The following is a 57,671-nucleotide window of genomic DNA, read 5'->3' as shown; positions in this document are numbered from 1 at the left end:
AGCAGCACGGGTGGTAACACAGCATGAGTTATCTGATATTTTTCAACCACTTCATCCAGCAATTCTGGGGAACGCCGTTGGGTTTCGGAAATCAAATAGAGTGTTGCGCCATAGGCCAATGTCATAGACATCTCTAAGATCATGGCGTCAAAACTCCAGGAGGCAAACTGCAACGCCCGGCAATGGGAGTCAATGCCAAATAAATCTACTTGCGAGCATGCCAGATTGACCCACCCTCTATGTTCCAGCATCGCCCCTTTCGGTTTACCGGTAGAGCCGGAAGTATAAATCACATAAGCCAGATGATTTTCTGTGAGCGGAAGTGGGCGCTCAGTAATATTATCCGTAGGCATATGTTGTAGCTGAGACTGGACTATCTCTGTGTCCAGACAAATCACTTTCTGCTGGCTGATTGGCAGTTTTTCAACCAGGTGAGTTTCGGTCAGGATGAATTCGACTTCACTGTGATCCAACATATATTGGAGGCGGGCTTTCGGATAACTGGGGTCTAACGGTACATAAGCGCCACCCGCTTTAAGAATACCCAATAATGCCACAACAGCTTGTAATGACCTTGGTATGCAAAGTGCAACCAACGTGTCCGGTACGATCCCCTGTCCAAGCAGATAATGAGCCAATTGGTTAGCTTGTTCATTTAATGACTGATAACTCAGGGTATCGTCGCCAAAAATCAGTGCATTTTTTTCAGGGTATTGTGATACCCGATCTTCGAAGAGTTCATGGAAACATTTCCCGGTCGGATAAGGAATTTGTGGCCCACTCCATTCATGCAGTAAGGTATTCCGTTCAGCATCGGCCAATAATGGAAGGTCATGAACGGACGGCTCGCTAATACCAGCATGATGCTTCATCACATCAACAATATTGGTCAGCAAAATTCCGTAATTGGCGATTAATCTATTAATGGTCGCATTTCTGAACAGGCTGGTATCAGAGATCCATCCAATGGATAACTCACCTTCGTCTTCTTCATAGATATGGACTTCCAAATCAAATCGGGTGGTCAAAAGGGAACGTTCTTTAGATGTAACAATACTATCCTGCTCCAGCGTTGTATCCCGTTGATTATTCTGTACTGCAAACATGATCTGGAAAATAGGATTATAATTTAAATTTCGTTCTGGACTGATTTTCTCCACCAGCATCTCAAAAGGCAGGTCTTGATGTGCATAAGCATCCAGGATTGTGCGGCTATTTTGTTTCAATAGTTCACTGAATGTAGGCTGACCGGATAAATCCGTTCTTATCACCAGTGAATTGACGAAAAATCCAATCAAAGACTCAGTATCACGGTGCCTTCGTCCGGCAAGCGGCATACCAACCAGAATATCTTTTTCACTACTGTAACGACTCAACAACACAGCAAAAGCCGTTTCCAGAAACATAAATAACGTCACTTCATGTTTGGCGCACAGTGCTCGTATTTCTTGAGTCAACACTTTTGAAATACGTTGTGGATGAACATTCCCTTCAAAATTTTGTTTTTCTGGCCGTGGATTATCCAGTGGAAAACGGTGAAGTGGAGAAATACCTGATAATTGGTTTTGCCAGTAATCCAATTGTTTTTCCAGAATATCCCCTTGCAGCCACTCCCGTTGCCATTGGGAATAATCGGTATATTGAACGGGTAATGGCGGCAGAGGATTACCCTCGCCCTGGCAATAAGCACGATATAATGTCAGCAACTCACTGATAAAGATTGCCAACGACCAGCCATCACAGGCGATATGATGAATCGTATAGAGAATGAAATAATCATCATCTGCTAATTTTAGCAACCGAATACGCAGCATCAGGTCAGTGCTGAGATTAACAGCTTGTTTCCACTCTTGCTCGCCGAGTTGTTTAAGCTGTTGTTGCTGCTCAAATTCTGCAAGTGTGGACAGATCATGGATGGTAATCGGCAAATCATAGGAAGTTGCGACAACCTGCCGAGGCTCATTATCAATAATTTTGAAATAAGTACGCAGCGATTCATGGCGTTCAAGTAATGTTGCTATAGCCGCCTCAAAAGCGTTGAGATTAAGCGACTCTCTCAACCTGAAATCACCGGTGCAGTTATATTGCGGACTGCCTTCGGTGAGTTGATCGATTAACCACAAACGCTGTTGAGCAAATGAAAGCGGGTAATGTTCCGCACGCTCATAACGCGGAATACCTTGCAGTCGGTGAGTGTCCGAATCCTCTTCTGAGTCGATTTGCTTCAAGAAATCAATTAATTCTTGTTTATATTGTTTCCATTCACTGAGCAGTTCCGGAGGAATGCTGTCTCGGCTGGTTTTATATTTCAGTTTGTTATCAATCACAAACAGAGTAATCCCTTGATTTAAAGCCTCATTGATAATTTGTGCTGCATTTTTCATATATCGCCTTCCAATAGTTCCTGTGTTGTCTCTTGCCCAGCCTGGAGATGTTTGCTCTTTTCTTTAACCTGATGAATCGTGGCGATTCGTGCTAATCGCTCAAGTGTTGGATGCTCAAAGACACTGCTCAACGGTATTTCAATGTTTAGATCATTGCGTATTAAGCTGATAAGACGGGTTGCTTGAAGAGAGTGACCACCCAGCACGAAAAAGTTGTCATAAATGCTGACTTGACTAACTCCCAATACTTCTTGCCATAACTGGCTAATTTTTCTCTCTACTTCATTTCTTGGCGCAACATAATTTTGTTGGCGGAAATCATTTTCATTTGGAATAGGCAACGCTTTTTTGTCCACTTTGTTATTTAACGAGAGTGGCATTCGCTCTAGCGGAATATAAAGGCTTGGAACCATGTATTCTGGTAATTGTTTTTTCAATGCTGATTCAAGTTGCTCTGAAAGTTCAGTTTGAATAGCGGAGGATTGAGAAGGGTTGTTGGTATTAAATTTTAGCCCTTTTTTATCCAACCAGTCTTTAGTTGGACAAACATAGGCAATTAATCTCTTATCGTTCCCATAAATAATAACCGCAGCGCTGCTTAAGGCGTCATGCCCGACCAATACAGTTTCGATTTCTCCCAACTCAATCCTAAATCCTCTAATCTTGACTTGAGAGTCAATCCGGTCAATAAATTCCACACTACCATCAGACAACCAACGGGCTAAATCTCCCGTTCGGTATAAACGTTGGGATTGGGATTTATCCGCCAAATCAGTCATAAATTTCGTTGCGTTTGTTTCAGGGGAATTCAAATACCCGCGTGCCAGTTGAATGCCGCCAATACATAATTCCCCGGCAACACCAATAGGTACTAGATTGCCTGATGGATCAAGAATACGGATAACGGTATTGGGCAATGGTTTTCCAATCGTAATTTTGTCATCAGTTAATAAGCCCGAAGTCACAATGGCAGTACATTCGGTCGGGCCATAGACGTTAAACAGTTTTCGATTCTGTGACCAACGAACAGCGATCTGTGGCGGTACAGCTTCCCCCGCTAAAAGCAAGGTTGAAACGGAACGCCATTTGTTAAAGTCCAGATAAGGCAGTAAAGCGGGTGGTAATACAGCATGGGTAATCTGGTGTTTGTCAACTAACTCATCCAAATATTCAGGGGTATGCTGTTGGGTTTCTGAAATTAAATAAAGTGCGGCCCCATACGCCAGTGTCATAGATATTTCTAAGATCATGGCATCAAAGCTCCAGGAAGCGAACTGCAATCCCCGGCTATATGAATCAACACCAAATAAACCCGCCTGTGAAAGCGCCAGATTTACCCACCCCTTATGTTCCAACATAACCCCTTTCGGTTTACCCGTAGAACCAGAGGTATAAATGACGTAAGCCAGATTATTTTCCGTTAGTGGGAATGGACGTTCAGCGATATTGTCCGCAGGCATGCGCTGCAATTGTGATTGCATTATCTCCGTATCCAAACAGACGACTTTCTGCTGGCTAATTGGGAGTTTTTCTATCAGATCTGTTTCGGTCAGAATAAACTCAGCTTCGCTGTGTTCTAACATATATTGAAGACGAGGTTTCGGATAACTGGGATCTAACGGCAAATAAGCTCCCCCTGCTTTAATAATCCCCAGTAGCGCGACTACAGCGCGTATTGAACGTGGAATACAGAGCGCGACCAATGTTTCTGGTTTGATCTTTTGTTCTATCAAGTAGTGAGCGAGTTGGTTAGCTTGTTTATTTAACTCCTGATAACTTAATGAATTGCCGTCAAAAATAACGGCTGTTTTTTCAGGATGTCGGACAGCTTGTTCCTCAAACAGTTCATGAAAACAGCCGCCATGCTGGCTATGATTCTGTGGGCCATTCCATTCATGTAATAAAGTGTGTATTTCAGCCTCTGCTAATAGTGGAATATCATGGACAGAAGGTTCCCTGTGTATTAGATCGGAACCAATACATGGCTTCATTATATTAACAATATTAGCAAGCAAGGTTTCATAATTGGCGAGTAATCTTTCAATAGTAATCTTGTTGAACAAGCTGCTGTCATAAACCCATAACAGGGATAATCCTCCCTCCTCTTCTTCATAAATATGAATTTCCAAATCAAATCGGACTTTCAAAAGCAGACGCTCTTCAAACTCAATATTATTATCCCGCACCAGTGCCATATCACACTGAGTATTCTCCAGAGTAAACGCGATTTGGAATATCGGGTTATAATTTAAGTTTCGTCCCGGACTCAGTTTTTCCACCAGCATTTGAAATGGCAGATCTTGATGTGCATAAGCATCCAGGATAGTGCGACTATTCTGCTTTAATAATTCACTGAAAGTGGGCTGGCCGGATAAATCCGTTCTGATCACCAGAGAATTAACAAAGAAACCCATCAAAGGCTCAATATCATGGTGTCTTCTCCCTGCAAGTGGTGTTCCGACCAAAATGTCTTTTTCATTACTGTAGCGACTCAACAATACGGCGAAGGCTGTCTCCAGAAACATGAATAATGTGACTTCATGTTGGTGGCATAAGGCTCTTATTTCTTGTGTTAAATCCTTTGAAATACGTTGCTCATTAAGCTGCCCCTCAAAACTCTGTTTCTCTGGTCGTGGGTTATCCAGTGGAAGACGGTGAAGTGGAGAAATACCTGATAACTGGGTTTGCCAATAATCCAGTTGTTTTTTCAGAATATCGCCTTGCAGCCAATTTCGTTGCCATTGAGCATAATCGGTATATTGGATTTTAAGTGGCGGTAATGGGGCTATTTCTCCTTGATGATACGCGCGATATAAGGTGATAAGCTCATTGATGAAGATTTCTATTGACCAACTATCACAGGCAATATGGTGAATGGTATAAATAATCACATAATCATTTTCCGCCAGCTTGATCAGGCGAATACGCAACATCAAATCAGTACTGAGGTTAAAAACCAAGTTATCTTCTTCTTTACTGAATCTTTTGACTTGAGATTCTTGCTCAGTTTCAGAGAATGCAGTCAGATCATGGAGTGTAATGGGTAAATCATAGGAATGTGTTATGACTTGCCGTGGCTCATTATCAATAATTTTAATATGGGTACGTAACGCCTCATGACGCTCAAGCAACGTTTTTACCGCAGCCTTGAAAGCGTCGAAATTCAGTTGTTCCCGTAATCTCAAATATCCAGGGCAATTATATTGGGGACTACCTTCGGTAAGTTGATCGATAAACCACAAGCGTTGCTGAGCAAATGAGAGTGGATAATGTTCTGCATTGCCATCACGTTGGATATTCTGTAATTGATATGTTTGAATTTCTTCTTCTGCATCGATCTGGCTCAGGAAGTTAATCAACTCTTGTTTATAGTTTTTCCATTCATTGAATAATTCCGTTGGAATACTATCACGGCTAGTTTCGTATTGTAATCGATTATCAGCAACAAATAGAGTAATTCCTTGATTTAAAGCCTCATTCACAATTTGCACTGCATTTTTCATATATCTCCTTGAAAATATCATATCAAATTGTTTATTAAGTGATTATTTATGATGTCCGTAATTTCAAAATAACAAATTTCTAATCATGTTAGCATATGGGCATCGAAAATCATTAGCTATGTTGTTTGATTTTATTATCAAAAACAGTGAGAAAATATGAAGGTTTTTTTAATAGATGAGCAATATAAAAATCACACCAAAATTAATAACCATTTAAACAGATAATAGGAATATTCTATTTACTCATTAACTATTTGCCTGCTATTAATATAAATCCGCATCTAAAAAAACATTAATCACAAAAACAACTGATATTCTCTTTTTCCTGACTAGACATAATGGCATTCATTAATCGCTCATAATATCGGAGTAAACTATCAATAGCTTCTTTGGAATAGAGTTATGGATTATATGTAAATCCACTATAAATTACGTTGATAACTTCCATTACCATTCTAGCGTATCCTCTTCAATATCGTTTTTTCTAAGACCAGATGCTCGTTGTCGTTTTTTTCCCTGAAGTTTAGCGAGTTGGATAGGAGATATGCTTTGTTTAGGAAGAAAAAGATTTAATTGTTCGGTTAAGTTTAATGCTGCCATAATGGCAACAAAAATCTCTAATTTGACTTTACCTTTTTCAGCATTCAGTACAGTTTTTCTTGTGACCCCAAAATGACACATTAAAACCATTATTATCTATAATGGTCAATTATAAGCACATTATATATCAATCGTAACTTTGTATGCTAATGTCCTATTAAAAAGACATTATAGACTTTAATAGTGAGAATATCCTATATATGGAACATTATGAAATGAGTTTATATCGGCAGGAACTGAATGCACACGTCATTGGATTAACCCGAGGGAGTGGCAATTGATTTGGATAAACATAACCGGGACGTTCTTCATCGATCAATGTCAGAGTAACAGGTGTTAATTTCTTACTGGTCCGGTCAAAAGCCAAAAATACTCCCTCCTTCTGCACATCTAACGACACATAATCGTCACCAGAATCTCCTCCAAGCTTACTCTTATAAGGAATCAGACCTTCATTAAAAATTTCCTGATAAGATTTACCTAGGCTATTTATTAACGCCTCTATATTTATCGTCATTATTTATATAACCCCTAGTATATAAACATGGATAACGGTTTATTAACCACTATCCAATAAAAGTAAAAAAAACTCTAGAAGACATTTATTCAAAACGTTCAAATATTAATGCATGTACCCGTAAATCAGCCAAATAGAGAAAACGAATTTCTGTATTAGGATATTGCTCACTCAACTTATGTGTATAAGAATCATATCCACCAACAATGCCAATAACAGGGATTTTTTCTGGGCCACCAGCAGAATCTGGTTCCCCCATAAGGGCTCTAACAATTGTTCTATCCATTGAATGTGAAAATGGATAAGGTATTTCTCCGTTATATTCCCCACTACCTTCATAAGCGTTAATAAGTGTAATTTGTACAGATTTTAATATTCTTGAATCAGCGTTAAAAACTAATGTAAGGCCAGTATCAGGTCCACAATTGAACGTATCAGCATTCTCAAACAAAAACTCAAACATTCCGGCTAAAATAAGTTTTCTTTCAACTAATTGCTCCGCCGTTTGTCCTAAACTTTTAATCATCGTCATAATATCTGCCATTATTCCCCCTTTTTCAGATAGTGTTGAAAGTAAGTGCTCTCACTCGATAATAAGCATCATAAATAAAAATGACTTCTACGTTTGGATAAGATTTTATACGATTTATATAAGCATCGTATCCACCAATAACACCTATAACCGGTGCTTCTATCATATCTTTTGACTCCGTAGGTTCTCCATATTCAGCTCTTATCGTTTCCTTATCCATTAAAGGTAAAAATGGATAAGGCAAACTACCATTATATTCATCATGCTCACCATGTATATCAATTAGAGTTATCTGGACTGAATTCAATTGCCTAGATTTAGAATCAAAAACTAATGTAATTCCTTTTTCAGGCTCGCAATTGAACGACTCATCCCCTTCAAAATGAAATTTAAATATTCCTTTAGATATCTCACCATCCTCAACTAACGTTTCCGCGGTTTTTCCAAGATATTTAACTAATTTCGTAATATTATTCACTATTACTACCCTTATTCTTCATGCAATCAGTGTAGTTCTTCCAATACCTTATATCACTTCTGCTTATTCCGCCTTTGAGATATCTCTACCATGTCACACTTTCAGCACGAAGGAAAGTTATTGTCTCAACTTGTTCAAGCAAATCATGGGATAATTGTATATAAATCTTTTCCTCAGATTCAGATACATTGTAAAGGTAGAGGTCTTTCCAACCATATTGACAGTTAAACACCTTACATGGTGGAAAAGACTTAATTGCCTGCCCAAAATGCTCCTTAACCCATGCACGCGTCATTGGATTAACCAAAGGGAATGGCAATTGATTTGGATAAACATAACGGGGCCGTTCTTCATCGATCAATGTCAGAGTAACATGTGTTAATTTCTTACTGTTCCGGTCAAAAGCCAAAAATACTCCCTCCTTCTGCATATCTAACGACACATAATCGTCACCAGAATCTCCCCTAGGTTTACTCTTATAAGGAATTAGACCTTCATCAAAAATTTCCTGATAGGTTTTACCCAAACTATTAATTAATGCATTAACATTGATCGCCATTATTTATATAACCTCTGTTTCATATCTGACCTCTAGCATATAAACATGGATAACGATTTATTAGCCGCTATCCAATAAAGATAGAAAACTGAAAAAAATATCCCAGAAAACGTCTATACAACTTGCTCAAATGCTAATACATCTACTCGCAAATCAGTTAAATATGAAAAATGAATATTTGTATTAGGGTATTGTTCGCTTAGTTTAAGTATATAAGCATCAAACCCACCCATAAGCCCTATTACCGGAACTTTTTTTGGACCACCGCTGGAATCAGGTTCCCCCATGAGTGTTCTAACGGTTGTTTTATCCATTGAGTTTAAAAATGGAGGAGGCATATCGCCATTATATGAATCATTATTATCATAAACATTGATTAATACAAACTCCACTGAATGCGGCCTCCTTGAAACATTGTGAAAAGTTAGCCTCAGACCGGGTTCTGGTTTACAAAAAAATTCATCGTCTCCTTCAAAGAAATATTCAAACTTATTAGCTGGAATAATCTCTTTTTCAATTAGTTGCTCCGCTGTTTGTCCCAAGTTATCAATTAACTCTTTAATGTTGATTACCATTATTTTCATAACCCCTGTTCTTGATTGAGCTAAGGCTATATTCCCCGCTCAAAAACCAACCCTCTAACACGCAAATCAGTTAAATATAATCGCGAAAATCCTTTTCATCACTTACTCAATCTCTATTTTTTAAAGCCAGGTTTGCCGTTTTTGGTTCTCCATTCCTTTATCACTTCAAGCACACCTTCAGGACTATCTTCAATGCCATCTTCTGGATAGAAGATTAAATCACCGCCAGAGGGGTGTTCTGAAATTCTTTCAAATTCATCTATAGCTTCTGATTCTTCCTCCTCTGTTCGAAAATTTCCATTAAATATTTTCTTTATCAAGGATAAAAATTCATTTTCAGTAATATTCATTACATTATTTTCCATAGTTTATTCACCTCCAGCTATGTAGTTCACCATGTCTCTTTGGCGTAACAACACTAATGTTATCAACATTATAAACATCTCCACCTTTAGAAATAGGCTTTTTATGATGTAACTCGTATTTTTTCTTTTTTCCTTTCCATTCGTCTTTCCTTGGAGCTGGAGCTTTTCCTTTTTTCATATTTCCCATATTCGCAGTTTTAAATTGCTTAGAAAACTCAGGGTCATTAGCAACTTCTTTCCAAAACGCATTCCTGAAATTATCAAAGTTATTAAACTTCCTCCCACGCAACTTATCTGCTATCTGACTGGGAATTGGTGCTCCCATACCTTGCCCTGCGCGACTTAACCAGTTTCCTTCGATTTTTTGTCCCCGACCAGTTACCACTCCCGGTTGATTCCGAGGAGTATTAAACATCACATAGATCGGCTCTATGCCTGAATCGGCTGGGAATACCAGAATATAATCACGGAAATCCTTTTCCTACGTTACGGGCAGCGATTTAATATCGCTATCCACTTTACCAAAGACAAATAATTAGAAATCACACTTCACTCAAATTTTTTTAAAAGTTATATTACTCACCTTCTGATCTGTAGAATACGCAAAAATTATTCGTGTATTTGGGTACTGATCGCTCATCCGGTCAATATAAGTATCCCATCCTCCAACCATTCCAATAACTGGCAATTTAACAGCGCCCTTTGTCTCTGATGGCTCTCCTAGCACAGATTTAACCTTTGTCTTATCCATTTCAGGCAAAAATGGGGGCGGCATTTCACCTCTATAAATCTTCATCCTTGGCCCAGATTTAATTAGAGTAATACCGACTGAGATTAACAACCTTGATTTATCTTCAAAAACTAACGTTAATCCATCCTCTGGTATACAGAGAAATTCATCGTCTCCTTCAAACAAATATTCAAACTTTCCTGTCGGGATAAGTTGTTTTTCAATTAATAGATCTGCTGTTTTCCCTAGACTATGAATTATTTCAACAATATCTCTCATTACCTGTACCATCCTTTCTCTTGATTAAATTTATGTAAGTCTTTCCGGGCATTATTCAATTGACTATCAGTATAACCTTCTTCTTTCAGGCCTGGAGTCATAGCATCAAAGTTACTATCAACTGCTGCTTTCAAATCGGATGCATCCTGAATCCTTTTCGTTGGTGTATTTCGCCCGCCATAAGTTTCACTATATTTTTGATGAACCCAGCGAGAAACAGCAATACAAACGCTATTCTCTAAGATATTTTTGAGCACACCAGAATCTAATTCTCCGTACCTTTCAATCAAATAAATTTTCAATGCCGCCTTAGAAGGAATATGATCAATATCCAACCCATCATTACGGCTACGTCCAGCCAGATCCTGATATTCTCCCACTTCCAACGGTTTCACCGGTGGTTTACTCAAATACACATACACCGGCGGCATATTAGGAACAGGGAGGATCAGAATATAATCACGAAAATCCTTCTCTTCCGGCATCGGTAACGATTCAATATCGCTGCCGACTTTATCCGGGATCGGCAACACGGTTATTTGCGACGGAATAAACGGTTGTTCTTCATTCCCGGTATGCGGTGGAACTTTGAATTCCTGCTCGCTCGGCGTCCATAAAATTGTCGGCCGGTTTTCTCCCGGTTCCCAGAACTCGTAATTACCGGTGGTCCGATTCAGCGTCATCATGCGAACCGGCACTTTATCCAGACCGCCTTCCGGGCTGACGTGATATCCCTGAACCGTCATCCTGCCGCTTTTTTCATCTCTGATCCAGCGAAAACGTACACGAGTTGGTGCTTTACCGTACTGTTCCGCTATCTGTCTCAGACGAGACGGATCTAAGTAATCCTCCTCACCCTCATTCAGCTTAGGTGAATAAAACAGCCCCATTAATCCAACTGTCACCGGATTCGGCGCCGCTAGCCAACGTCCTGCACTGATGGCGCCGCCGCCAATGTAACGCATCACCAGCGTTTCCCCTTCCGCTACCGCGCTACGAGCAGTGGCGGCCACGGCGGTAGCAGCCGCTTCGGCTTTATCTTCACCACCACGGAACCACCGTTTATACCACGGTAATTTTTTATCCTGCGGTTTATCCGGTTCAGGCGGGTGTTTCTCACCTTGTGGAGATGGTTCCGGTTTTTGCGGTGTCACCGGAGTGGGAGATGACGGAACCTGATATATCGCCATTCTGCCGAAGTTATCCGCCGGTTCGGCTTCGGTTCCGGCATCGGTACAACCTTTACCCCGTAAGCAAGATTTCGCAAACACCGGTATCGGAGGCTCTTTAGTCACAGGAGGTGCGGGCTGAACGTTTCTCGCTTCCTCCACCGGCGACGAGAAATTTTGGGTCGCCATATTAACAGGGGATGTAGCCCGATTATTGGGTTGCTCCTGCTTCTCATAGCTGTCCATCTCCGAATTGATGAACCTAGCCCGACAGGGGCAAGTACTCACACTGTCCAATGTACCAGCCAATTTACGTCCCATATCAAACACATCTGATACACCACCGACAATCGTGTAACTACCGGGATGTTTGCCACAAGTGACCTTATCCCCTTCACGAGCGGTTGCCCGTCCATTAAATGTCATGGTGTGATCACCGGTAATAATCTGTCCGCCACAGGTTGTCTTATCACCAACAAGCAAGAAATATCCTATTGCCATCTATTCATCTCTCCATTGATTTACAGTATGGAGAGTGAATCTAGTTGAAATTATTGTCATATCATTATCACCATGAGTTAATACACATGATTAATAATTCATCACATTTCGCTTAGAAAACATATAGGAATATTCTGAAAATTGCTTATTTTATTGTCTCCAACAGGCGTAAAACACCACATTTTGCAACAATTTACATACAACTTGATAACATAAACAGATAATCACCGCCATTGCGATAATAATGTAAAGTCGAAAAGATAATGGTTCGATATGTTGAGGAAGCCGTTAAACTCAGAAAATAAAAACGCTGACCATAAAGATCAGCGCCTAGTCATTTATCTCATCAAATATTTATTATTGACCAAACATCTCTCGCAACCAGCCCGGTGCTTCTTCTTGCTGTTGAACCGGTGCTGATACCGCTGTTTGCTGGCACAAACTCTGTGGATCATAAGTCCAAACCGGTAATGTTCGCCAACCACTGCCACTACAGCTAAAGCTGCCATCCTGATTAACCGCCATATCGACAATGCCTTCCGGTGGAATATTATTCAACATCAGCGGCGTCTGATTTTCCAGATAACGGCGATACACATTCAACGCCCCTGTAGCACCGGTCAGATTGGTCGGGTCGTTGTTATCGCGGCCAACCCATGCTATCACCACCTCTTTACCATCGATTCCGGCAAACCAGCTATCACGCAGATCATTGGTGGTACCCGTTTTACCCGCCAGATTATAACGACCAAACTTAGCGTTCAGAGAACGAGAAGTTCCATTCGCCACCACCTGCTGCATACCATATAGCGTCAGATAAGCCGCCTGAGCCGGTACAGCCCGTTCAGCCTGTGGGTAACTCTGATATATCACGGTACCATCCTCCGCGATGACAGAACGTAACGCGGAAAGCGTCGCACGGTTGCCGCCACTCGCCATTGTCTGGTATTCCTGCGCTACTTCTAACGGCGTCAAGCTAAGAGAACCCAGTAACATGGCCGGAACCTGTTGAATCACTTCCTCCGGTACGCCAAGCCGAATCAATGTGTTGCTGACATGATCAAGACCAACCGCTAATCCAAGGTTCACCGTAGGAATATTCAATGAATTTGCCAGCCCATCTATCAACATGACACGCCCACGGAAACGGCGGTCGTAATTTCTCGGTTCCCAAACCTTGCTGTTCGGCTGTTTTACCGCAAGAGGTTCATCCGACAGCCAGGTATTCAATCGATATTGATCAGGTTCACTCAATGCCGCCAAATAAGTCGAAGGTTTTGCCAGTGAACCAATTGAACGACGCGCCATCATCGCTCGGTTAAATCCAGCATATTGAGGTTGAGAACCACCAACCATCGCTCTGATTTCACCACTGATGCGATCGACAATCACCATTGCCCCTTCAAGGTCAGCAATTTTGCGGGTTTTTCTCAGGCTGGCAATCCCCTCTTCTACTGCATTTTCAGCCGCATCCTGAGATACCGGGTCCAAAGTAGTGAAGATTTTTACGCCGGACAGATCATTTACTTTATCCCCCAGTCGGTCCTGCAACTCCTTACGAACAAGCTGCATAAACGCCGGTTGTGGAGTAATAACGCCACCTTTCGGTTTTACCCCTAGTGGACGAGCACTTAATAACTTATAAAGATCTTCATCAATAATTTGCTGGTTTTGTAACAGCTTGAGCACCACATTACGACGCTGGAGAGTGAGTTTAGGATTACGCCACGGATTATAGAGTGAAGCGCCTTTCACCATACCAACCAGCAACGCCTGTTGATCTAAACTCAATTCATCCACGGGACGACCAAAATAGTAGAGGCTCGCCAACGGAAATCCTCGGATCTCCCCGTCACCACTTCGGCCTAAATAAACTTCGTTCAGATACAGTTCGAGAATTCGATCTTTGCTGTAACGATAATCCATCAGCACAGCCATATAGGCTTCATTGGCTTTGCGCACCAAAGTACGTTCATTGGTCAGGAACAGGTTTCTCACCAATTGCTGCGTCAGGGTACTTCCCCCCTGAACCGTCCGCCCGGCAGTCAAGTTAGCCAGTGCTGCACGCCCAATGGAAAGAATACGGATGCCATCATGTTGATAGAAATGGCGATCTTCCGTCGCCAGCAAAGTGTTAACCAATAACTCCGGGAAACCAGAACGTGGCACAAATAACCGCTGCTCCCCATTGGGGGACTGCAACATGGTAATCAGCTTCGGATCAAGACGGAAGAACCCAAACTGACGCTGGTTTTCCAGATTTTCGATCCCTGCCAAACGGTTATCGCTGAAAGTCAGCAGAGCGTGGATCTGCCCCTCTTTGCTGTCAGGGAAATCAAACGGACGGCGTAACATTTCAATGGTTTCACCTCTGACAGAAAACTCTCCAGGACGGGTAATTTTTGTCACCTGGCGATACTGCATCCCTTCTAGCAGGTGTACCATCTCTTTCTTACTGTAGTTCATGCCCGGTTCAAGATTGACCATGCGGCCATAGACTGCCGCCGGTAACTCCCAGACTTTTCCATCAATGCGATCGCGGATTTTGGCATCCAGATAGACACCATAAGCCGCCAGTATTACGGCAAAAATAATAAATATCTTGAATAACAACCAGAACCAACGCCACTTTTTCTTAGGTGGACGAGAATACTTTCCTGTCGTTGTCATGGGTTGATCCTCTTCATCATCGTAGTCATCATCTTCATAACCAATATCATCATCATCCAACCTATATCGCCTTTTTAATGGCCGTTTATGGCGAGATACCCCTTTTTTGCCTTTACGTCCAATTGGTTGACGATCTTCACCAGACATTCCAAAATTCTCCAAAACCGCTCAGATTCTCTTATTGGGTTTTCATATTTTTTAATGAATTTATTCGCCGACAAAAACAAGGGTTAAACTCTATTACGAATATTTTTTTGTCCGCCGAGTCGGTACCGTATTCGCCGGATCATCCGGCCATAAATGTTTTGGATAACGCCCTTTCATCTCTTTTTGCACTTCACGATAGGATCCTTGCCAAAAAGCAGCCAAATCCTGTGTGATCTGCAATGGCCTTTGGGCGGGTGATAGTAGTTCAAGCACCAGTGTTACCCGCCCTTTTGCCAGAGATGGGCTTTGCCGCTCACCATACATTTCCTGTATCCGAACTGATAATACCGGCGGTTTATCACTGAAATAACGGATTGCTATCCGACTGCCGGTAGGGACAGTGTAATAAATAGGCAGTTCATTATCCAGACACTGCTGTTGTTGCCAATCCAGCAAATTTTCCAGCGCCGGTGACAAATCAATCTGTTTCAGCCCTTTCAAATCACGCACACCAGTAAGGAACGGCATCAACCAATCATCCAGAGAAGCCATTAATGCTTCATTATCTACTGTCGGCCACTGCATTTCAGGCAACCATTTGGCCGCACATTGGATACGGATGCACAACTGAATTGCCGCAAGTGACCAGTTCAGTTCATGTAATCCCTCACTGCGTAACCAGTTTAGCAGAGCCTGTTGTAATTGCTCATCGGAAGGCTTTGTCAATCGTTGGGCTTTTACTGTCAAGCTGCCACATTGCAACCGCTTCCAAGCCTGTAACGTCCCTTTGTTATTATCCCATTCAACAACACTCTGCTCGCTGAATAAATTCGGTTGTTGCTGTATCAGAGGTTCAATATCCAAAGGACAAGCCAGCAAAATACGCGCATCAGGATTCCTGCTGTTTTGTAATAATGAAGGAACCACCAGCCACGATTCGCCAGATAACTTTTCTTCATCATCGATTATCGTTCCCAGACCATTCGCCAGTTGAAAACGCCCTCCCTTATCCCGATTTTTGGCTATTCTGTCAGGAAAACCTTGGGCTAATAGCGGTGCGGCAAGTCCGCTGTCTGGCTCACCAAAATGATCGCCCATATTTCTAGCTAACTGCTTTGCCCGCCGTAACCAATGAGCTTGTCGCTGCTCAACCCAGTACGTGATATCCGGCTGACCACCACGGGGCGGTTCCTCCAGAATCGCGCTCAACATAGCGGCAGTTGCCAACATGTCGGCCCCTTGTTCCAATCCTGCACATAACATCGCAGCCAGGCGCGGATCACTGCCGGATTCCGCCATTTTTCTGCCTCTGGACGTTAACTGACCATTGTTATTGACTGCACCTAACTGTAATAACAGCGATTTAGCCACCGCCAGAGCCGCCGCAGGGGGAATATCCAGCCAGTGCAATTGGGAGATATCATGGCACCCCCACTGCAATAAGGAGAGCCATAAGCTACTGAGATCAGCATTCAGAATTTCAGGTTCACTATGTTCTGCCGCTCTTTCTGCCTGTTCTTGACTGAATAGGTGCCAACAAATTCCGGCTTCCAATCGGCCTGCTCGACCCGCTCGTTGTGTCATAGAAGCTTGACTGATGCGTTGAGTGATCAGGCGAGTCAGCCCATTTTTAGGTTCAAAACACGTTGTGCGTTCAAGGCCGCTATCAACCACCAACCGGATACCTTCAATCGTTAAGCTGGTTTCCGCAATGTTAGTCGCCAAAACAACTTTACGGCGTCCACATGATGAAGGTTCGATCGCTTTTTGTTGCTCAGCCAATGACAACGCACCGTATAACGGGCACAAATCGGTGTCCTCAGCAACTTTCCCGCTAAGAAACCCAAATACCCGTTGAATTTCTCCGCTACCCGGCAAGAACAACAGCATAGAACCTTGCTCCTGTTGGAGTAACCGCAATACAACGGTAGCTACACTCTGTTCAAAAGGTTGATGAGCAGGCAAATGATAATAATGTCTGGTGACAGGAAAGCTTCGCCCTTGAGAAGTCACCACTGGCGCATCAGGTAATAAAGAACAGAGCCGCTGATTATCCAAGGTAGCTGACATGATCAAAATTCGCAGATCATCCCGCAGACCTGCCTGTACATCCAGCAACAACGCCAGCGCCAAATCGGCCTGCAAACTGCGCTCATGGAATTCATCCAGAATCACCAGAGAAACCCCTGTCAGCATGGGATCTTGCTGCAACATACGGGTTAGAATGCCTTCCGTTACCACTTCAAGGCGAGTGGTTGTACTCACTTTCGTTTCTGAACGCATCCGGTACCCCACAGTCTGCCCGGTATTTTCATTCAATTGAGCTGCAAGGCGATTGGCAACACTGCGAGCGGCAATTCGCCGTGGTTCTAACATTATGATACGCCCAGAAAAATCGGCCTTTTTCAAAATTTCCAATGGCAAAGCCGTCGATTTCCCGGCACCGGCCGGAGCATGAAGCAGGACCTGTTGTGAATTTTTCAACGCACTCAGGACAGGTTCGACGATCTCATATACAGGCAATAAAGACACAAATACTCCATACCAAAGAAAGTTAACTTTCAACCGCCTGCATTGTAGCATTGCCTGCTTCAATCTTATGCCATCCGTCATTAAGGCGTTTTTATGAAATTCTATCCACTATGCCAATACAGGGTACAGAGAGAATATAATCATGCATAATTGCCATTGATACAGTAATATTGCGGTTTCTGTTTTTAAAAATAAATAGTTAGATTAGATATATAAATAATTTTAATTTTAACGCCAAATACATTGATAAATTCATTTAATGTGCTAATCTTTTAATTACCTAGATTCTTAATTATTTTTACAAAGTTATGAAAGGAGTTTAAAATTGGGCTCTGAATTTTGCTTTGTCAAATATGGTTTTGATAAAAATTTAAATGAATTAACAAATGAGTTTCAATTTGATGAGTTATCTACCGGAAGAATACTCTTCCGTAATACAACAAATGTATCTAAATTTAAAAGTGAAAGATATACTGCTTTTTTAATTGGTAATATATATAACATATCTACCATCAGATTCATTCTTGGAAAAATAGAAGGAAGAGCTGGTGTGCTTAGCGATGTGGAGGTTTTATTATTAATTAGAGAAAAATTTGGCAATTCCATTATTTCTATAGCAGAAGGGGATTATTGCCTTTTTATTGAGGATAAAAAGGGAAATATAGAAGTAATAACAGAGTCTAGAGGATTAAATTTAGTAAATTTAGTACAGACAGATTTGATTTGGATTACTAATAGTTTGAAGATTGTTGGTAAGGTAGAGGGAGATAAAGCTTTTGATTTCAAACCTGAAAGCGAAGTTATTAAGAACTCACTAAAACCAGATAATTTTTCACCAATAAGAAATGTGTCCAGATTAAAGCCTGGTACAATAAATAAATTAACATTTGATGAACAGAGATATCTTCATTTGGAAGTTGAATATGTAATATCTCCTGTAGAGGAAAATTCTTTTGATATAAAAGAAAGTGTTCTTCTTGAAATAATTGATTCTGATTTGAGAAACTCTATTTCCCGGTTATCTAAAAATAATGAAATTATAGGTGTTCCACTATCAGGAGGGTTAGATTCGAGTTTAGTTACTGCTTTAGCATCAAAGTATTTTGATAAAGTAAAAACATGGTCTATAGGAACAGAATTAAGCAATGAATTTGAATTTTCTAAAATTGTTTCTGATTATCTTGGTACAGAGCACGAAGTTAAAATTCTTAGTGAAGATGAAGTTATATCAGGTGTAGTAAAAGCTATTTATTATAATGAAATATTTGACGGATTATCTTCTGAGATTCAATCAGGATTATTTAATGTTTATGAATTAGCAAAAGGAAAAGTTAATTCATTGATAACAGGATATGGTTCTGATTTATTATTTGGGGGTATATTAGACCCCGAAAAATCCTATATTGAACCAAATAAAATATTGTCTGAGCAAGTTTATAGAACTAAATGGACAGGAGAATTTTCAACTCATGGAGCAGGAAATTATGGGTTGAATGTTTATCATCCATTTTGGACTAATAATCTTATATCTTTATGTCATAATTTGGAACCATACTTTAAAATAAGAGATAACGAAGTTAAAAATATTTTACGAGAGTATGCAAATAGTATAAATATCCTCCCAAAAGAAATAGTGTGGAGAAAAAAAATAGGTATTCATGAAGGATCATCTGTTAATAAATCTTTTGCAACAATGATAGGAACTGAAGTAAATAACTATCAAGATAAAACAAGGTTTAGTTATTCTATATATAAAGAATTTTTGACAGGAAGATTGTCAATTGAGGAAGCAAATTCAACCAAGTTGTGTGAAATCATAAGAAGGAATTAGATATGGTAATAGAAAGAGATTTTAGCTCAATTAGGGTAATTATTCTTAACCATGAAAATAAGCATAATCCATTTAGTGAAAGTTTAGAAAACTCAATTAAAAAATCTTTAATTAAAGCTGATCAAGATGACAATGTTAAAGCCATTGTTGTTTATGGTGGGGAGAATCGTTCTTTTTCTTCAGGGGGAGATTTCAGTGAAGTTAAAAATCTATCAGGAGAAAGTGTGGAACGTTGGATAGATAGAGTGATTGATCTATATTGTGCTGTTTTAAACGTAAACAAACCAACAGTAGCTGCGGTAGATGGTTATGCTATAGGAATGGGATTTCAATTTTCTTTAATGTTTGACCAAAGAATTGTATCAAGTGAAGCTAAATTTATAATGCCTGAATTAAAACACGGTATTGGTTGTTCTGTAGGTGCAGCTATACTTAGTTTTACACATGGACATAATATAATGAAAAAAATTGTATTTGAATGCGAAGAGATTTCATCAGAAATGTGTATTGAATACAATATTGCAAATCAGGTAATAGATAAAGAAATTCTTTTAGAAACAGCAATAGAACGCGCTAATTTACTAGCAACATATCCGAAAACAGCATACTTAAACACAAAAAAATTTATGAACAAAAAATTCGTTGATATCTTGGAAGATAGCAGAAAAGAATCAAAATTAGTTCATAAAAATTCGTTTGGCTCTAGAGATTCTCAAAAGCATTTTAAAAAAGTACTTGGTGAGAAATATTAATAAGGATAATTAAATGAATAAAAATTTACAATGGTCGCCAATAATGAAGTCAGGTTTTGGTGCTAACATTAGTGCAGATGATTTTTTGAAAGTTTCTGCTGAAGAAATTAAAAATCTTCTAATGAGGCAAGGCTTTGTTGTAGTCAATAAAATAAACCTTAATGCTGATGAATTTCGTGATATATACAGCAAATATGGAACAATAGTTGAATATGCAGATGAAAAAATAGATGTTGGTTTTGGGTATCGTGATACATTAAAACTTGAGGGCGAAAAAGGAAAAGTTGTCACTGGACGTGGACAACTCCCATTTCATGCTGATGGTGGGTTATTGTTATCGCAAGTAGATCAGGTTTTTTTATATGCCGCAGAAATAAAAAACATGAAGTTTCGAGGAGCAACTACTGTTTGTGATCATGTTCTTGCATGCAAAGAAATGCCTAAGCATTTATTACATGTTTTAGAAAATGAAATTTTTGAAGTAAGGGTTCTGGAATATGGCTACTATGTAGATGTATCTCCTGCTGGATGGTTTCAAGTTCCTGTATTTACTGACCTTGGATGGGTGAGAAAAATGCTAATATATTTTCCATTCGATGAGGGACAACCAGCCAGCTGGGAGCCAAGAATTGTTGGGTTCACAGATGAAGAAACAAAGAGATTTTTTGCTGAGCTTACTGAATTTATGAAAAACCCCCGCTATTATTATAAGCATTATTGGGAAAGAGGTGATTTAATTATAATGGATAACAGAAGAGTTATTCATGAAAGGGAAGAATTTGATGACGATAATATCGTTCGTCGTCTTTACCGTGGGCAAACTGCTGATATTTAAATTCCTCCCCCTTCATAGAAGGGGAGGTAAAAATAAAGTGACATATGAGTTGTTATAACTATAGAAATTACAAATAATGGCTAATAAAAAATCAAACAATAATAAAGTTTTTAAAGACGAAACATCACTGTATTCTAGATATAGTATATCAACCCTTTTTCTTAAGTTTTTTGTAACTTTATTGTTAACAAATAAAATCACAAAAAAAATTTCTTTATGGATGATGAGATTTATTTTAAATAAAAAAAATAAGTTTTTTATTAGGTTTTTAAATGGGGTTTATTTTGGTGGTGAAAGTATAGATGAAGCAAAGGCTAATGTGATTTTTCTATCAAAAAATAATATTCATAGCATATTAGATTATGCAATTGAAGGGAAAAACGACGAAATTTTCTTTGATAATGCGCTAGAGTCAACATTAAAATTAATTGATCTCGCTAGCAAAGAGTCCAATATACCATATGTTGCCATTAAGCCTTCATCACTAGGAGATATTCATCTTTATGAAGAAAAAATGAGAGGTTGGAATTTTTTTGGAGAAAAAATTAATTCTTGGAGTAGGATATTAGAACGTTATGAAAAAATATTTCATTATGCAGAAATTAAATCAGTTAAAGTTATGATTGATGCAGAGCAATCTTGGATTCAGGCGGCAGTAGACAAGATTGTCATAGATAGCATTATTAAACACAATAAAATATTACCTATTATAACATTAACAATACAATCCTACAAAAAAGAATCCATTGATCTTCTGATGTTACTACATAAAATTGCTATTGATAATAACATTAAAGTTGGTATTAAGATTGTTAGAGGAGCTTATTTAGAAGAAGAGATTAAAAATAAAGAAAAATCAATTGGAACATTTTTTTTTAATAAAGAAGAGACTGATTTAAATTATAATTATTTAGTTGAATACATATCAAAAAGAATTGAGTATTTTTATCCTTTTTTTGCAACTCATAATGAAAATAGTATATCAATCATATTAAATAAGAATGAATTAAAAAATAAATCATTTTGGATTGGACAATTGTACGGGATTGGAGATCATATTTCATCAAAACTAGCTTACAATGGTATTAGGACGTGTAAATATTTGCCATATGGGCCAATTGATAAATCATTGCCATATTTATTAAGAAGGATAAATGAAAATGCAGTGGCTTCAGATACCTTTGTTACAGAAAACAAAAAGATAATGAAAGAGATTATTTTAAGATTAAAAAAATATGGGAGATAAAAATGGATGTCTTTAAATTAAAAATTGGAAATGATTCTTTTGATATATCATCGAATGAAACGATTTTGAAATGTGCTTATAAGAATGGAGTTAAATTAAAATATCATTGCGCTTCTGGATATTGTGGAAAATGTCAAGTAAAGCTTATTTCTGGTGAAGTTAACTTAGATCATTCTGGTGGAATATCTAGAGATAAAATATCTTCTGGATATATATTGACTTGCTGCTCATACCCGAAAAGCAACATTGAAATATAGGAAAAAAATGAAATATATTTATTTGTTTTTATCTATAATAATGTCATCAAAAGCATATTCATTTGATAACATGAAACTCAGCTTTGTTGAAGGCGGTGATTTTTACGTTGGTAGTGTGTTTGGCGCTCAAAATTATGAATCTCATTCTAATGTTACATTAAATTCTTTTTATATCATGAAGAATGAAGTTACTTATTCAGAATATAAAGAGGTATATGAATGGGCTATATTAAATGGTTATGATTTTGATGATGGATGTAATGGGGCACATTATGAAGATTGCCTTCCTCCTGAGCAGGATGAAGGCAGGCATCCTGTGACTAGTATTAAATGGTTAGATACCATTCTTTTTTCAAATGCATTAAGTGAGAAATTAAAACTCACTCCAGTATATTTTCAAAAAGGAAATAAAATTATTAGAAAAAAAGACAAAAATTTAGAGATCTTTATAAATACAAACGCTAATGGCTATCGTTTACCTACCTTAAATGAATGGCATGTTGCAGCAAGGGGCGGAAAGCCTGCCTTACGATTAGGAAGATATGGATACTATCACTCTGGAAGCAATGATTCTAAGAAGGTGGCATGGTATCCAGAGTTTAATACAAGTAATTTTGGAACACAGGTTGTAGGTAAATTATCTCCAAACGACTTAGATTTATACGATATGAGTGGAAATGTTTCTGAATGGGTCTATGATAGTTATGAACTTGGTACAGTTAAGTTGTACTATTTTTGTGGTGGAAGTTATCTTTCCCATGCAAACAGCTTATCCAGTTGTGATAACCATAGTTCAGGATATATTATGCCAGATGTTGGATTTAGATTAGTTAGGAGCTATTTAAATGAAAAATAAATTTTACCTTATTTTTATTTTACTTTTCTCTTTTGAGGCATTTTCTCATTGCGGAAATAAGGTAAATCTAAAGGATGGAATCAATCTTATAGATTTGAATGGTGATGGAAAAAAAGATGTAATTTTTTATGCCAAATTTGAAAACAATACATCTCATCCAAGTAACACATTAACTGTTTTTATAAAAAATAAAAATGGGAAATTTAATATAGTTCCACTCCCAAATGATACTGGTTTTACTTGGTTTGATTTTAAATTATCTGCTTCTGAAATAAAAATACAAGATTACGAGCTAAGGGTAAAAAATGGAGTTTATTATATTATTTTTTTTCGCAAAAAAAATAATGATGATGACATATTTGGAGAATACCCAGTAGAATTTATTAAATATGATATAAAATATAACAATGAAGTGCCTGGTATTTCAAATTATTATTGGGATTATACTAAATCCTATCTTACAAAGAAAAAATATAAAAATGTTAGTGATGCCATGACAGAATATAATATGGAGTGTAGTTTATGAAATTTTTTTTATTTTTTTTTGTTTTTTTATCTTTTTTTTGTCATTCAGGAGAAAATGAATCTTTTAGAAAAAAAATACAAAAAAAAATTGACGATAAAATATTATTATGCCTAGGTGAGACTGAATGGCCAGTATCAATTAATGAAGATTCTATATGGGCTAATGCGAACATGGAATCTCTTGTTGATGCTGGATTAGTAAAGTTGGATTTTAAAAGAGGAAAAAATAAATTATGGAATTTAACCAATTTAGGGAAAAAAGAATTTAATAAAAATGGTGATTTTTGTTACGGTAGAATGATGTTAAAAGACATTCTAAATATAAATTACATAAATAAAAAAAGAGGATTTATAGTTTTTAACTACTATGTACACTTATTACCTGAATGGGCTAAGAACAAATCAATAAGGTTTGCATATTCTTATCTAGATAATATTATCACAGGCATTGACAATGAAAAATATCAAATTGAATTTGAAAAATCTGACACTGGGATTATTAAAATAATAAGTGATCCTATTCAACTTGAAATTCTTTACTAATTTTAAGCAATAATAGGGTTCAGAAACAACGGAATAGTACACTCCGTTAAATAACTATTTAATGGCAGATTCGACTAAATATACATTACACCTGCTGGATAGTCTTGGTATTCAGCATAAAAACAATTTTATGAAACATCGTTCAAAAGCAGTTATTTCGGATAAAGATTACTCCAGCCAATCATTACGTAGCCGATTAAAAAAATCAGGGAATAAAAGTGATAATTCCGTATATACCCAATGGATTTCAAGATGCATCGCGACGGCAAGGGAGCGAATCCCCGGGAGCATAGATAACGATGTGACCGGGGTGAGTGAGTGCAGCCAACAAAGAGGCAACTTGAAAGATGACGGGTATAAATCAAACGAAAAATCCCGGTCAGATAGACAGGTAAAATTCGACCATAAGACGAAATGTTGTGGAAAGATGTTTTGGTCGACTGAAAGAACATTGTAGCATTGCCTGCTTCAATCTTATGCCATCAGTCATCAAGGAGTTTTTATGGAATTCCATCCACCCTTACAATCCGCCACGCTAATTCGTCGTTATAAACGCTTCCTGGCTGATGTCATCACACCGGAAGGTGAAACACTGACCATCCACTGTGCCAATACGGGCGCAATGACCGGCTGCGCGACACCGGGGGATACGGTTTGGTATTCCACCTCTGATAATCCTAAGCGCAAATACCCCAACAGTTGGGAATTAACAGCAACGCAGGATGGTCACTGGATTTGCGTCAATACGCTCAGAGCAAATGATTTAGTCGCTGAGGCCATTGCACAAAATGCTATTCCAGAATTTTCTGAATATAAAAAAATCAGTCGGGAAGTAAAATATGGCGCAGAGAACAGCCGGATAGATCTGCTATTACAGGCAGAACAGCAAGTTAATTGCTACATTGAAGTGAAATCAGTGACGCTTCTCCAGGAAAATTGTGGCTATTTCCCTGATGCTGTCACGACCCGCGGGCAAAAACACCTACGGGAATTGCAACACATAGCAGAACAAGGGCAAAGGGCGGTTTTATTTTTCGCGGTCTTGCATTCTGGCATCAGGCAGGTCGCGGCGGCGGCACATATTGATCATAATTATTCATCTCTTTTGGAACAAGCGCGAAATTCTGGGGTCGAAGTTATCTGTTACCAGGCCAACATGACAGGAAAAGGGATGATTTTAGGCGATAAGTTAACTTTTGTACTAAAATGATTAATTTATCGATTTACCTAATTATTTGCAGCCAAGTTGTACAAGGTGTAAAGGCATGCAATACATTTGCTTCCACACCATTGTGAAACTAATGGCAGGAACAATTGCCAACCCATGCTCCATCTGCTATTTATAGCGGCCTGTTTTTTTCCCCGCTAGGGGTTTGTTTGATAGTGCGTGTGTAGGAGAAGTATTATGCAAGAAGGGCAAAAACGTAAAACCTCGTCCTTAAGCATTCTCGCCATCGCTGGGGTAGAACCTTACCAAGAAAAGCCAGGTGAAGAATACATGAACGATGCCCAGTTGGCGCATTTCAAGCTAATTCTTGAAGCATGGCGCAATCAACTCAGGGATGAAGTAGATCGTACTGTATCTCATATGCAAGATGAGGCAGCGAACTTCCCTGATCCAGTTGACCGTGCGGCGCAGGAAGAAGAATTCAGTCTTGAATTACGTAACCGCGATCGTGAGCGTAAATTGATTAAGAAGATCGAGAAAACCCTGAAAAAAGTCGAAGATGACGATTTTGGTTTTTGTGAATCCTGTGGCATTGAGATCGGCATCCGTCGTTTGGAAGCCCGTCCAACCGCAGATTTGTGTATTGATTGTAAAACTCTGGCCGAAATCCGTGAAAAACAGATGGCTGGCTAATTAATGGTGTTCCAAATACGGCGTCTTCATGGCGCCGTATAAACAACGCCACTGATCCCCATATGATAAAATCTGAACGTCCCCACGCTTATAGTCCCCACTCTTATATTGGGCGTTTCGCCCCATCACCTTCTGGTGATCTGCATTTTGGTTCATTAATCACCGCCATTGGCAGCTATTTGCAAGCCCGCGCTTGTCAGGGAAAGTGGCTGATACGTATTGATGATATTGATCCGCCCAGAGAAGTTCCCGGTGCTGCCGACCGTATTCTTCATGCGCTTGAGCATTACGGTTTACATTGGGATGGTGAAATTCTCTATCAATCTCAACGCCATGAGGCTTACCGTCATATCCTTAATCAGTTGCAACAACAAGGCTTAAGCTATTACTGCACCTGTACCCGTCAACGTATTCATCAGATTAATGGTTTTTATGATAGAAACTGTCGTGAATTAAATTTGCCCGTTGATCATGCGGCAATTCGATTCAAACAACGTCATCCGGTTTACGGTTTTGAAGATAAATTACAAGGATATCTGAACGCCGATCCGGTCATGGCCGAGGAAGATTTTATTATTCACCGTCGTGACGGTTTATTTGCCTATAATTTGGTCGTTGTTATTGATGATGATTATCAAGGAGTGACCGAGGTGGTAAGAGGGGCTGATTTGATCGCACCAACCGTCCGTCAGATTGCGCTTTATCAGCAGTTAAATCTGAAAATACCTGACTATATTCATTTACCACTCGCTCTGAATAAGGATGGCAATAAACTCTCCAAACAGAATCATGCTCAGCCGATCCCATTGGATGATCCCCGGCCATTACTGATTGAGGCATTATCTTTCCTTAATCAACCAGTCATAGAAAACTGGCAAGACCTTTCTCGTGATCAGTTGTTGGAAAAAGCAACAGCACGTTGGGAGCTGGATCGAATTCCACGACAAGGTAAAATACATAGGTAACGTGAATAAAGTTACGGTTAGTCATAACAACCATTCTCAAAAAATACACAGTAGGCTATGATTAGCCGCTGTTTTTATTTGTTTTATATGATTAGTTACTTATCGAGGTGTACCATTTTTAACCGAGTAGCAAATTTCTGCCGTAACTTATTGATCCGCGAAGGGAAAAATAACCGCGAACCACAGGCAGCCAGTGAAGGATCAATCACCGGATCTAATCGTTCTACTCAGGAAGAGTACGTAACTCTTCACTCTAATCGCCAAAACCCCTATCAATCTTCACCCAATGTGGAAATACAAAGGAAGGTTGAACAGGAGAATCCTCATTCGGATTCATCGATAACAATAATTCCACGGGAACAACATAGTATTTCCCGCAGAGATATCAGTGAAAATGCACTGAAAGTTCTTTACCGTCTGAATAAATCCGGCTTTGAAGCCTATCTGGTTGGCGGCGGCGTCCGGGATTTATTACTCGGCACGAAACCGAAAGATTTTGATATTGCCACCAATGCAACACCAGAACAGGTACGTAAACTATTTCGCAACTGCCGTCTGGTTGGTCGTCGCTTTCGCTTAGCTCATATTATGTTTGGTCAGGAAGTGATTGAAGTCGCAACATTCCGTGGCCCACATGAACAAACGGGTTCTGGTGATAAAAATCAGTCACAACAAGCACAAAGCGGTATGCTGCTGCGGGATAACATCTTCGGATCAATTGAAGAAGATGCTATGCGCCGCGATTTCACCATAAACAGCCTCTATTACGGCATCAATGATTTCTCTCTGCGTGATTATGCTGGTGGTCTTCATGATCTGGAAACCGGCGTTATCCGCTTAATTGGCGATCCTGAAACTCGCTATCGAGAAGATCCAGTAAGAATGCTGCGCGCGATCCGCTTCGCTAGCAAGCTGAATATGACCATCAGCGAAGATACCGCCGAACCGATTTCTCGTTTGGCTTTTCTGCTGAGTAATATTCCGCCAGCCCGCCTGTTTGAAGAATCGCTAAAACTTTTACAAACCGGTCAAGGCTACAGTACTTATCAACTTCTACGCGAATACCGCCTATTTCAACCACTTTTCCCATTGGTTCAGCGCTATTTCACCGAAAATAACGACTCGCCAATGGAACGTATGGTCAATCAAGTTTTAAAGAATACTGATTACCGGTTACAGAACGATAAACGGGTTAATCCAGCGTTTTTATTCGCCGCGATGCTCTGGTATCCACTGGTTGAACACGCGGAAAAGCTGTCTCAAGAAGGCGGCCTGGCTTACTACGACGCTTTTGCATTGGCTATGAATGATATTCTGGATGAGCAATGCCACTCCATTGCTATTCCTAAACGCCTGACAACCATCATGCGTGATATCTGGCAATTACAGTTACGTCTGCCACGCCGTCATGGTAAACGGGCAAACAAGTTGATGGAGCACCCTAAATTCCGTGCTGCCTACGATTTGCTGGAACTCAGAGCCAATGTCGAAAACCGCAATGAGCTAAAAGAGCTTGCCCATTGGTGGGGAGAGTTTCAGCAAGTCAATGCATCACAGCAACGAAGTATGATTTCCGACCTGGGCAGCGAGGTTGTCCGTCGTCGTACACGGCCGCGCCGTCACTATAAACCAAGACTAAGCAGGAACGGCTGATCATTATGGCTCGTGTTTACATCGCTGTTGGCAGCAATCTGGCAGAACCTATGCAGCAAGTAAAAAATGCACTTGCTGCATTAAAGGATTTACCGGAAACAGAATTTATTGCCTGTTCCTCACTGTATCGTACTAAGCCGATGGGGCCGCAGAATCAACCTGATTTTCTGAATTTAGCCGTCGTACTGGAGACCACGCTAACACCGGAAGAATTACTCAATCACACTCAAGCGATTGAACTGGCTCAAGGACGAGTAAGAAAAGATGAACGCTGGGGGCCAAGAACACTTGATCTGGATATCATGCTGTTTGGCGATCAGGTGATTAATACCGAACGCTTAACAGTGCCTCATTACGGACTAAAACAGCGCGAATTTATGCTCTACCCGTTAGCTGAAATTGCCCCTGATCTCATATTTCCTGATGGGGAAGCTTTATCTGAAAGACTGAAACACATTCCAGAAAACGGCCTGGCGCTTTGGCTGCAACCGCAGTCCTCTGATTCTAATCATTACATATAAGGATCTCAGTTCAGTCCGTGGCCGATTTCTGTATATAACAAGAAAAATTGCAGGAGAAGGAAAATAAATAATGAAACCAATAACCATGACTGATCTGAATCAGCTCAAGAAAGAAAAACGTAAATTCGCGACGATTACCGCTTATGACGCCAGCTTTGCCCATCTGTTTGCCGAGCAAGGTATCGATGTCATGCTGGTTGGCGACTCACTGGGTATGACCGTGCAAGGGGCTGATACCACCATTCCAGTGACCGTTGAAGATACTGTCTATCATACTCGTTGCGTCCGTGCCGGAGCGCCTTACACTTTCATTATTGCCGATATGCCTTTCATGAGTTATGCCACACCAGAGCAGAGTTGTGAAAACGCGGCCAAACTTATGCGTGCTGGCGCTAACATGGTGAAACTTGAAGGCGGTAGCTGGTTATACGATACCATTAGTACGCTGACCGAACGTTCAGTACCCGTTTGCGCTCATTTAGGGCTAACTCCCCAGTCCGTTCATATTCTGGGCGGCTATAAAGTTCAAGGACGTGATGAAGTATCAGCGAATCAATTGATAAAAGATGCAATTACCTTGGAAAAAGCGGGCATACAACTGCTGGTATTAGAATGCGTTCCCGTTGATTTGGCTAAACGCATCACCGATGAATTACAAATCCCGGTAATTGGTATTGGCGCAGGTAATGTAACTGACGGGCAAGTTTTAGTGATGCATGACGTACTAGGCATTACAGTAAGCCCCCCTAAATTTGTGAAAAACTTCCTTGAAGACGCAGGAAATATACGTGATGCCATCCGCTTATATAAAGAACAAGTGGAAAGCGGCGCCTACCCAGGTAAAGAACACTCATTTTATTAATAAATTCCTCTTGTTAGCCCGAAGGCTGCAAACATACTAAGGAGTATTAAGCAATGCTGATTGTCGAAACTGTACCGATTCTACGCCGTGAAATCCGCCGCTGGCGTCAGGAAGGAAAACGCATTGCACTGGTGCCAACAATGGGTAACTTGCACGATGGCCATATGACGTTAGTCGATACAGCCAAAGGGCAAGCAGATATTGTGATTGTCTCTATTTTCGTCAACCCGATGCAGTTTAATCGTCAGGATGATCTGGCAAGATATCCCCGTACTTTACAGGAAGATTGCGAAAAACTTCATCAACACGGTGTTGATCTGGTATTTGCTCCTGCTGATAAGGAAATATACCCTGATGGTATGGAACATCAGACCTATGTTGAAGTTCCTGGGCTTTCCACTATGTTAGAAGGGGCCAGTCGTCCCGGTCATTTCCGTGGTGTTTCAACTGTGGTGAGCAAACTGTTCAATCTAGTGCAACCAGATTTAACCTACTTTGGCGAAAAAGATTTTCAACAATTACAACTTATTCGCAAAATGATTGCCGACCTGGCTTATGATATTACGCTGGTTTCAGTGCCCACTGTGCGCGACAAAAATGGCCTGGCTCTCAGTTCGCGTAATAACAATTTAACCGCCGATGAACATCGAATCGCCCCAGAACTCAGCAAAATCATGCGATCTATCGCAGAAAAAATGGCACAAGGTGAACGCCACACAGAACAATTGCTCACTCAAGCTTCCGCACAGCTACACGAAGCGGGCTTTGTACCTGATGAGTTGTTTATCCGTGACGCCGAAACATTGGCGCCGTTAAATACCGAAAGCAAAAAAGCCGTTATTCTAATGGCTGCCTGGTTAGGGCAGACCCGTTTGATCGATAATCAGCAAGTAGATTTAACCCAATAATCGCCGTTGTATCAGGCTTTATTGATGCAAAAAGGCTCTAAGTCGTCATCGAATCAGGAGAAAAACCATGTTGCGTACGATGCTACAGGGGAAATTGCACCGAGTGAAAGTGACTCAGGCAGATCTGCATTATGAAGGTTCCTGTGCAATTGATCAGAATTTCATGGATGCAGCCGGTATTCTGGAATATGAAGCTATTGATATCTATAACGTGGATAACGGCGAGCGTTTTTCCACTTATGCTATCGCCGCTGAACGTGGTTCTAGAATAATTTCAGTTAATGGAGCGGCTGCACGCCGTGCGGCGGCAGGTGATAGGCTGATTATTTGCTCATATGTACAAATCCCTAACGAAGATGCCCGTCACCATAAGCCTAATATCGCTTACTTCGACGGTGATAATATTATGAGCCGTATAGCTAAAGCCGTGCCAGTTCAGGTAGCTTAAATATTAATTTAAGCGCCCAATAATGGGTAGGTTGTGAAGACATTGCAGTTGTGAAGACATTGCAAATGCATTTCCCCTACCCATTCATCACCACTTAATAACAACAAAATCTACAATTAAGTCCTCAATCCTCGCCCTGTTTCAATTAAATACCAGGCAGCAAGATAAAAAACCACAATAAATGCAGTCAAAACACTTAATGTAATTATCAAAGAAACATCAGTAATTCCCAGGAAACCATAACGAAAACCACTAACCATATAAACGATCGGGTTCAGCTTGGAAACCGCTTGCCAAAATGGGGGTAATAATGTCAATGAATAAAACACTCCACCAAGGTAGGTCAGCGGCGTTAATACAAAGGTCGGAATAATACTGATATCATCAAATGTCTTAGCAAAAATCGAATTCAACAAACCACCTAGTGAGAACAGAATGGAGGTCATCAATAACGTGACAACAATCATCCACCACGCATGAATATGAAGCGGAACAAAAAATAGAGAAACCAATGTCACCAGAATACCGACGCAAACACCACGGGCAACACCACCACCAACAAAGCCCACAATAACTATGTGTGTCGGAACCGGCGCTACTAATAATTCCTCAATACTACGCTGGAATTTCGCGCCAAAGAAAGAGGAAGAAACATTAGCATAAGAGTTAGTAATCACCGCCATCATAATCAGGCCAGGGACAATAAACTGCATATAATCGACACCGCCCATTTCTCCAATACGCGAACCAATCAAGCTACCGAAAATAATAAAATAGAGCGACATGGTAATAACCGGCGGTAATAAAGTCTGTACCCAGATGCGACCAAAACGGGTAATTTCTTTAATCCAGATAGTTTTTAGCGCCACCCAGTACAACTGAATCATTTACGATCTCCTTGCTTGTTATTCACCAAGCTGACAAATAACTCTTCCAGACGGTTCGCTTTATTGCGCATACTCAGAATATGAATACCCTGAGCACTTAATTGGGTAAATACGCTATTTATTCCCTGACCGCGTTGAACATCCACTTCCAAAGTAGAGGCATCCAGCAACCGATAATCATATCCTGCCAGTTCAAGAGTTGGGTTTTGCGTTGCCAGATCGAAGAAGAATGTTTCAGACTCCACCCGACTGAGTAAATTTTTCATACTGGTATTTTCCACGAGTTCACCATGCTGGATAATACCAATATTACGGCACAGCATTTCTGCTTCTTCTAAATAGTGAGTCGTTAGAATAATTGTCGTTCCCTGAGCATTCAGTTGTTGCAAAAAACTCCACATAGAGCGACGAAGTTCAATATCAACACCGGCGGTCGGTTCATCAAGGATCAATAACTTAGGCTGATGCATCAAAGCACGTACAATCATCAGACGTCGTTTCATCCCACCAGACAAACGAATCGCTCGTTGATTACGTTTTTCCCACAGATCTAACTGCGACAGATAAGTTTTCGCTCTGGCTTGCGCCACTTTTCGCGGTACACCATAGTAACCAGCCTGATTGAGAACAATCTGCAACACCGTCTCAAACGGATTAAAGTTAAACTCTTGCGGAACAAGACCTAACTGGCGTTTAGCATTCACAATATCAGTATCAATATCATAGCCAAATACCTTAACCTTACCGCTGCTTTTATTTACCAGAGAGCTAATAATGCCGATTGTGGTGGACTTCCCTGCACCATTCGGACCCAATAATGCGTAGAAGTCTCCAACTTCCACATTCAGGTCTATCCCACGCAGCGCCTTAACACCATCAGTGTAAGTCTTAGTAAGCTGCGTTAACTCCAATGCATAAGTCATAAATTACAAAACACCTTTATTATCTGGTCGCCTTTGCGTGTAATGTGGAAACATAATGCTCCTTTTCTGCCTGACTTGCTTTGCAAAAACAGCAGAAAGATTAAAAACAAACAGCAACAAAATATTAAAATTTCAATTGATGTTGTATATGATTCTATCTTAAAGAAACACTACCAGGCTATGAATCATGATGAAAAAAATAGAAGAGCTGCTTGCCAATAACAAGCAGTGGTCAGAATCGGTTAACGAAGAAAACCCAAATTTTTTCAAAGAATTAGCTAAATCACAAAAACCTCGATTCTTATGGATTGGCTGTTCAGACAGCCGGGTGCCAGCAGAAAAACTAATCGATGCCGCCCCCGGCGACTTATTTGTTCACAGAAACGTTGCAAACCTGGTTATTCATACTGACTTAAATTGTCTTTCAGTTATTCAATATGCGGTAGACGTACTGGAAGTTGAACACATCATTATCTGCGGACACTATGGTTGTGGTGGTATCGAAGCCGCAATTGATGGCACCGAACTGGGATTGATTAACAACTGGCTGCTACATATCCGCGATCTTTGGTATAAGCACAGTTCTATGCTAGGTGAGTTACCTCCCAATGAACGTCTGAACCGTCTGTGCGAAATTAACGTTGTTGAGCAGGTATATAACCTTGGTCACTCAACGATTATGCAAGCAGCATGGAAACGAGGCCAAAAAGTGATGATCCACGGTTGGGTTTACGGTATCCATAATGGTCAATTGCAAGATCTGGAAGTGACGGCTGACAGCCGTGAAAAACTGGAACTTGCCTATCGCCAGACCGTATCCAAATTGACGAATAAGAAGTGATTATTCTAAGCTACTGATAAAATACGCTGTAGAAAAGGTTATATTTCATCCTTTCTATAGCGTAATTAAATGAAAGTTTATGCAGATTTTTATTTTATTAAATAGCCATTTAAACCTCAAATAGCTATTTTATTTTTCGAGTTTATATATATGGCAATAAGAATAAAACAATCTAAAAAAATAATTATAAATTTATAAAAATAAAATATTTTCAGCTTATAGATTATATTAAAAATATATTTTAATGTTTTCTCAGACTTAAAAATTATATCTCACTCTTTAAACTCATGACAATACTTCTCTCCAGAGATATTAATAATAGTGGAAGGTTTACAATTGTTTTTGCTAGATGGTATTAATCTGTTATTTTAAAAACCGTTTTTAAATCCTTTAGCGTGATCATTAGCGTCATTGGATTTAAAAGCGAATCACTAAAACCCACAGACTTATAAAACTGCTTAGCATTCTCCGAGATAGCATGAACAATCAACCCCCTAACACCCACCAAATCTGCCGCTTGAGCGACACGTATGGAAGCATCTCTGACTAAATAGCGGCCAAACCCTCTTCCTTGATAACGCTTATCAACAGCTAAGCGGCCCAAAATAATCGCCGGAATGGGATTTGGCATATTACGCTTAAATTTGCTTATCGCCTCTTCTGACATGATTGAGCCGATAGCTAACGAATAATAAGCAATAACATCTCTGTTTTCGCTTACAACATAGGTTCTCGAAGCATTCTCTTTTTGATTTTTTAATGCTCTGTCTGTTAACCAGTTGTCCAGGGTGTCAATTCCTGAAGTAAAACTATTTAAATTGTGCTCATCTGTTAACAAAGTTGGATCATTAATCATTTTATCACCACGGTTTTTTCATATTTGCCGTTTTGATAAGATGCTCATTTGGAGCAGCCGGAGCATCAAGTTTAGCAATAAAAGCATTAAAAATTTCTGGAGATGCAACCATAAAGGAATATTCCAATAAAGTATTTTCAGCATCACGTTTGATTGTATCGAGGACATATTCAGTAACGGTTTTTCCCTTCACTTTTGCCGCTCTGTCTATTAAATCTCGATCCTCCTGCCTAATCCTCAAGTTGAGTGTCTTATTTTTACGGTTCTCACTTATCACGTTCATTACAAATCTCCTCATGCTATAGATGAGCTAAATAATACACAAATGTAACGCCATTGCCATCACATTTCTAGAGGGATAGAATTCCCATTAGGTATAGAGGTTTACATCGGTTTTCGCTAATAAAAATGTAATATACCCGTTATCATTCATTGAATACTTAAATATTACAGAAATTATATGTACTTATTGGCATGCCATGACGACTTCCGCATAGTGTGCATATACAGTATACGAGACTAGTATGATTAAAAGCTTCAAACACAAAGGATTGGAAAAATTTTTCAAAACTGGCTCTACTGCTGGCATTCAGCCTAAGCATGCCCTAAAGCTGCAAATCCAGCTAACTGTATTGAATATGGCTAAAAAACCAGAAGATATGAATGCCCCTAGCTGGAAACTTCACCCACTAAAAGGAGCAAATCTTAGCGGTCACTAGGCAATATCTGTTAACGGTAATTGGCGTTTAACATTTAGATTTGAGGGCGAAGATATAATTCTCGTTAATTATCAAGATTATCACTGAGGGCAACGAAATGAAAATGCATAAACCTGCACACCCAGGCATAGTTTTGCGTGAATATCTTGGTGACATATCTGTCACGGAAGCAACAAAGGCTCTCGGTATAACCAGAGCTGCACTATCCCGCATATTAAACGGCAATGCAGGAATATCTGCTGATATGGCCCTGCGACTGGAAGCCGCATTAGGTACTAGTGCCGAAATGTGGACAGGAATGCAGTCCCAATATGAACTGTGGATTGCCTCACAGCACAAAAGACCAGAAATAAAACCAATACTGGCTCACTCCTGATAGCGTAATAAGAGGGCTTTACTTAGCCAGCTACAACACTACACACCATGCCTGAATCACAAAGCAAAAACGGCAACCCGAAAGTTGCCGTTTTCAAATACGAGAAAACTACTCTTCTAGCAAAACCACATGGCCGATATAAGGCAGATGACGGTAAAGTTGAGCATAATCAATACCATAACCCACCACAAATTTATCCTCAATTGAGTAACCAATCCACTCCACCGGAACATCAACTTCACGGCGGGAAGGTTTATCCAGCAAGGTACAGATTGCCAGTGATTTTGGCTCACGCAGCGCCAAAATTTCACGTACTTTATTCAGGGTATTACCTGAATCAATAATATCTTCCACAATCAGTACATGCTTACCGCGGATATCCTCGTCCAGATCTTTCAGGATTTTCACATCACGAGTGGAATTCATACCGCTGCCGTAACTGGAAGCCGTCATAAAGTCGACTTGATGAGGGATCTGAATTTCACGGCATAAATCAGCCATAAAAATAAATGAACCTCTCAGCAACCCGACCAATACCAGCCCACTACCACTGTCACAATAGTGTTCAGTAATCTGTTTTCCCAGTTCAGCAATACGCTGTTTAACCTCCTGTTCGGAGATCATAACTTCTACAGTGTGTTTCATTATAAAGTTAACCAATTGTTTTTAATGAATAAATATATAAAAATCAATAAAAGATTATAACCAGTTGATATGCCCATTAATACGCCATTCTTCTAGCAATATTATTGAACAGTTCCTTTCCCTTAGGATATCTCAAGGCAAGTATGGCATAAGATAAGGATATTTATAGTATCCAGAAGAGAAACCAATCTATAGATCATACACCAAAACTATTATTCAAAATAATAGCTCACCGCTAATCGACAAATTGTTGTAACGACACCAATATGTTGCGCTTCTGACCACGTTTCATTGTTGGGGAACACTTAACCGCCTTATAAACTTCACGCATACAATAATCAGTGACTTTACCCTTAACAATATTATGATAATCAGTGCTGATCCTTTCCTTAATATCGTTAATATCAAATGCCGCATGAGCATCTATACAATTAATAAACGAATCCCATTGCAAAAACTTATGATCTTTCTGAGGCAAATCAACTTGGCATTGAAGAAGTTCCTGTCGTAATTGGATAAATTCGCTGATTTTAGAATTAATGATCAGAACAAGCAGCGGCTCACAGCAGCAAACCAACAAATATTTTAACTTTGGCGGCGTTGTAAAAGGGCAGTGAAGATAAAGAACATCTCCTATAGCCAAATTCTGTTTGGCTGAAAATTCCGCCCTAAAAGATGCAGGAAATCTGTCACCAAGATTAATCATCAGCTACTCAGCAGAAGTCAGATAAGCAACTAACTTGTCACCATCTTTACAACTGGCAGCTATCACTTCCAATGGAATCTCACCATTCTGGTTAGCCGCCATCCAAACACTATCGTGGCTGATATCACGTATTTCTTTAAAAGAAAGATTCCCATATTTTTCAATTGCTTCATTTATGCAATCAATATCTGAATCACTAAATACATCTTCATCGAAATCACGCAAAGCACGTATTTGGTGATTCCCATAACGTCCTTCTACTGCCAACGATGATCGTATAACATCAACATCACACCCATTTGGAATAAAGCGCCCGTCCCCTCTGGCTACTTTTATAATATCATAGGCATTCTCTGCCACAGGGCCATCTTTCATTGCAAGATAGTTATCACCCGTAATTAACCGGCCATAACGCTCTAAATGCAGTCGGTCAGCAAAATACAGAATTTTACCCACATGATAAATGTCAGAAATTGGTGCTGTAGAGGCAACGTACAGAATGGCCTCTATAGCCTTTTCTGAATCAAACCTTGCATTAAGCATCTCAATACCTTCATTCAAATTAGGATAAATAACATACAAAATCTATACCTATTTTAATACCTACCGTAATCCCTGTACAACGCTTTGTTGCGTTCCATTGCGGCCAGCAAAATTATTTACTAACAGTAAAACCTAGCATCATACCGGTATCTTCATGTTCTAGTAGATGACAATGCGCCATAAATGGGTGTTTCGCTCCCGCAGTATGCTTGAACTGAACCAGCACTTCACTCTCCTTGCCTTCCACATGAACAATATCTTTCCAACCGCTACGGTGAGCCGCAGGCTTGCGGCCATTTTCACTCAAAATACGAAAACGGGCGCCGTGAATGTGGAACGGATGCAGCATCATATCGCCAACCCCTGAAATCACCCAACGCTCATACTGCCCCTGTTTCACATCAAAAGCGGGTTCTGTTATGGAGAAAGACTGCCCATTAATGGTGTTCGCACGATGGAAATTTAATTCACTACCATGATACATATCTCCGTGGTTCATATTCCCATGATCCATCCCTATACCAGCCATAGCCTGCTCACCGTAGCGCTGAGATAACATCATCATCCCTTGCATATCCAGACGACTGTCCATCGCCAGATGTAAATTACGCCTGTTCAGGCCCGTCAAGGAAGGCAATGCAGGAAGCGTGGTAAGCCGCTCCGACAGTATTGTACGGCTAGAAAAAAGCTGAGGTTGAATACGTAAAACAGGTAACGGTTGATCAAATGGCGGTAATGTCATTCCTATCTGAACCACAGGCAACGTCACCAGATCGAAAGATTTGCCATCCGAAGCATCTATCACCACCTCAAAACGCTCTCCCGCCAGAATCGGCAACTCATTAACCGCAACCGGTTCTGCTAACAAACCACCGTCACTGGCAACAACATACAATTGACGACCATCACTGGTCGCAATATTGAGGCTACGAGCGTTACAGCCATTTAGCAAACGCAGACGTAACCAACCGCGCGGCGCAGTATGTTGGGGCAAAACAACACCGTTGGTCAGCATCATATCGCCAAACCAACCAACAGCGGCACTCATCACATCCAGTTGATAATCAATCTGCCCCTCGTTATTCAAGCGCTTATCCTGCAATATCACCGGAATATCATCCACGCCCCACTGATTTGGCAACCCCGTATTAATACTGTTCTCATCTTCAATCAGTACTAACCCACCAAGCCCCATTGCAACCTGATAACCCGTTTTGCCATGCGTATGTGGATGAAACCAACAAGTTGCTTCCGGTTGTTCAGGCGTGAAACTGACCGTCCGACTCCCTCCTGGCGCAATCATCGCATGTGGGCCGCCATCGGCTTCCCCAGTAATCTCCAGACCATGCCAATGAACCGTGGTCTCTTCCGGTAGATGATTACGAATATCAATAGTAACAGGTTTACCTGACGTCAATTTCAGTGCCGGACCGAGTAAATCACCGTTGTAACCCCAAGTTTTAGTCACCGCTCCTGCTTTAAAACTGGATTTTCCCGCTTTGATTTCAATAGCGATTTTACCTGCCGCATCTGGCTCTAGTTGTGGAGGAATAGGTAATGCCGGATAAGATTCAGCAAAGGAGAAACGACTCCATACAGGCAACATACTGGATAGGCCCATAACGGCACTTAATCTGATAAAATCACGTCGTTGCATATTCACCGCCTAATTAAATCCACCAAAAAATAGACAAAAAACATCTCATAAAGGAAACATAAGGGCTACCCTTACAGGAAGGTCAAGCGAATGGAATGTGATTTAAGTCGATCTTTACGGTAATTTAAAAAAATAAATTTTTCCTAACAAATATATTAATATGTTAACGTACTATGACATGGATTGATTATAATAATACAAATGCGAAAATTAGCTCTCTTGACTTACATACTGGTTCTTTTCGGTTTTTCCCACCCCGCAAAAGCGCTGACAGAAAATGAAGCTGAAGATCTGGCCGATCTGACAGCAGTGTTTATCTATCTGAAATATGACTGTGGCTACAGCCAAATTCCTGACCGGGAAATTAAACGCGCCATTATTTATTTCGCTCAACGCAATAAGTGGGATTTAACTAATTACAACAGCCAATTGATGGACAAGCTCAACGAAGAAAGCTACCAGGATCTAAAAGGAATTTACCTGTCCAATGCGATAAAGTGTCATGCTCTCGCCAGAGATTCGCTGAGTTTATTCGCCTACGTTAAATAGTGCTTTTCCTCATCCCTCTAAAGGGGTAAATTTCACCGTGCAACTATGAGAATTGTTGGCTATTATGTGCACCCAATTTTCATGACTGTCACAGTGGAGGAAAAGCCGGGATATGTCACAAAAAGAAATTTGGTACGAAACCCTGCACGCCAACTTTGGTCAGTATTTTTCCGTCGATAAAGTGCTTTATCACGATAAAACTGAGCATCAAGATTTGATTATCTTTGAAAACGCGGCATTAGGCCGCGTTATGGCGCTGGATGGCACAGTACAAACGACTGAACGTGATGAATTTATCTACCACGAAATGATGGCTCATGTTCCTTTGTTCGCCCACGGGAACGCCAAACGAGTACTGATTATCGGCGGTGGCGATGGCGGTATGCTACGTGAAGTCTGCCGTCATCAATATCTTGCAAGCATCACTATGGTTGAAATCGATGCCGGTGTCGTTGAATTCTGCCGTCAGTATCTGCCTAATCATAATGCCGGTGCTTATGATGATCCGCGCTTTAATCTGATCATTGACGATGGCGTTAATTTCGTTAATACCACCGATCAGAAATTCGACGTCATTATCTCTGACTGCACAGATCCGATCGGGCCCGGTGAAGGATTATTTACCTCTGAATTCTACCAAGGTTGCCAACGCTGTCTGAATGAAGGCGGCATCTTTGTTGCTCAGAATGGTGTTTGTTTCCTGCAACAGGACGAAGCAGTCACCAGCCATAAAAAATTGAGCAACTATTTTGCTGACAGCGGTTTCTATCAGGCAGCGATTCCAACCTATTATGGCGGAATGATGACCTTTGCCTGGGCGAGCCAGAACCCGGCACTACGCCATGTGGATCTGGCAACATTGCAACAGCGCTTTAACAACGCAGGTTTTACCTGCCGTTACTACAATCCAGCCGTTCATGCCGGTAGCTTTGCCTTACCACAATATCTGCTGGATGCACTATCCGAGAACCCATAATCACCCATTAGCCAGGAGGTGAAATAAATTGCACAAGCTGAAATTGCACGGCTTTAATAACCTGACAAAAAGCCTGAGTTTTTGTATTTACGATATCTGTTATGCAAAAAGCCAAGCTGATCGGGATAGTTATATCGCTTATATTGACGAACAATATAACGCTAACCGTTTAACGGAAATTCTTAGCGAAACCTGTTCGATCATTGGTGCAAATATTTTGAATATCGCCCGCCAAGACTATGAGCCGCAAGGGGCAAGCGTTACCATACTCGTCAGCGAAGAGCCGATGGACCCAAAGGATGTAGACAATACTGAAAATCCCGGTCCGTTACCTGATTCCGTCGTTGCTCATTTGGATAAGAGCCATATCTGCGTTCACACTTATCCAGAGAGCCATCCTGGCGGCGGTATATGTACTTTCAGAGCTGATATTGAAGTATCAACCTGCGGTGTTATTTCACCTCTCAAAGCGCTGAACTATCTGATCCACAAATTAGAATCAGATATTGTCACGATGGATTACCGCGTCCGTGGTTTCACCAGAGATGTGAATGGCATGAAACACTATATCGATCATGAAATCAGTTCTATTCAGAATTACATGACCGAAGAAGTGCAATCACAGTATTACATGATGGATGTTAATATTTATCAGGAAAATCTATTTCATACAAAAATGATGCTGAAAAGATTTGATCTGAATGATTACCTATTTAATGCCACACCAGAGCAACTCAGTGAAGCTGAAAAACTGGAAATTACCCATCTCTTAAAAAAAGAGATACAAGAAATCTATTACGGACGTAATTTACCCGCGGTTTAACTTTCACTAACTTATTATTTAGCTGGCAGATACCCATATTTACAGGTATCTGCCAGATCAATTTCTAACTGTATTAACCCATTATTCCAATTTACATGACTAATGCAGTGCTCATGATAATTTCAGCGCCGTAAATGGTTTTAAGGTAATCCAGAGCAGCTTGCTGATCAACGCCGGGAAAAACACACACAGCATCTGACAAAACTTTGATTTGATAACCGCGTATAAACGCGCCATAAGCCGTATGTCTGACACAACAATGAGTATGTTGGCCGGTTAATACAACTTCTGTCACACCATATGCTTGCAAAACCTCTTCCAGATCGGTTCCATCAAAAGCCCCATAAAACCGCTTAGGCAAAACAATTTCACGTTCTGCTCCAATAGGCGCCAATGGTTCAATGACATTAGCACCTGGCGTTCCAGCCATTGCATGTCTGCCCCAAATGCTCATTTCCCGATCACCGGCTCGGTGAGCATCATTAGCATAAACTACCAGCCAATCCGGTTGACGCCGGGCATGATCAATCAGCCGCTTAATTACCGGTACGATCTTCATCGCATCCGCCTCATTGGCGAGTGCTCCTGTGACAAAATCGTTCAACATATCAATTACAATCAATGCTTTCATTAACTTTGCCCTTTAAATGGATTCTTAAAAAAACAATTACTGTGACTTGCTTCCATCACTCAATTACAGACAATTCTGACAAGATTTTATTATGATTTATATTAGCTCATGAAACTGGACTAGTTAGCTTTTTAGCTATTCCGTTGGCTAATAACAACATCGGTATTCTCTAATCTTGACGCATAACATTGTAGGGTTACTATAATCCCATCAAGACAAAATAAGAGAGCTGGAGAATCCACTTCTCGGAGGTGTAAATGTTATATCCAGTTGCGATTGATAAAGGCCATTCATCCTTCGGCGTCCGTGTCCCTGATATCCCGGGTTGCTTTTCTGGAGGGGATAATTTTACAGACGCACTAGAAAGCGTCCGCGAAGCAATTGAAGCGCATATCGAATTGCTGATTGATGATAATGAATCAGTACCAGAAGCGACGAGCGTAGAAAACCACCTTGCCGACCCTGAATATATAGGAGCAATATGGGCATTAATTGATGTGGATATTACACGATTAATGGGAAAGTCAGAGAAAATCAACGTAACTCTTCCATCATTGCTAATTCGCCGTATCGATCAATTCGTCGCAAGTCATCCAGAATACGGGAGTCGTTCAGGTTTTCTATCACACATAGCGGCAGAAAAAGTTATTAGCAGAACCAAAATCTAATATGTCTGAAATGTTAATTTATTGACAATACGCTGATTTTTTCCTAATAAGACACCATCACAATAATTTCCCAAAATAATCACTGCCCCGAATAAAATCATTATTCAGGGCAGTTCAATAACACTGTGATTATTTCGATGGTGTCAAAGAAAAGGTCAATGTCTCTAACGGTTGAAGCGTAATCAATGCCGTTTTATTGATAAACTTCGGCAGCGAGCTGTTCTCGCCATAATCGATATTAACGTCATATACCGAAGGCTGATTATCAGGCAATTCAAGATCGCTTTGCAGATCCAGATAATATTGTTTCACTTCATCAGCAGGATTGCGCAAAGTGATAATCGACTTTTTCGGACTCCAGGCTCCCCAACCGTACACCGCAAGATCGGTGGGATCTTTACCAATCCAATGGGTATCAAACAGCACATCTTTATTTTTCTCTGACCATTTCGCCGCGTTTGCCAGCGTATCCCAATCCTCGGTGGTCAACAGTTCAGGCGTAACATACATCTCCTGTAACTGAGTGCCGCTGCCAAAATAGCTCCAAACCTGATCGGCAAAATCTTTAGGTGACTGTTTATCCAGATGCTTAGCCTGTTTAGCATAAACAATACCATGCAACATCAACGAATTCAGTGGGAACAACGGCCCCTTTGTTACGACATTACGATAAGTTTCCGCATCACGATAGGTAAGCCACTGCTGCACTTTGGAACCTGTACCTTGAAACTGCACATCATAGCCGCCACGCCAAATAGAATCGGCGAAAAATAGCCAGGAAGGCGTGGCTTTAGTGCCGGTGGTCAAGTTGATAAACAGTTCATTGCCTGTATTGCGCATATCTTCAATCAGATGGATAGCGGCATCGAAATCACTGGTGAATGAACTCCCTTTAATCACCCGATCAGCATTGCCGGTGCCGTCCAGCTTAAACATGGATACATTTTGCTGTTGAATCAGGTTGAGTACCCGGTTATGGAAATTGGCGTAATAATTAGGGCCTGAAAGCGCAAATCTGCCATCTATCACTTCATAACCAAACTCCTCCGCATGAGAAACACGTTGCTCACCCGGTTTACCATAACCGCCCCAAGGAGAAAGCCAAATGCCTAAACGAGCACGATATTGATCCGCCTCCTGTTTAAGATTTTTGAACTCATGGGGAAATGCCTCACTAAAGCCCCAATCCCCTTTGAGGTTATCCCAACCATCATCAAACAGATACCCCCCCAACTTCACACCGCGCTTAGTCACCAACTCCTGCCCAAACTGTTTGATACGAGTCAACGACTCTTGTTCGGTATAAGGGGTGAAGTAACCAATATCGTACCAAGAGTTGTAATGTAGGTAAGGACTATATTGACGCGGACGAGCATGGTTCAAAAACTCATTGACGCTGCGCCGCAATTGCCCTTTCTGATAAACACCAACATACGTCTTATAACTTAACGTTTTCCCCGGCTCTAACGGGATAGAGAGCGCAATTTTTTGCGAAACGCTCCCTTTATAAGCCTCAGTGGTAATCAATGGATTACCGGGAACGATAAAGAAGCTATCGCTGACAATCGGTGAACTGACGATAGAACCGTGAACAAAAGGGGTTTTAGTGCGAAATGGCATCAATGAGACAGAGCTGAGCTCTAACGCATTTTCCTGCGGTGTAATAGTGATTTCAAACGAACCGTACTTATCTTTACCCTCCACAGTAATGATATTTTTTACCTGAATATCGCCATGTTTCAGGGAGACAACAATACTATTGTGCTTTTTGCTGATACCAGTAATCTGAAAATCTTTAGCCGTGAGCTTTTCTCCCGATTTCAACGTGATTTCAAACAGATCATCAATGATGATTTGATCGTGATTTTTTGGATTTTCAAATTTTAATTGCGTCACTTTACCGTGTTCGTCGCTAACAGTTACATGGTAATTGTTACCGTCCAACAGCCAGCTATCTGCCCAGACTGGAGCACTACACAACACGGAACTCGCTAATAAACTCAACGTAATTTTATTTAACGTTCTTATTTTCACAGCAGTTTCCTTATAGTCAGAATGAAAAAACAGAACCGTCACGAATACAGCTTGCCTGCACTGCCACAAATCCGGATCTTTTCTTCTACTACTGCCTGCATAGCCTGTTTTCCCGGCGCGATATATTTACGTGGATCATTCGCATCTGGATGCTGGGTGAAATAGCGCTTCACCGCATCAGCAAAAGCAATTTTCAGATCGGTCGCCACATTGACTTTACAGACACCAAGACCAATCGCCTGCTGTATCATCACTTCAGGAATACCCGATGCCCCATGCAGCACCAACGGAATATCCACCTGTTCACAGATTGCTGCTAACCGATCAAAATCCAGATGCGGTTCACCATGATACAAACCATGCGCAGAACCAATCGCTACCGCCAGAGAATCAATACCGGTACGGGCAACAAAGGCTTTTGCCGCCAGCGGATCGGTAAAAAAACTATCGGCACTGGAGACCTGCAAATCATCTTCCTGCCCGCCTAGCCGCCCCAATTCCGCCTCAACGCTAACATCGTAACGATGGCAAAATCGTACCACCTCAGCCACCTTACGAATATTCTCTTCAAAGGGTAAATGCGAGCCGTCAATCATTACCGAACGCACACCTGCGGTCACTTTATGACTGATATCTTCCAATTCCTCATGATGATCGAGATGCAACGCCAGCGGCAAATTGTGGCGACGAGCGGCATCCTGACAGATTGACACGAGGTAGTCAGTTCCCGCATAACTGAAAGTACTCGGCGTACCGGCCAGAATAACCGGCGATGCCAGACGTGCTGCGGTTTCCGCTACCACCTGGACAGTTTCCAGATTATGGACGTTGAAAGCAGGAACCGCATAGCCTTCACGCAAGGCTTTTTTCAACATTTGACGACTAGAAATCAGGTACATATAAGCTCCTTAAATGCCATCCAGATTCGGGCTGTCATACCTTCTTTTTTGCTGCTCATGCCACAGGCTGGTTAATCCTCGCCGTCCACATTCCAGCGCCATATCACGAAATGTTTCCAAGGTTATATCTTCACGGTCCAGCATCATCTCTACCGCCAATTGCATATTAGTACCGGTGATAACTTCATAACATGGATTAGCTATTGCCAGTTGCGCCGCCTGCCGGAACGGCGATCCCCCCAGTAAATCACTGAGAATAATGACACCCTCGCCACTATCACAGGCGGTGCAAGCCGCCTGTAACAACACCAATAATTGTTGCGTACTGATTCCCTCAGGAAAATCGACAGCGCAGCACTGAGGTTGTCGTCCGACGACTTGTTCCACTGCCTGCAACAATCCACTGGCGAAATGCCCATGACCGGTGATTACAATACCTAACATTCCCTCTCCTCAGCGCCGTTTATTAAAGAAAACCAACATATTTCCCTACAATCCCGATCACAACCGTCAAACCAATTAACTTGATCGGGGAAAATCCTTTTTTCATCAACCAAAACACCAGCAGGGTGAAACACAACGGCAATAAATTCGGCATCAGTTTGTCCAGCACATCCTTCTGCAACGCCACACTGGCCTTACCGGCGTTTATCACTACCGGCGTCGAGAGATGGACATAGGAAGCGACCAACGCTCCGATTACCGTCATTCCCACGATTGAAGCGGCATGGGCGATCTTTTTGGTATGCTTTTTCAACAATGCCAACGCGCTGGTTCCTGCACGATAGCCATAATGCGCCAAGCCAAAACGCAAGCCGAAATGCACGATATTGAATAACAACAGGAATATGATGGGGCCGAACAGGCTGCCTTGCAGCGCCAGAGAAGCCCCGATACCCGCGCAGATAGGCAGCAAAGTCAACCAGAACAATGCATCACCAATCCCACCGAGCGGCCCCATCAGCGCCACTTTCACGGCGCGAATCGTGGAAATTTTCTCTTTATTCCGCTCCATTGCCAGCACCAATCCAGACAGGAAGGTGACATCAAACGGGTGCACATTGATAAACTCCATATGCATCTTCATCGAATTTGCGAGATCTTGCGGATTCTTGTGGATCTTACGCAGACCTGGGATCAAGGTGTACAACCAGCCCCCCGCCTGCATACGCTCATAGTTAAATGATGCCTGTAGCAACAAAGAGCGCCACGCCATACGGTTCAAATCGCCTTTGGTCAGATCTTCACTCGGTATCGTGTCCTGATAATCATCCTGCTCAACCTGACTAGTTGCCAGCGCCTGCACCATCCTGTTCTCAGCTTTAGCGGCCATAGCCGCATCGGTGTCATTAAATGCCATCTTCCATCTCCTGAGATTGAGTGTGAGATTGAGTAGTAGATACGCTGCGTTCAGCGGCCTCTTCCATACGGGAGCGGTTAAAGAAATCGATCAATGCAATCGCAAAAGCGCCAAGTGCTACAGCAATAATCGGCATATTAAGGAATGTGACTGAAATGAAACCCAGAATGAAATAAGCGATATAAGTCTTTTTCATCATGATCTTCATCAGCATAGAAAAACCGATAGCAGGCATCATGCCACCCGCAACCGCCAGACCATCCAACAACCATTTCGGCGCCTTCTGTACCATAACGCTGGCCGCGTCAGCACCGAAATAGACCGGCAGAAACGCCACAATAAAGTAGAAACAAAACAGAATGGCAATACCCAGATAATTCACCCGTTCCACACCGCGCCAGTTCAACGCTTTCACCATCTGATCGCATTTATGCATCATGGGTGAGAACACAGTAAACAGCAGGGTGATACAGCCTTGCACTGCAATGGAAAACGGCACCGCGATACCAATCGCGACTTTAGGATCGACCTCCGTCAAAATGGCAAATGCCGTACCAATCACGCCGCCAATCACCACATTTGGCGGCTGAGCGCCTGCCAGTGGCACCATGCCCATCCAGACCAGCTCCAGTGATCCTCCCACTAACAAACCCGTCTGCACATCCCCTAAAATCAGCCCGACCAACGGCCCAATGACCACTGGACGATGAAAATGAGTCAGCCCATCGAACAGATCCACCCCGGCCAATCCGGCCAGTAACCCAATCAATATCGCATCAATCAGCATAACTCACCCCCTCAAACCAGCAACTTAGCGATAGGTTCTCCCGCTTCATCCGGCACTCGCCGAATTTCGCAAGTGACGCCCAGTTGTTCCAGTTCACGAAACACCGCCATGTCACTGTCATCAACCGAAACCGTCTTATGGATTTGACGCTTTCCCTCAGTAAAATGCATATTGCCCACGTTAACAAAGCGGATCGGTACACCGCCTTTTACTAACGTCAGTACATCCTGCGGGGTTTTACAGACAATGAAAATTTTCTGACGCTCAGCCGCTTTATGAATCACATCAATGGTTTTTTGCAGGGTGAAATAACGTGTCTGAACCCCATCAGAAACCACCATATCCATCAGATTTTGCTGCATCAAATCACCGGCTACGTGATCGTTAGCCACCAATACCAAATTGGCCCCCAGTGAATTGGTCCAGGTCACACCGACTTGACCATGCACCAACCGGTTATCAATTCGGGTCATTAAAATATTCGGTATCGACATAATCACTCCTGCTACATTTTATTCTTGGTGAATACGGTGGATGATAGGGATAAATTTCCACCCCTTTCACCACGCGATTGACTTCCCCTGTCGGACATGGATTGTCTGGCGTTATGCCCAGTGCCAGCGAGGTTTCAAACGCTAACATCTGTAAAAATATCAAATAGGGGAACAACAGCCAGATATCGTCTTGTTCACTGTTAACCACCGTGAACCCTTTCCCCTGCGCGCCACTCAGTGCAACAATTTGACATGCCAATCCGTCATGATTCAGTTCCTGCCACAGATCGAGATCATAACGACGACGATGCTGATCAGCGGAGAGCATCATAACCACCAGCGTATCCCGTTCGATCATAAACTTCGGCCCATGACGCACCCCCATTGATGAGTCGTAACGGGTGGTAACATGCCCGGCGGTCAGCTCCAGCATCTTGAGCGCCCCCTCCTCTGCTATCCCAGTAAAACAACTGGAACCCAGACACATCATGCGTTTAAAACCGCTGCACGCCAGCCGCTTAATCTGTGTCTGCCACTGCCCCCTTTCCCGCTCACACAATGCGATCATCTCCATCAACGATGCTCCACTCTGTTCCAACGTCAACGGCCCTAGCAGCAGCACTGTTGCTAATGTCATACAACTGAAACTGGACGTCATAGCAAAACTCTGGTCGTGAGAACCCTGTGGCATATTCAACGAACAGACGTGAGCGCATCCTTCGGCATAACGCGCTAATGCACCAGCGGGATTACAAGTCAGCATCAGGTGATAACAGCGAGGCAGGAGCTGATCCGCCAGTTTTACCGCCGCCACGCTCTCCGGGCTATTGCCTGATCGCCCATAAGAAATCAGCAAGGTTGAACGTGTTGGATCGAGATATTGCAAGGGAGAAGGCACAATGTCTGTCGTACTGTACGCGACTACATTCAGTCCACACTGCTCACGCAACCAAGGCGCCAGCGTGCGCCCGATAAACGCGGAAGAACCTGCGCCACACAGCACTATCTGTAATTCTGGATCAGACAACAAAGGCTGCAAAAAGGGCCGCCACAACGCTTCCTCACGTTGCAGATTTTGATATAACTGACGCCAAAGCTCAGGCTGTTGATGAATCTCTCTGGCAGTATGCAACGCATGGCGTTCGCGCAACCAAACTTCGGTATAGGAAAACAGTTCATTCATACTAAAACCCCTTGTAACTCAGGCTCACAAGCCTGCGCATAGCTCAAGAGCACAGAACGAATTTTATCCAACACCCAAGCGTGTGGGTCATTATCCAACCTTCCGGCATTAACCGCCTGCGCCTGCTCAGGCAGGTATTGACTCAATAGTGACAGGGAAACCGGGCGACAACGCAGGTTATCCATCAAGGTATTCACTGCCTGTTGTACTCGCGGATGCGGCCAATAGTAACGAATGCGATCACTCAAACTATATTGACGATCAATAAACTGTTGGTGCGGCGTACCGTGGTAATAACGGTTCCAGTGCTCCGGCTGCTCAAGCATGACCTGTTCCAACGTGGCGCACAAATGAGCCGCGCCCTGTTCCCCATTCCATTCACTATCGATTTTATCGAGTGCGAACAGCGCCTCACGTAAAGCAAAAGTCAAAGCCGGACCGACTTTCAGAATGGCAAAGTGATCACGTACCAACTCACGGTAAGCTTGCGCTGTTTGATAATCAGTGGAATGGGCTTCATAGACTAAATAGGGTTGAGATTCGATATATTGGCTTAGTGTCGCTGCACGTTCAGGTTGATAATGTTCGATATGATGGTGATCGAACTCCACCCCCGGTTGCACCACCAGCGCAATCACCCGCGGCCATACCGGTTCCAATTCAGCTAATCGCCAGGCTTGTTGATGAACATTCAACGTTGTGGCTGCGGCCTGAGGCGTAGTAATTTGCATTCCTTCTAATGCTTCTTTGGCTCCACCCGGTACCGGCACTTCGGTGCCTATCACATAAACCGGTGGTTCTCCCCCCACCTGCTGCCAGCAACGTTCAGCCACCTGACACAAACGAGCCGCACGTACCGCAACTTCGTTGTCACCCAGCGGTGTTGGATCATCCAGACAAGACATCGAGCAATCGAGATGTATTTTACGGAACCCCGCCGCCACATAATCGTGTATCAACGTTTCAGCCAGTTTCATTGCCTGCTCAGCGGGAAGATCTTGCCAGGCGTTCGGTCCAAGATGATCGCCTCCTAGCCAGATACGATCACGCGGTAAACCAATGCGATCAGCCTGTTGCCAAACCGCATCCCGGAATTGAGCCGGTTGCATCCCGGTGTAACCACCAAACTGATTGACCTGATTAGAAGTTGCTTCAATCAGTACCGAAGTTTTACGCTCTTTAGCGACGCGCAAAGCGCTTTCCAATACCCAGGGATGAGCGGAACAGACCGAATAAATCCCCACTGCTTCACCTGATTTGTGACGATGGATAAGTTGTAATAGTGACTGCATGATGTCTCCCATGCGGGCAAGAATTTCGGTAAGAACTATTCGTCGGCAATAATCACATCCACGCCGAGTTCGATTAATGCCCGCCTGTAGTTATCGGGGATCCGACTGTCAGTAATCAGCCGATGAATCTGTCCGGCTTGACGGATCATGCAAAAACTTCTGCGCCCAAATTTACTGGCATCCGCCACCGCGATAATTTCATGCGCCACCTCACACATCACGCGATTAAGGTGGGCTTCACCGGGGTGCGGCGTGGTTATCCCTGCTTCCAGATCAAAACCATCAACGCCAAGAAATAGGGTGTCAAAGCGATATTGACGCAATTGCTGTTCCGCCGCCGGACCATAGAGCGAGTAGGAGTTCTGACGCACACTCCCGCCAAGCACCATCACCTCCATCCGGTCAAACCCCGCCAGTTCATAGGCGATATTCAACGCGTTAGTCATGACCACCAGATCACGCCGCTCTTTAAGAAATGGCGCGATTTGCGTGGTAGTCGAGCCGGAATCAAGGATCAGGGCATCACCATCCTGAACAAACTGTGCTGCCTTGGCCGCAATACGCGATTTCACATCACGATTGATCCGGCCTTTATCTTGCAAGGGGCGATCAAAGGCGAATTGCTGATTCAACATAGCGCCGCCATAGGAACGCAATGCACAACCTTTTTGTTCCAGATAACGCAGGTCATTACGGATAGTGACGCTGGAAACCCCAAAATGGGTGCTCAGATGCTCAACACGCACACTGCCTTCATGACACAACAAGTCGATAATCTGTTCACGTCTTTTTAAGGTATCCACAGCCATTCCGTTATACCCCTCAGATTTTCAGCGACAAATTTATGCCGCCTGTGATGAATTGCTTTCCCTCTCTTTCGATTTAATTACAGCAAAAGCAACCAAACGAAATTGTGATCGCTATTACAGTCTATTATATAGACAAAAATCGGCATAAAAGGTTTCGATTGGAAACAAAACGAAAGGAAATATTAGATTTCTTGGTTACTGACTAGTTACCCAAAAATCAGTTTTTATCCACATTTTGGATAACAATTGATATAAAGAAACGAAAGCGCTTGGTTTTCAATCAGCAACCACAAAGTTTTATTTTGTCAGGTGATAAGGATCACAAATTTTGTGATTGGGTGTACAAATCCTGATAAAATCCAGGACTGAAAGCTCTCACTGTAATTAAGGACACGCCACAAATGACAAAACGATTTTCGGTGCTGACTGGCGGGCTGCTGCTTGCCGCTTCTCTCGGCGCTCAAGCCTCGAATACCCCCGATCAGACCCGTCTGACAAATACTGTTGATAAGACCATACACTCCCTGATGCAGGAATATGACATTCCAGGAATGGCGATTGCGGTGACTTTCCGCGGTCAACATTTTTTCTATCAATACGGTGACGCATCAAAAGAGAACAATGCGCCGGTCACTAAAGAGACAATCTTTGAATTAGGCTCGGTCAGCAAAACCTTTACCGGCAGCCTGATTTCTTGGGCGCAGGTGACGGGAGCCATTTCCTTCTCCGATAAAGCCAGCCAGCATTTTCAACCGCTTGCAGGCAGCGCCTTTGACAACATAAACATGCTGAATATTGCCACCTACACCGCGGGCGGCCTGCCGTTACAATTCCCTGATGAGATCGACAGCAATAGCAAAATGGTGGACTGGTTTCAGCATTGGCAGCCAAAATACACACCCGGAACCTACCGCCAATACTCCAATCCCAGCATTGGCCTGGCGGGTTATATCGCTGCCCAAAGCCTTAAAAAACCTTACTCAATACTGGTGAAAAACCAGATCCTTTCACCGCTTGGCCTGCACCATACCTGGTTTAACGTCCCCGAGCAGGAGATGAAAAATTATGCATTGGGTTATTCAAAGGAGAATAAACCGATTCGCATAAATCCCGGCGTGCTGGATGAGGAAGCCTATGGCCTGAAAACCAGTGCACAGGAACTGATCGGCTTCGTTGATGCAAATATTGATCCTTCCCGCGTAGGCGACAGTAAGCTAGCACAGGCTATTCGAGCAACCCATACCGGTTATTACCGGGTGGGTGAGATGACGCAAGGGCTGGGCTGGGAGCTTTATCACTGGCCTGTCACCCTTGAGCAGGTACTGAGCGGCAACTCGGCGCAACTCGCTTTTCAAGCCAATAAAATTACGGAACTATCGCCGCCAGAGCCGCCAACGGATGCGCTTTTTATCAATAAAACCGGTTCCACCAATGGCTTCGGAGCATATGTCGCGTTTGTGCCGCAAGAACAAATGGGTATTGTGCTGCTAGCCAACAAAAATTACCCCAATGAGGCGCGCATCAAAGCAGCCTGGCAAATCCTCAAGGCGCTGAAATAGCGCACAATTGCGTTAAATACTGTGTCTTTAAATACCGTGTCTGTTGGCAGCGCCTCCCGCAGGAGGCGCTGTCTTGACATATCGAGTCGTTAAGCCAGTAAAGCTTCCAAACCTGCGGTCACTGACTCCATACGGTGCCCGCCTGAATGCTCAATCACATAACGCTTGCCTACCTGAGAAGAGGCATCCAAGCCCCAAATACCATGTTCGGCCTTCTGACTCAGCGGATCGCTACTGGTATTGATGTGGGTGACATTGGCACTATCCAACTTGTCGGCCAACCGATCTCGCAATCCTACATGCAATCCCATGCTGTTGAATGCAGTGACCTTGATCCCATGCTTGATGCCCGCATATTGCGCTAGCCCGCCGCCCAAGGAGTGACCCAGAACCTCAACCTTACCGCCATATTGTTTAGTAAAGGCTTTGACCAAGCGATCAGCATCCTGAAACGCGCTGTCCTTGATCCCCAAAGCTGCGCCGACATCACTCTTCACCGTGCCAGGACGCTTGGTCGGCTGAGTACCCACGAAGGAGAGCACCATAGTGTCGTCACGCTTGTAGACAGCAACCTTGAGCGCAGACCAGCTATCTCCCTCAAGGATTAAAGGATCATTCTCCCCCTTGCTGGGGCGAACATGCAGGGTTAACTCACTGCCGGTTCCGCCAGTGCCATCCTCCCGGCGAGCCAATATCGAGGACGGGATATCAGCTAAAGTGGCATGACTGTAACCTGCGGGCATATCCCGATAGCTACTGGAGCAACTGATTCTCGCCAATTGGGCCGCATCCATCACTGCTTTAGCTCCCACAGCATTCAACGGCTCTTGTTCTGCTTTAGCCACAAACGCGGGTTTGGCGATCACCTTGGCAGAATTCAGCAATTGTTCAGCACGCGTTCCAGCCTGCAAACGATCAGACGCGCCAAGCGGTAGATGCGAGACTCCCTTCGCGCCCGCTCCAGCCAGCCCTAGGGCAGAAGATGCCAGCAAACGCCCGGTGGATTCCGCCAAGTTTTTAACGCCTGCAACACCAACTGAAATCGCACCACTCGTTACACTACTGGCGCCGCCCGTGATATTAGCCAATCCCTTGATAATGGCTCCAGTCCAGTAACGCGCCTTACCTTTGGCGCTCTGCGCATGGGAATCATGCCCTCCCTGTATGGCAGTGCCAATCTTGCGAGCCGGGGCGCTCAATGTCAGATATTTCAGTGTGGTGGTCAGCACCTTGCCCGGCGACACCTGAGTACCAAGTCCAGTACTGGTGTAATGGGAGGCAAGATGATGATGAACACTATTATTGCGAGATGGTGTCTGTACTTCTCCGTTCGAAAGGGGCGCCAATGCCGTGGCGCTGGGAGAGTGCCCAATACCTTGAATAGACATCTTATTATTCTCCTTGGTTATTCAGATGACGGTCACTTAACATGCGATGGCTGATCCTGGTAATGGATGCGGCACATCGGCTCCGTTCTGCTGGGTGCTGATCACCTGAAACTGAGACTGCAAGCTGATCCCAAGATCGAGAAACTCCCCCAGAGTCTGCATAAATGCCGTTTCGTCGAACATCTCGATCAATGCAGAGAAGCTCAACACCAGATAATTGGTACGACTGTCCAGACTGATCTGACTGCCGCCGGTGGTAAGACCGAACATATTCAGCTCAAGGGCAGCCCGAGTCAGCATCAACTGGCCCGGTTCATCTACAGGCAATCGCAACAAAGGAATATAGAGATAAAATGCCTGAACGTCGTCGTTATCCGGTACTTCAACGATGCACTCTCCACCTTGGCCGAAAGGCACTGTACAGTGACCATCGCCGCCAATGCTCAAAGCCACGCCTTGGCGCTCACCCACAAGGCGCAACCATTCCGATACTGTCTGTTGATATGCTTTCACTATGATGTTCTCCGCTCGTTATCCCTTACAGACCAAGGGCTTCGCACGCAATAGAAAGTGTGATCATGTTAACAATCACTGGCAAGCCGTGATTTATCCCTAGGGCGAAGTTTTTTATATCGACGTCGAAATAGCGCCTTATCGGTAGTTGGGTTGCACCGTGCAAGTACGGTTCGAATCTACTGTACCCAACTTAGCCGACAGGTGTTATCCCAATAGCGTAGGTTAATTCATATGAGTTTTACGAGCCGGATCGTATTCCCACCACCACTCAAAGGAAGGAAGCCCTAGCGATTCGAAACTTTCCGGCGGCATCATGTCAGTAACTAGCCCACCTTCAAATACACTTTCCTGGGAAAGACCACTGATGGAACAATAACGCTTATTATCACGCCCCCAAACCAAACTACCGCTGTAATAGGCAGTCAATCCATTAATGTAATCACGAACTTCAGGAGATGCGGTAATCAATACCTCCTTTTGTAACCGCAAGAACAAGCTAACTACCCGCCAACGCAGCTCCCAATAATGCTCCATGCTCTGTTCAACCGTATAACCATATTGTCGACACATGACACTAATAACATTATGTTCCTTATCATCTACCGCCCTCCGTTGTTCCTTTGCATAAGCATAGGCTTCACAATCCCATGCTGTCAGACAACCCATCATTTCTGACAATGCACAAACTCGGCGATCTTCAAACTCATCCTGACTAATATTAATACCTGCGATAACGTGATTTAACACAGGATATGCCCAAGCTCCTCCACCGTACATACGCATCACCAAATAATCATCAAGCAAAGGTTTTGGCTCCACCGCTTTCCACATTTCAGTCATGATATAAGTACGCATCCCTTTAAAAAAACGGCCTGCTAGAGTAGGAGATGCATAGCGATTTAATCGAATACACAAGTCACGCATTGCCCTAGCGTAACGGTCGTTATTGACGGGATATTCAGGAGATTCAAGAGCACGCTGTAGCTGAGCTGCATTATGGATAAAAGCGGTAGGATTTACGCTTAATGGTCCTTCATCGCAGTATTCGTCATCATAAGCAAAACCCCACATTATGAAATCTGAACCTACTTGCAACAGTTCCTTACTCCCCTTTGGATACATTAACCCCGCCAACCGTGCACTTTCCATTTGCCATAAACGCTGCCGCTGTGTTTCGTTACTGTATAAACGGAAGCGATCCGCATATTCACGCGTAGCTGCTTCAATTTCGCAATTTTCCGGATCTCCCGCATTGACTAATGGATGTGACATATATGGGAATGGATTAGGCAGAGGGGGAATTTTAACGATATTCACAAATAATTAGCTCCATAAAGTAATTTATTGACAAACGATGATTCAGTAGCAATTAAGTTATAGGTGGACATAGGATTTTTTACCAATCTTACTAACTCGTTTTCTGCCAACGCTTGCACTACTATCGAAATTACCGGTAAAGAGGCAGCTCCAACTGAGGTATTTATGAAAAATGAATTGTTTGCTGATCTTCTAGCTAGCGCAAAAGATAATGGTGAAAATTGAAAAAGGTAAACTGACGCCAAAACCGGAACATATTCACACTTTTGCCAAAATTGATGTTAAAGCAATACGTGAAGCAACTGGTTTGAAACAATAGGAGTTTGCCATATACCCTAAATTTTTCGATTAAAAAAGGAGCGATTGAGCGATTAATTAAAGAATTCAATATGAAAAATCGGAATTAATAGCGATTAATTAGCCATTTCATGTGACATTAATCACATTCTTTTCATATTCATCTGATAAATATCGTGCTCTTGTGGTCATAATACCTAGAGAGCGAAATTCTCTGTTATTTGTCTCCACTCCATCCTACTTAGCTGGAAGCGGTCTATTGTTCTCTCTAACGCCACGTATTAAATGATGGCTATTTTACGCTGTCATTTTTTTACCGCGGA

General features: G+C 42.2%; 57 protein-coding genes and 3 pseudogenes (1 of these 60 running past the window's edge). 25 read left to right on the top strand and 35 right to left on the bottom strand.

The window, feature by feature from the left end; all coding sequences use genetic code 11:
* The 14 genes from EAE90_RS07735 to hrpB form a co-directional block, all read right to left on the bottom strand.
* Positions 1-2,384: the 5' portion of a non-ribosomal peptide synthetase gene (locus EAE90_RS07735; protein WP_214053009.1), read on the bottom strand. It extends 2,326 nt beyond the left edge of the window; only the first 2,384 of its 4,710 coding nucleotides appear in the window; its start codon is at positions 2,382-2,384; its stop codon lies beyond the left edge, outside the window.
* Positions 2,381-5,887, bottom strand: coding sequence for a non-ribosomal peptide synthetase (locus tag EAE90_RS07730; RefSeq protein ID WP_214053008.1), 3,507 nt, complete (start codon positions 5,885-5,887; stop codon positions 2,381-2,383). Before EAE90_RS07730 ends, EAE90_RS07735 begins: the two co-directional genes overlap by 4 nt.
* Before the next feature lie 447 nt (positions 5,888-6,334).
* Positions 6,335-6,577 (bottom strand): hypothetical protein, encoded by a 243-nt coding sequence (locus EAE90_RS07725; protein ID WP_246550475.1) that lies wholly within the window; start codon positions 6,575-6,577, stop codon positions 6,335-6,337.
* 118 nt (positions 6,578-6,695) lie between these two features.
* Positions 6,696-7,004 carry a DUF6392 family protein gene (locus EAE90_RS07720; protein ID WP_214053007.1) on the bottom strand — a complete coding sequence of 103 codons (309 nt, stop codon included), beginning with the start codon at positions 7,002-7,004 and terminating at the stop codon, positions 6,696-6,698.
* Between the two features lie 85 nt (positions 7,005-7,089).
* Positions 7,090-7,548 (bottom strand): DUF6392 family protein, encoded by a 459-nt coding sequence (locus EAE90_RS07715; RefSeq protein ID WP_214053006.1) that lies wholly within the window; start codon positions 7,546-7,548, stop codon positions 7,090-7,092.
* Between the two features lie 13 nt (positions 7,549-7,561).
* Complete coding sequence (locus tag EAE90_RS07710; protein ID WP_214053005.1) at positions 7,562-8,014, bottom strand: DUF6392 family protein; 453 nt, start codon at positions 8,012-8,014, stop codon at positions 7,562-7,564.
* 85 nt (positions 8,015-8,099) lie between these two features.
* Positions 8,100-8,573, bottom strand: coding sequence for a DUF6392 family protein (locus EAE90_RS07705; RefSeq protein ID WP_214053004.1), 474 nt, complete (start codon positions 8,571-8,573; stop codon positions 8,100-8,102).
* A gap of 113 nt (positions 8,574-8,686) precedes the next feature.
* Entirely contained in the window at positions 8,687-9,148 is a 462-nt protein-coding gene (locus EAE90_RS07700) for a DUF6392 family protein (protein ID WP_165578207.1), read from the bottom strand.
* A gap of 122 nt (positions 9,149-9,270) precedes the next feature.
* On the bottom strand, positions 9,271-9,522 hold the full coding sequence (locus EAE90_RS07695) for a bacteriocin immunity protein (RefSeq protein WP_165578168.1): 252 nt from the start codon (positions 9,520-9,522) through the stop codon (positions 9,271-9,273).
* A 7-nt stretch (positions 9,523-9,529) separates the two neighbouring features.
* Positions 9,530-9,937, bottom strand: a complete 408-nt coding sequence (locus tag EAE90_RS07690) for an HNH endonuclease signature motif containing protein (protein ID WP_242685571.1) — start codon at positions 9,935-9,937, stop codon at positions 9,530-9,532.
* A 138-nt stretch (positions 9,938-10,075) separates the two neighbouring features.
* Complete coding sequence (locus tag EAE90_RS07685; RefSeq protein ID WP_214053003.1) at positions 10,076-10,531, bottom strand: DUF6392 family protein; 456 nt, start codon at positions 10,529-10,531, stop codon at positions 10,076-10,078.
* Positions 10,531-12,201, bottom strand: coding sequence for an S-type pyocin domain-containing protein (locus EAE90_RS07680; RefSeq protein ID WP_214053002.1), 1,671 nt, complete (start codon positions 12,199-12,201; stop codon positions 10,531-10,533). Before EAE90_RS07680 ends, EAE90_RS07685 begins: the two co-directional genes overlap by 1 nt.
* Before the next feature lie 357 nt (positions 12,202-12,558).
* Complete coding sequence (mrcB, locus tag EAE90_RS07675; RefSeq protein WP_214053001.1) at positions 12,559-15,018, bottom strand: bifunctional glycosyl transferase/transpeptidase; 2,460 nt, start codon at positions 15,016-15,018, stop codon at positions 12,559-12,561.
* 93 nt (positions 15,019-15,111) lie between these two features.
* Positions 15,112-17,601: an ATP-dependent helicase HrpB gene (hrpB, locus tag EAE90_RS07670; protein WP_246550501.1), complete on the bottom strand. Its 2,490-nt coding sequence runs from the start codon at positions 17,599-17,601 to the stop codon at positions 15,112-15,114.
* Between the two features lie 274 nt (positions 17,602-17,875).
* Between hrpB and cpmA the strand changes: the two genes are divergently transcribed.
* The 16 genes and pseudogenes from cpmA (at position 17,876) to panD (ending at position 31,613) form a co-directional block, all read left to right on the top strand.
* A complete protein-coding gene (cpmA, locus tag EAE90_RS07665) occupies positions 17,876-19,381 on the top strand; it encodes a carbapenam-3-carboxylate synthase (protein ID WP_214052999.1) in 1,506 nt (501 codons plus the stop codon).
* A gap of 2 nt (positions 19,382-19,383) precedes the next feature.
* Positions 19,384-20,133 (top strand): carboxymethylproline synthase, encoded by a 750-nt coding sequence (gene cpmB, locus EAE90_RS07660; protein WP_011144585.1) that lies wholly within the window; start codon positions 19,384-19,386, stop codon positions 20,131-20,133.
* A 13-nt stretch (positions 20,134-20,146) separates the two neighbouring features.
* Positions 20,147-20,968 (top strand): (5R)-carbapenem-3-carboxylate synthase, encoded by an 822-nt coding sequence (gene cpmC / locus EAE90_RS07655; RefSeq protein ID WP_214052998.1) that lies wholly within the window; start codon positions 20,147-20,149, stop codon positions 20,966-20,968.
* Positions 20,969-21,044: 76 nt separating this feature from the next.
* Positions 21,045-22,230: pseudogene (gene cpmD / locus EAE90_RS07650) on the top strand (carbapenem biosynthesis protein CpmD).
* A complete protein-coding gene (gene cpmE / locus EAE90_RS07645) occupies positions 22,217-22,471 on the top strand; it encodes a carbapenem biosynthesis protein CpmE (RefSeq protein WP_011144588.1) in 255 nt (84 codons plus the stop codon). Before cpmD ends, cpmE begins: the two are co-directional and overlap by 14 nt.
* 7 nt (positions 22,472-22,478) lie before the next feature.
* On the top strand, positions 22,479-23,327 hold the full coding sequence (cpmF, locus tag EAE90_RS07640) for a carbapenem biosynthesis protein CpmF (protein WP_214052996.1): 849 nt from the start codon (positions 22,479-22,481) through the stop codon (positions 23,325-23,327).
* Entirely contained in the window at positions 23,317-23,853 is a 537-nt protein-coding gene (gene cpmG / locus EAE90_RS07635) for a carbapenem biosynthesis protein CpmG (RefSeq protein WP_011145247.1), read from the top strand. The genes cpmF and cpmG overlap by 11 nt, the downstream gene beginning before the upstream one ends.
* On the top strand, positions 23,850-24,395 hold the full coding sequence (gene cpmH / locus EAE90_RS07630) for a carbapenem biosynthesis protein CpmH (RefSeq protein ID WP_214052995.1): 546 nt from the start codon (positions 23,850-23,852) through the stop codon (positions 24,393-24,395). The genes cpmG and cpmH overlap by 4 nt, the downstream gene beginning before the upstream one ends.
* A 502-nt stretch (positions 24,396-24,897) precedes the next feature.
* On the top strand, positions 24,898-25,605 hold the full coding sequence (gene sfsA / locus EAE90_RS07625; RefSeq protein ID WP_214052994.1) for a DNA/RNA nuclease SfsA: 708 nt from the start codon (positions 24,898-24,900) through the stop codon (positions 25,603-25,605).
* Positions 25,606-25,800: 195 nt separating this feature from the next.
* Positions 25,801-26,256 (top strand): RNA polymerase-binding protein DksA, encoded by a 456-nt coding sequence (gene dksA / locus EAE90_RS07620; protein WP_011145244.1) that lies wholly within the window; start codon positions 25,801-25,803, stop codon positions 26,254-26,256.
* Between the two features lie 62 nt (positions 26,257-26,318).
* On the top strand, positions 26,319-27,221 hold the full coding sequence (gene gluQRS / locus EAE90_RS07615; RefSeq protein ID WP_214052993.1) for a tRNA glutamyl-Q(34) synthetase GluQRS: 903 nt from the start codon (positions 26,319-26,321) through the stop codon (positions 27,219-27,221).
* Between the two features lie 87 nt (positions 27,222-27,308).
* Positions 27,309-28,874, top strand: a complete 1,566-nt coding sequence (gene pcnB / locus EAE90_RS07610; protein ID WP_214052992.1) for a polynucleotide adenylyltransferase PcnB — start codon at positions 27,309-27,311, stop codon at positions 28,872-28,874.
* A gap of 5 nt (positions 28,875-28,879) precedes the next feature.
* A complete protein-coding gene (gene folK, locus EAE90_RS07605) occupies positions 28,880-29,395 on the top strand; it encodes a 2-amino-4-hydroxy-6-hydroxymethyldihydropteridine diphosphokinase (RefSeq protein WP_214052991.1) in 516 nt (171 codons plus the stop codon).
* A 70-nt stretch (positions 29,396-29,465) separates the two neighbouring features.
* On the top strand, positions 29,466-30,257 hold the full coding sequence (gene panB, locus EAE90_RS07600; RefSeq protein ID WP_214052990.1) for a 3-methyl-2-oxobutanoate hydroxymethyltransferase: 792 nt from the start codon (positions 29,466-29,468) through the stop codon (positions 30,255-30,257).
* A gap of 53 nt (positions 30,258-30,310) precedes the next feature.
* Complete coding sequence (gene panC / locus EAE90_RS07595) at positions 30,311-31,165, top strand: pantoate--beta-alanine ligase (protein ID WP_214052989.1); 855 nt, start codon at positions 30,311-30,313, stop codon at positions 31,163-31,165.
* Positions 31,166-31,232: 67 nt separating this feature from the next.
* Positions 31,233-31,613, top strand: coding sequence for an aspartate 1-decarboxylase (gene panD / locus EAE90_RS07590; protein WP_214052988.1), 381 nt, complete (start codon positions 31,233-31,235; stop codon positions 31,611-31,613).
* A 116-nt stretch (positions 31,614-31,729) separates the two neighbouring features.
* Here panD and EAE90_RS07585 read toward each other — a convergent pair whose 3' ends face one another.
* Positions 31,730-32,500 (bottom strand): ABC transporter permease, encoded by a 771-nt coding sequence (locus EAE90_RS07585; RefSeq protein WP_214052987.1) that lies wholly within the window; start codon positions 32,498-32,500, stop codon positions 31,730-31,732.
* Positions 32,497-33,423, bottom strand: coding sequence for an ABC transporter ATP-binding protein (locus EAE90_RS07580; protein WP_036783123.1), 927 nt, complete (start codon positions 33,421-33,423; stop codon positions 32,497-32,499). Before EAE90_RS07580 ends, EAE90_RS07585 begins: the two co-directional genes overlap by 4 nt.
* A 187-nt stretch (positions 33,424-33,610) precedes the next feature.
* Between EAE90_RS07580 and can the strand changes: the two genes are divergently transcribed.
* On the top strand, positions 33,611-34,264 hold the full coding sequence (gene can, locus EAE90_RS07575; RefSeq protein ID WP_139655180.1) for a carbonate dehydratase: 654 nt from the start codon (positions 33,611-33,613) through the stop codon (positions 34,262-34,264).
* Positions 34,265-34,619: 355 nt separating this feature from the next.
* On the opposite strand, the gene EAE90_RS07570 is transcribed toward can, so the two are convergent.
* Both EAE90_RS07570 and EAE90_RS07565 read right to left on the bottom strand, forming a co-directional pair.
* Positions 34,620-35,120 (bottom strand): GNAT family N-acetyltransferase, encoded by a 501-nt coding sequence (locus tag EAE90_RS07570; RefSeq protein WP_214052986.1) that lies wholly within the window; start codon positions 35,118-35,120, stop codon positions 34,620-34,622.
* A gap of 4 nt (positions 35,121-35,124) precedes the next feature.
* Complete coding sequence (locus EAE90_RS07565) at positions 35,125-35,403, bottom strand: type II toxin-antitoxin system TacA family antitoxin (protein ID WP_214052985.1); 279 nt, start codon at positions 35,401-35,403, stop codon at positions 35,125-35,127.
* 241 nt (positions 35,404-35,644) lie between these two features.
* On the opposite strand from EAE90_RS07565, the pseudogene EAE90_RS07560 reads away from it, so the two are divergent.
* Both EAE90_RS07560 and EAE90_RS07555 read left to right on the top strand, forming a co-directional pair.
* A pseudogene (locus tag EAE90_RS07560) lies at positions 35,645-35,926 on the top strand (type II toxin-antitoxin system RelE/ParE family toxin).
* A 10-nt stretch (positions 35,927-35,936) separates the two neighbouring features.
* On the top strand, positions 35,937-36,215 hold the full coding sequence (locus EAE90_RS07555; protein WP_214052984.1) for a HigA family addiction module antitoxin: 279 nt from the start codon (positions 35,937-35,939) through the stop codon (positions 36,213-36,215).
* A 108-nt stretch (positions 36,216-36,323) separates the two neighbouring features.
* On the opposite strand, the gene hpt is transcribed toward EAE90_RS07555, so the two are convergent.
* From hpt to cueO, 4 genes are all read right to left on the bottom strand, one after another.
* Entirely contained in the window at positions 36,324-36,860 is a 537-nt protein-coding gene (gene hpt, locus EAE90_RS07550) for a hypoxanthine phosphoribosyltransferase (RefSeq protein WP_011145232.1), read from the bottom strand.
* Between the two features lie 235 nt (positions 36,861-37,095).
* Positions 37,096-37,566, bottom strand: coding sequence for a hypothetical protein (locus EAE90_RS07545; protein ID WP_040149592.1), 471 nt, complete (start codon positions 37,564-37,566; stop codon positions 37,096-37,098).
* A 3-nt stretch (positions 37,567-37,569) separates the two neighbouring features.
* The gene (locus EAE90_RS07540; protein ID WP_036808548.1) at positions 37,570-38,109 is read right to left on the bottom strand and encodes a Panacea domain-containing protein; all 540 of its coding nucleotides are present in this window, start codon (positions 38,107-38,109) and stop codon (positions 37,570-37,572) included.
* A gap of 112 nt (positions 38,110-38,221) precedes the next feature.
* Positions 38,222-39,766, bottom strand: coding sequence for a multicopper oxidase CueO (gene cueO / locus EAE90_RS07535; protein WP_214052983.1), 1,545 nt, complete (start codon positions 39,764-39,766; stop codon positions 38,222-38,224).
* Between the two features lie 201 nt (positions 39,767-39,967).
* Between cueO and EAE90_RS07530 the strand changes: the two genes are divergently transcribed.
* From EAE90_RS07530 to speD, 3 genes are all read left to right on the top strand, one after another.
* Positions 39,968-40,315, top strand: a complete 348-nt coding sequence (locus tag EAE90_RS07530; RefSeq protein ID WP_036782614.1) for a YacC family pilotin-like protein — start codon at positions 39,968-39,970, stop codon at positions 40,313-40,315.
* Positions 40,316-40,427: 112 nt separating this feature from the next.
* Entirely contained in the window at positions 40,428-41,291 is an 864-nt protein-coding gene (gene speE / locus EAE90_RS07525; RefSeq protein ID WP_214052982.1) for a polyamine aminopropyltransferase, read from the top strand.
* Between the two features lie 28 nt (positions 41,292-41,319).
* Complete coding sequence (gene speD, locus EAE90_RS07520) at positions 41,320-42,114, top strand: adenosylmethionine decarboxylase (protein ID WP_214052981.1); 795 nt, start codon at positions 41,320-41,322, stop codon at positions 42,112-42,114.
* A 91-nt stretch (positions 42,115-42,205) separates the two neighbouring features.
* On the opposite strand, the gene EAE90_RS07515 is transcribed toward speD, so the two are convergent.
* Positions 42,206-42,745: a cysteine hydrolase family protein gene (locus tag EAE90_RS07515; RefSeq protein ID WP_214052980.1), complete on the bottom strand. Its 540-nt coding sequence runs from the start codon at positions 42,743-42,745 to the stop codon at positions 42,206-42,208.
* A 257-nt stretch (positions 42,746-43,002) separates the two neighbouring features.
* On the opposite strand from EAE90_RS07515, the gene EAE90_RS07510 reads away from it, so the two are divergent.
* Positions 43,003-43,413 (top strand): type II toxin-antitoxin system HicB family antitoxin, encoded by a 411-nt coding sequence (locus tag EAE90_RS07510; protein WP_214052979.1) that lies wholly within the window; start codon positions 43,003-43,005, stop codon positions 43,411-43,413.
* 129 nt (positions 43,414-43,542) lie between these two features.
* Here EAE90_RS07510 and EAE90_RS07505 read toward each other — a convergent pair whose 3' ends face one another.
* Genes EAE90_RS07505 through agaR form a run of 9 tightly spaced genes read right to left on the bottom strand, consistent with a single transcriptional unit; the run spans position 43,543 to position 52,271 of the window.
* Complete coding sequence (locus EAE90_RS07505) at positions 43,543-45,447, bottom strand: enterotoxin (protein WP_339920998.1); 1,905 nt, start codon at positions 45,445-45,447, stop codon at positions 43,543-43,545.
* Positions 45,448-45,485: 38 nt separating this feature from the next.
* A complete protein-coding gene (locus tag EAE90_RS07500) occupies positions 45,486-46,346 on the bottom strand; it encodes a tagatose bisphosphate family class II aldolase (protein ID WP_036782629.1) in 861 nt (286 codons plus the stop codon).
* 9 nt (positions 46,347-46,355) lie between these two features.
* Positions 46,356-46,790 (bottom strand): PTS galactosamine/N-acetylgalactosamine transporter subunit IIA, encoded by a 435-nt coding sequence (gene agaF / locus EAE90_RS07495; RefSeq protein WP_036782632.1) that lies wholly within the window; start codon positions 46,788-46,790, stop codon positions 46,356-46,358.
* Positions 46,791-46,812: 22 nt separating this feature from the next.
* Positions 46,813-47,706, bottom strand: a complete 894-nt coding sequence (locus tag EAE90_RS07490) for a PTS system mannose/fructose/sorbose family transporter subunit IID (protein WP_214052978.1) — start codon at positions 47,704-47,706, stop codon at positions 46,813-46,815.
* Positions 47,696-48,493 (bottom strand): PTS N-acetylgalactosamine transporter subunit IIC, encoded by a 798-nt coding sequence (gene agaW / locus EAE90_RS07485; protein WP_214052977.1) that lies wholly within the window; start codon positions 48,491-48,493, stop codon positions 47,696-47,698. The genes EAE90_RS07490 and agaW overlap by 11 nt, the downstream gene beginning before the upstream one ends.
* A gap of 11 nt (positions 48,494-48,504) precedes the next feature.
* Positions 48,505-48,987 carry a PTS N-acetylgalactosamine transporter subunit IIB gene (gene agaV / locus EAE90_RS07480; protein ID WP_214052976.1) on the bottom strand — a complete coding sequence of 161 codons (483 nt, stop codon included), beginning with the start codon at positions 48,985-48,987 and terminating at the stop codon, positions 48,505-48,507.
* A complete protein-coding gene (locus tag EAE90_RS07475) occupies positions 48,953-50,170 on the bottom strand; it encodes an AgaS family sugar isomerase (protein WP_214052975.1) in 1,218 nt (405 codons plus the stop codon). Before EAE90_RS07475 ends, agaV begins: the two co-directional genes overlap by 35 nt.
* On the bottom strand, positions 50,167-51,462 hold the full coding sequence (locus EAE90_RS07470) for a D-tagatose-bisphosphate aldolase, class II, non-catalytic subunit (protein WP_214052974.1): 1,296 nt from the start codon (positions 51,460-51,462) through the stop codon (positions 50,167-50,169). Before EAE90_RS07470 ends, EAE90_RS07475 begins: the two co-directional genes overlap by 4 nt.
* 35 nt (positions 51,463-51,497) lie before the next feature.
* Entirely contained in the window at positions 51,498-52,271 is a 774-nt protein-coding gene (gene agaR, locus EAE90_RS07465) for a transcriptional repressor AgaR (RefSeq protein ID WP_214052973.1), read from the bottom strand.
* 401 nt (positions 52,272-52,672) lie between these two features.
* Here agaR and ampC point away from each other — a divergent pair, with 401 nt between their 5' ends.
* Positions 52,673-53,830: a class C beta-lactamase gene (ampC, locus tag EAE90_RS07460; protein WP_214052972.1), complete on the top strand. Its 1,158-nt coding sequence runs from the start codon at positions 52,673-52,675 to the stop codon at positions 53,828-53,830.
* A gap of 89 nt (positions 53,831-53,919) precedes the next feature.
* Here ampC and EAE90_RS07455 read toward each other — a convergent pair whose 3' ends face one another.
* The 3 genes from EAE90_RS07455 to EAE90_RS07445 form a co-directional block, all read right to left on the bottom strand.
* Positions 53,920-55,218, bottom strand: a complete 1,299-nt coding sequence (locus tag EAE90_RS07455; protein ID WP_214052971.1) for a Tle-like phospholipase domain-containing protein — start codon at positions 55,216-55,218, stop codon at positions 53,920-53,922.
* Positions 55,219-55,254: 36 nt separating this feature from the next.
* A complete protein-coding gene (locus EAE90_RS07450) occupies positions 55,255-55,689 on the bottom strand; it encodes a CesT family type III secretion system chaperone (protein ID WP_214053078.1) in 435 nt (144 codons plus the stop codon).
* 267 nt (positions 55,690-55,956) lie between these two features.
* The gene (locus tag EAE90_RS07445) at positions 55,957-57,051 is read right to left on the bottom strand and encodes a terpene synthase family protein (RefSeq protein ID WP_214052970.1); all 1,095 of its coding nucleotides are present in this window, start codon (positions 57,049-57,051) and stop codon (positions 55,957-55,959) included.
* Positions 57,052-57,216: 165 nt separating this feature from the next.
* Here EAE90_RS07445 and EAE90_RS07440 point away from each other — a divergent pair.
* Positions 57,217-57,367, top strand: a pseudogene (locus EAE90_RS07440) (NadS family protein); the annotation flags it as partial.
* Positions 57,368-57,671 lie beyond the last annotated feature (304 nt).

It is taken from the genome of Photorhabdus caribbeanensis (genome assembly GCF_018448885.1).
In the GTDB taxonomy this organism is placed as follows: domain Bacteria; phylum Pseudomonadota; class Gammaproteobacteria; order Enterobacterales; family Enterobacteriaceae; genus Photorhabdus; species Photorhabdus caribbeanensis.
The sequence above is the reverse complement of the archived record's forward strand: the minus strand, read 5'-3'. Positions and strand labels throughout refer to the sequence as shown.

What these genes read in the sequence shown, in the direction of transcription:
- EAE90_RS07730 (WP_214053008.1), bottom strand. Translation starts at nt 5,887, where the DNA reads ATGAAAAATGCAGTGCAAATTGTGAATGAGGCTTTAAATCAAGGAATT.
- EAE90_RS07725 (WP_246550475.1), bottom strand. Translation starts at nt 6,577, where the DNA reads ATGGTTTTAATGTGTCATTTTGGGGTCACAAGAAAAACTGTACTGAAT.
- EAE90_RS07720 (WP_214053007.1), bottom strand. Translation starts at nt 7,004, where the DNA reads ATGACGATAAATATAGAGGCGTTAATAAATAGCCTAGGTAAATCTTAT.
- EAE90_RS07715 (WP_214053006.1), bottom strand. Translation starts at nt 7,548, where the DNA reads ATGGCAGATATTATGACGATGATTAAAAGTTTAGGACAAACGGCGGAG.
- EAE90_RS07705 (WP_214053004.1), bottom strand. Translation starts at nt 8,573, where the DNA reads ATGGCGATCAATGTTAATGCATTAATTAATAGTTTGGGTAAAACCTAT.
- EAE90_RS07700 (WP_165578207.1), bottom strand. Translation starts at nt 9,148, where the DNA reads ATGGTAATCAACATTAAAGAGTTAATTGATAACTTGGGACAAACAGCG.
- EAE90_RS07695 (WP_165578168.1), bottom strand. Translation starts at nt 9,522, where the DNA reads ATGGAAAATAATGTAATGAATATTACTGAAAATGAATTTTTATCCTTG.
- EAE90_RS07690 (WP_242685571.1), bottom strand. Translation starts at nt 9,937, where the DNA reads ATGTTTAATACTCCTCGGAATCAACCGGGAGTGGTAACTGGTCGGGGA.
- EAE90_RS07685 (WP_214053003.1), bottom strand. Translation starts at nt 10,531, where the DNA reads ATGAGAGATATTGTTGAAATAATTCATAGTCTAGGGAAAACAGCAGAT.
- EAE90_RS07680 (WP_214053002.1), bottom strand. Translation starts at nt 12,201, where the DNA reads ATGGCAATAGGATATTTCTTGCTTGTTGGTGATAAGACAACCTGTGGC.
- mrcB (WP_214053001.1), bottom strand. Translation starts at nt 15,018, where the DNA reads ATGTCTGGTGAAGATCGTCAACCAATTGGACGTAAAGGCAAAAAAGGG.
- hrpB (WP_246550501.1), bottom strand. Translation starts at nt 17,601, where the DNA reads ATGCTACAATGCAGGCGGTTGAAAGTTAACTTTCTTTGGTATGGAGTA.
- cpmB (WP_011144585.1), top strand. Translation starts at nt 19,384, where the DNA reads ATGGTAATAGAAAGAGATTTTAGCTCAATTAGGGTAATTATTCTTAAC.
- cpmC (WP_214052998.1), top strand. Translation starts at nt 20,147, where the DNA reads ATGAATAAAAATTTACAATGGTCGCCAATAATGAAGTCAGGTTTTGGT.
- cpmE (WP_011144588.1), top strand. Translation starts at nt 22,217, where the DNA reads ATGGATGTCTTTAAATTAAAAATTGGAAATGATTCTTTTGATATATCA.
- cpmF (WP_214052996.1), top strand. Translation starts at nt 22,479, where the DNA reads ATGAAATATATTTATTTGTTTTTATCTATAATAATGTCATCAAAAGCA.
- cpmG (WP_011145247.1), top strand. Translation starts at nt 23,317, where the DNA reads ATGAAAAATAAATTTTACCTTATTTTTATTTTACTTTTCTCTTTTGAG.
- cpmH (WP_214052995.1), top strand. Translation starts at nt 23,850, where the DNA reads ATGAAATTTTTTTTATTTTTTTTTGTTTTTTTATCTTTTTTTTGTCAT.
- sfsA (WP_214052994.1), top strand. Translation starts at nt 24,898, where the DNA reads ATGGAATTCCATCCACCCTTACAATCCGCCACGCTAATTCGTCGTTAT.
- dksA (WP_011145244.1), top strand. Translation starts at nt 25,801, where the DNA reads ATGCAAGAAGGGCAAAAACGTAAAACCTCGTCCTTAAGCATTCTCGCC.
- gluQRS (WP_214052993.1), top strand. Translation starts at nt 26,319, where the DNA reads ATGATAAAATCTGAACGTCCCCACGCTTATAGTCCCCACTCTTATATT.
- pcnB (WP_214052992.1), top strand. Translation starts at nt 27,309, where the DNA reads ATGATTAGTTACTTATCGAGGTGTACCATTTTTAACCGAGTAGCAAAT.
- folK (WP_214052991.1), top strand. Translation starts at nt 28,880, where the DNA reads ATGGCTCGTGTTTACATCGCTGTTGGCAGCAATCTGGCAGAACCTATG.
- panB (WP_214052990.1), top strand. Translation starts at nt 29,466, where the DNA reads ATGAAACCAATAACCATGACTGATCTGAATCAGCTCAAGAAAGAAAAA.
- panC (WP_214052989.1), top strand. Translation starts at nt 30,311, where the DNA reads ATGCTGATTGTCGAAACTGTACCGATTCTACGCCGTGAAATCCGCCGC.
- panD (WP_214052988.1), top strand. Translation starts at nt 31,233, where the DNA reads ATGTTGCGTACGATGCTACAGGGGAAATTGCACCGAGTGAAAGTGACT.
- EAE90_RS07585 (WP_214052987.1), bottom strand. Translation starts at nt 32,500, where the DNA reads ATGATTCAGTTGTACTGGGTGGCGCTAAAAACTATCTGGATTAAAGAA.
- EAE90_RS07580 (WP_036783123.1), bottom strand. Translation starts at nt 33,423, where the DNA reads ATGACTTATGCATTGGAGTTAACGCAGCTTACTAAGACTTACACTGAT.
- can (WP_139655180.1), top strand. Translation starts at nt 33,611, where the DNA reads ATGATGAAAAAAATAGAAGAGCTGCTTGCCAATAACAAGCAGTGGTCA.
- EAE90_RS07570 (WP_214052986.1), bottom strand. Translation starts at nt 35,120, where the DNA reads ATGATTAATGATCCAACTTTGTTAACAGATGAGCACAATTTAAATAGT.
- EAE90_RS07565 (WP_214052985.1), bottom strand. Translation starts at nt 35,403, where the DNA reads ATGAACGTGATAAGTGAGAACCGTAAAAATAAGACACTCAACTTGAGG.
- EAE90_RS07555 (WP_214052984.1), top strand. Translation starts at nt 35,937, where the DNA reads ATGAAAATGCATAAACCTGCACACCCAGGCATAGTTTTGCGTGAATAT.
- hpt (WP_011145232.1), bottom strand. Translation starts at nt 36,860, where the DNA reads ATGAAACACACTGTAGAAGTTATGATCTCCGAACAGGAGGTTAAACAG.
- EAE90_RS07545 (WP_040149592.1), bottom strand. Translation starts at nt 37,566, where the DNA reads ATGATTAATCTTGGTGACAGATTTCCTGCATCTTTTAGGGCGGAATTT.
- EAE90_RS07540 (WP_036808548.1), bottom strand. Translation starts at nt 38,109, where the DNA reads ATGCTTAATGCAAGGTTTGATTCAGAAAAGGCTATAGAGGCCATTCTG.
- cueO (WP_214052983.1), bottom strand. Translation starts at nt 39,766, where the DNA reads ATGCAACGACGTGATTTTATCAGATTAAGTGCCGTTATGGGCCTATCC.
- EAE90_RS07530 (WP_036782614.1), top strand. Translation starts at nt 39,968, where the DNA reads ATGCGAAAATTAGCTCTCTTGACTTACATACTGGTTCTTTTCGGTTTT.
- speE (WP_214052982.1), top strand. Translation starts at nt 40,428, where the DNA reads ATGTCACAAAAAGAAATTTGGTACGAAACCCTGCACGCCAACTTTGGT.
- EAE90_RS07515 (WP_214052980.1), bottom strand. Translation starts at nt 42,745, where the DNA reads ATGAAAGCATTGATTGTAATTGATATGTTGAACGATTTTGTCACAGGA.
- EAE90_RS07510 (WP_214052979.1), top strand. Translation starts at nt 43,003, where the DNA reads ATGTTATATCCAGTTGCGATTGATAAAGGCCATTCATCCTTCGGCGTC.
- EAE90_RS07500 (WP_036782629.1), bottom strand. Translation starts at nt 46,346, where the DNA reads ATGTACCTGATTTCTAGTCGTCAAATGTTGAAAAAAGCCTTGCGTGAA.
- agaF (WP_036782632.1), bottom strand. Translation starts at nt 46,790, where the DNA reads ATGTTAGGTATTGTAATCACCGGTCATGGGCATTTCGCCAGTGGATTG.
- EAE90_RS07490 (WP_214052978.1), bottom strand. Translation starts at nt 47,706, where the DNA reads ATGGCATTTAATGACACCGATGCGGCTATGGCCGCTAAAGCTGAGAAC.
- agaW (WP_214052977.1), bottom strand. Translation starts at nt 48,493, where the DNA reads ATGCTGATTGATGCGATATTGATTGGGTTACTGGCCGGATTGGCCGGG.
- agaV (WP_214052976.1), bottom strand. Translation starts at nt 48,987, where the DNA reads ATGTCGATACCGAATATTTTAATGACCCGAATTGATAACCGGTTGGTG.
- EAE90_RS07475 (WP_214052975.1), bottom strand. Translation starts at nt 50,170, where the DNA reads ATGAATGAACTGTTTTCCTATACCGAAGTTTGGTTGCGCGAACGCCAT.
- EAE90_RS07470 (WP_214052974.1), bottom strand. Translation starts at nt 51,462, where the DNA reads ATGCAGTCACTATTACAACTTATCCATCGTCACAAATCAGGTGAAGCA.
- agaR (WP_214052973.1), bottom strand. Translation starts at nt 52,271, where the DNA reads ATGGCTGTGGATACCTTAAAAAGACGTGAACAGATTATCGACTTGTTG.
- ampC (WP_214052972.1), top strand. Translation starts at nt 52,673, where the DNA reads ATGACAAAACGATTTTCGGTGCTGACTGGCGGGCTGCTGCTTGCCGCT.
- EAE90_RS07455 (WP_214052971.1), bottom strand. Translation starts at nt 55,218, where the DNA reads ATGTCTATTCAAGGTATTGGGCACTCTCCCAGCGCCACGGCATTGGCG.